The sequence below is a fragment of the Pelomonas sp. Root1444 genome (genome assembly GCF_001426885.1).
Lineage (GTDB): Bacteria > Pseudomonadota > Gammaproteobacteria > Burkholderiales > Burkholderiaceae_C > Pelomonas.
The window spans coordinates 492,721-546,443 of sequence record NZ_LMFP01000001.1 but is presented as its reverse complement, the minus strand read 5'-3'; the positions used below and the strand labels follow the sequence as shown (position 1 = coordinate 546,443).

58 protein-coding genes (2 of these 58 only partly in view) are annotated in these 53,723 nt (G+C 71.4%); 23 read left to right on the top strand and 35 right to left on the bottom strand.

Going from position 1 to position 53,723, the window contains the following annotated elements:
• The 3 genes in view from ASD35_RS02445 to ASD35_RS02435 are tightly spaced (each overlapping or abutting the next) and all read right to left on the bottom strand, a layout consistent with a single transcriptional unit that may run on beyond the window.
• Positions 1-1,112, bottom strand: the 5' portion of a protein-coding gene (locus ASD35_RS02445) for an ATP-binding protein (protein WP_056873302.1). The gene continues 1,402 nt to the left of window position 1, outside the view; the window shows 1,112 of its 2,514 coding nt (coding positions 1-1,112); it begins with the start codon at positions 1,110-1,112; the stop codon falls past the left edge of the window.
• Complete coding sequence (locus ASD35_RS02440) at positions 1,112-1,906, bottom strand: ABC transporter substrate-binding protein (protein ID WP_082579824.1); 795 nt, start codon at positions 1,904-1,906, stop codon at positions 1,112-1,114. Before ASD35_RS02440 ends, ASD35_RS02445 begins: the two co-directional genes overlap by 1 nt.
• Positions 1,903-2,568, bottom strand: coding sequence for an HD-GYP domain-containing protein (locus ASD35_RS02435; RefSeq protein ID WP_082579823.1), 666 nt, complete (start codon positions 2,566-2,568; stop codon positions 1,903-1,905). The genes ASD35_RS02440 and ASD35_RS02435 overlap by 4 nt, the downstream gene beginning before the upstream one ends.
• A gap of 90 nt (positions 2,569-2,658) precedes the next feature.
• Here ASD35_RS02435 and ASD35_RS02430 point away from each other — a divergent pair, with 90 nt between their 5' ends.
• The 5 genes from ASD35_RS02430 to ASD35_RS02410 all read left to right on the top strand — a co-directional run bounded on the left by ASD35_RS02430 (position 2,659) and on the right by ASD35_RS02410 (position 7,453).
• Entirely contained in the window at positions 2,659-3,282 is a 624-nt protein-coding gene (locus ASD35_RS02430) for a helix-turn-helix domain-containing protein (protein WP_056873300.1), read from the top strand.
• A gap of 4 nt (positions 3,283-3,286) precedes the next feature.
• Positions 3,287-4,027: a response regulator transcription factor gene (locus tag ASD35_RS02425; protein WP_056873299.1), complete on the top strand. Its 741-nt coding sequence runs from the start codon at positions 3,287-3,289 to the stop codon at positions 4,025-4,027.
• Positions 4,028-4,227: 200 nt separating this feature from the next.
• Positions 4,228-4,599 (top strand): response regulator, encoded by a 372-nt coding sequence (locus ASD35_RS02420; RefSeq protein WP_056873298.1) that lies wholly within the window; start codon positions 4,228-4,230, stop codon positions 4,597-4,599.
• A 92-nt stretch (positions 4,600-4,691) separates the two neighbouring features.
• A complete protein-coding gene (locus ASD35_RS02415; protein WP_056873297.1) occupies positions 4,692-6,215 on the top strand; it encodes a DUF1800 family protein in 1,524 nt (507 codons plus the stop codon).
• 8 nt (positions 6,216-6,223) lie between these two features.
• Complete coding sequence (locus ASD35_RS02410) at positions 6,224-7,453, top strand: DUF1501 domain-containing protein (RefSeq protein WP_056873296.1); 1,230 nt, start codon at positions 6,224-6,226, stop codon at positions 7,451-7,453.
• 156 nt (positions 7,454-7,609) lie between these two features.
• Here ASD35_RS02410 and ASD35_RS02405 read toward each other — a convergent pair whose 3' ends face one another.
• From ASD35_RS02405 to ASD35_RS02395, 3 genes are read right to left on the bottom strand one after another with little or no spacing between them, the layout of a single operon-like run.
• Positions 7,610-7,993, bottom strand: a complete 384-nt coding sequence (locus ASD35_RS02405) for a DUF427 domain-containing protein (protein WP_056873295.1) — start codon at positions 7,991-7,993, stop codon at positions 7,610-7,612.
• A 35-nt stretch (positions 7,994-8,028) separates the two neighbouring features.
• A complete protein-coding gene (locus tag ASD35_RS02400; protein ID WP_056873294.1) occupies positions 8,029-8,508 on the bottom strand; it encodes a host attachment protein in 480 nt (159 codons plus the stop codon).
• Positions 8,509-8,558: 50 nt separating this feature from the next.
• On the bottom strand, positions 8,559-9,302 hold the full coding sequence (locus ASD35_RS02395) for a TSUP family transporter (protein WP_235538208.1): 744 nt from the start codon (positions 9,300-9,302) through the stop codon (positions 8,559-8,561).
• Positions 9,303-9,385: 83 nt separating this feature from the next.
• Between ASD35_RS02395 and ASD35_RS02390 the strand changes: the two genes are divergently transcribed.
• On the top strand, positions 9,386-10,288 hold the full coding sequence (locus ASD35_RS02390; RefSeq protein ID WP_235538207.1) for a LysR substrate-binding domain-containing protein: 903 nt from the start codon (positions 9,386-9,388) through the stop codon (positions 10,286-10,288).
• Here ASD35_RS02390 and ASD35_RS02385 read toward each other — a convergent pair.
• From ASD35_RS02385 to ASD35_RS02365, 5 genes are read right to left on the bottom strand one after another with little or no spacing between them, the layout of a single operon-like run.
• Positions 10,274-11,029 (bottom strand): amino acid ABC transporter ATP-binding protein, encoded by a 756-nt coding sequence (locus ASD35_RS02385; RefSeq protein ID WP_056873292.1) that lies wholly within the window; start codon positions 11,027-11,029, stop codon positions 10,274-10,276. The two genes, ASD35_RS02390 and ASD35_RS02385, sit on opposite strands and share 15 nt — an antisense overlap.
• Positions 11,019-11,666, bottom strand: coding sequence for an amino acid ABC transporter permease (locus ASD35_RS02380; RefSeq protein ID WP_056873412.1), 648 nt, complete (start codon positions 11,664-11,666; stop codon positions 11,019-11,021). Before ASD35_RS02380 ends, ASD35_RS02385 begins: the two co-directional genes overlap by 11 nt.
• The gene (locus tag ASD35_RS02375) at positions 11,659-12,336 is read right to left on the bottom strand and encodes an amino acid ABC transporter permease (protein ID WP_056873291.1); all 678 of its coding nucleotides are present in this window, start codon (positions 12,334-12,336) and stop codon (positions 11,659-11,661) included. The genes ASD35_RS02380 and ASD35_RS02375 overlap by 8 nt, the downstream gene beginning before the upstream one ends.
• Positions 12,337-12,354: 18 nt before the next feature.
• Positions 12,355-13,143 carry a transporter substrate-binding domain-containing protein gene (locus tag ASD35_RS02370; RefSeq protein ID WP_056873290.1) on the bottom strand — a complete coding sequence of 263 codons (789 nt, stop codon included), beginning with the start codon at positions 13,141-13,143 and terminating at the stop codon, positions 12,355-12,357.
• Positions 13,140-13,874: a GntR family transcriptional regulator gene (locus tag ASD35_RS02365; RefSeq protein WP_056873289.1), complete on the bottom strand. Its 735-nt coding sequence runs from the start codon at positions 13,872-13,874 to the stop codon at positions 13,140-13,142. The genes ASD35_RS02370 and ASD35_RS02365 overlap by 4 nt, the downstream gene beginning before the upstream one ends.
• A 185-nt stretch (positions 13,875-14,059) precedes the next feature.
• Here ASD35_RS02365 and ASD35_RS02360 point away from each other — a divergent pair, with 185 nt between their 5' ends.
• Both ASD35_RS02360 and ASD35_RS02355 read left to right on the top strand, forming a co-directional pair.
• Positions 14,060-14,725 (top strand): response regulator transcription factor, encoded by a 666-nt coding sequence (locus tag ASD35_RS02360; protein ID WP_056873288.1) that lies wholly within the window; start codon positions 14,060-14,062, stop codon positions 14,723-14,725.
• Between the two features lie 60 nt (positions 14,726-14,785).
• Positions 14,786-16,123 (top strand): ATP-binding protein, encoded by a 1,338-nt coding sequence (locus ASD35_RS02355; protein ID WP_056873287.1) that lies wholly within the window; start codon positions 14,786-14,788, stop codon positions 16,121-16,123.
• 13 nt (positions 16,124-16,136) lie between these two features.
• Here ASD35_RS02355 and ASD35_RS02350 read toward each other — a convergent pair whose 3' ends face one another.
• From ASD35_RS02350 to ASD35_RS28445, 4 genes are all read right to left on the bottom strand, one after another.
• Entirely contained in the window at positions 16,137-16,538 is a 402-nt protein-coding gene (locus tag ASD35_RS02350; RefSeq protein ID WP_157275312.1) for a hypothetical protein, read from the bottom strand.
• A gap of 142 nt (positions 16,539-16,680) precedes the next feature.
• Positions 16,681-17,649 carry a hypothetical protein gene (locus ASD35_RS02345; protein ID WP_056873285.1) on the bottom strand — a complete coding sequence of 323 codons (969 nt, stop codon included), beginning with the start codon at positions 17,647-17,649 and terminating at the stop codon, positions 16,681-16,683.
• 108 nt (positions 17,650-17,757) lie between these two features.
• Entirely contained in the window at positions 17,758-18,387 is a 630-nt protein-coding gene (locus tag ASD35_RS28450; protein ID WP_369819185.1) for a LuxR C-terminal-related transcriptional regulator, read from the bottom strand.
• Positions 18,384-18,836 carry an alpha/beta fold hydrolase gene (locus ASD35_RS28445; RefSeq protein ID WP_369819184.1) on the bottom strand — a complete coding sequence of 151 codons (453 nt, stop codon included), beginning with the start codon at positions 18,834-18,836 and terminating at the stop codon, positions 18,384-18,386. The genes ASD35_RS28450 and ASD35_RS28445 overlap by 4 nt, the downstream gene beginning before the upstream one ends.
• 115 nt (positions 18,837-18,951) lie before the next feature.
• On the opposite strand from ASD35_RS28445, the gene ASD35_RS02335 reads away from it, so the two are divergent.
• Both ASD35_RS02335 and ASD35_RS02330 read left to right on the top strand, forming a co-directional pair.
• Positions 18,952-20,496, top strand: a complete 1,545-nt coding sequence (locus ASD35_RS02335; RefSeq protein ID WP_056873284.1) for a Do family serine endopeptidase — start codon at positions 18,952-18,954, stop codon at positions 20,494-20,496.
• Between the two features lie 139 nt (positions 20,497-20,635).
• Positions 20,636-21,496, top strand: coding sequence for a hypothetical protein (locus ASD35_RS02330; RefSeq protein ID WP_056873283.1), 861 nt, complete (start codon positions 20,636-20,638; stop codon positions 21,494-21,496).
• Between the two features lie 18 nt (positions 21,497-21,514).
• On the opposite strand, the gene ASD35_RS02325 is transcribed toward ASD35_RS02330, so the two are convergent.
• From ASD35_RS02325 to ASD35_RS02315, 3 genes are all read right to left on the bottom strand, one after another.
• Entirely contained in the window at positions 21,515-22,129 is a 615-nt protein-coding gene (locus ASD35_RS02325) for a glutathione S-transferase family protein (RefSeq protein WP_056873282.1), read from the bottom strand.
• Between the two features lie 88 nt (positions 22,130-22,217).
• Positions 22,218-22,478, bottom strand: coding sequence for a hypothetical protein (locus tag ASD35_RS02320; protein ID WP_056873281.1), 261 nt, complete (start codon positions 22,476-22,478; stop codon positions 22,218-22,220).
• The gene (locus ASD35_RS02315; protein ID WP_056873280.1) at positions 22,471-24,750 is read right to left on the bottom strand and encodes an FdhF/YdeP family oxidoreductase; all 2,280 of its coding nucleotides are present in this window, start codon (positions 24,748-24,750) and stop codon (positions 22,471-22,473) included. Before ASD35_RS02315 ends, ASD35_RS02320 begins: the two co-directional genes overlap by 8 nt.
• Positions 24,751-25,144: 394 nt before the next feature.
• Here ASD35_RS02315 and ASD35_RS02310 point away from each other — a divergent pair, with 394 nt between their 5' ends.
• From ASD35_RS02310 to ASD35_RS02300, 3 genes are all read left to right on the top strand, one after another.
• Positions 25,145-25,498, top strand: coding sequence for an RNA-binding protein (locus ASD35_RS02310; protein WP_056873279.1), 354 nt, complete (start codon positions 25,145-25,147; stop codon positions 25,496-25,498).
• A gap of 108 nt (positions 25,499-25,606) precedes the next feature.
• The gene (locus tag ASD35_RS02305) at positions 25,607-26,944 is read left to right on the top strand and encodes a sigma-54 dependent transcriptional regulator (RefSeq protein WP_056873278.1); all 1,338 of its coding nucleotides are present in this window, start codon (positions 25,607-25,609) and stop codon (positions 26,942-26,944) included.
• Positions 26,944-28,278 carry a PAS domain-containing sensor histidine kinase gene (locus tag ASD35_RS02300; protein ID WP_056873277.1) on the top strand — a complete coding sequence of 445 codons (1,335 nt, stop codon included), beginning with the start codon at positions 26,944-26,946 and terminating at the stop codon, positions 28,276-28,278. Before ASD35_RS02305 ends, ASD35_RS02300 begins: the two co-directional genes overlap by 1 nt.
• Here the strand turns inward: ASD35_RS02300 and ASD35_RS02295 are convergent.
• Positions 28,256-29,230 (bottom strand): AEC family transporter, encoded by a 975-nt coding sequence (locus ASD35_RS02295; RefSeq protein ID WP_056873276.1) that lies wholly within the window; start codon positions 29,228-29,230, stop codon positions 28,256-28,258. The genes ASD35_RS02300 and ASD35_RS02295 overlap by 23 nt on opposite strands.
• A gap of 103 nt (positions 29,231-29,333) precedes the next feature.
• Here ASD35_RS02295 and ASD35_RS02290 point away from each other — a divergent pair, with 103 nt between their 5' ends.
• The 6 genes from ASD35_RS02290 to ASD35_RS02265 all read left to right on the top strand — a co-directional run bounded on the left by ASD35_RS02290 (position 29,334) and on the right by ASD35_RS02265 (position 36,591).
• Positions 29,334-30,365 carry a hypothetical protein gene (locus tag ASD35_RS02290; RefSeq protein WP_056873275.1) on the top strand — a complete coding sequence of 344 codons (1,032 nt, stop codon included), beginning with the start codon at positions 29,334-29,336 and terminating at the stop codon, positions 30,363-30,365.
• 82 nt (positions 30,366-30,447) lie between these two features.
• Positions 30,448-31,074 carry a laminin B domain-containing protein gene (locus ASD35_RS02285; protein ID WP_056873274.1) on the top strand — a complete coding sequence of 209 codons (627 nt, stop codon included), beginning with the start codon at positions 30,448-30,450 and terminating at the stop codon, positions 31,072-31,074.
• On the top strand, positions 31,074-33,674 hold the full coding sequence (locus ASD35_RS02280) for a hypothetical protein (RefSeq protein ID WP_056873273.1): 2,601 nt from the start codon (positions 31,074-31,076) through the stop codon (positions 33,672-33,674). Before ASD35_RS02285 ends, ASD35_RS02280 begins: the two co-directional genes overlap by 1 nt.
• Before the next feature lie 129 nt (positions 33,675-33,803).
• Positions 33,804-33,998, top strand: a complete 195-nt coding sequence (locus ASD35_RS02275; RefSeq protein ID WP_056873272.1) for a hypothetical protein — start codon at positions 33,804-33,806, stop codon at positions 33,996-33,998.
• Between the two features lie 54 nt (positions 33,999-34,052).
• Positions 34,053-36,119 (top strand): ATP-dependent helicase, encoded by a 2,067-nt coding sequence (locus ASD35_RS02270; RefSeq protein ID WP_056873271.1) that lies wholly within the window; start codon positions 34,053-34,055, stop codon positions 36,117-36,119.
• Between the two features lie 106 nt (positions 36,120-36,225).
• A complete protein-coding gene (locus ASD35_RS02265) occupies positions 36,226-36,591 on the top strand; it encodes a hypothetical protein (RefSeq protein WP_056873270.1) in 366 nt (121 codons plus the stop codon).
• A gap of 12 nt (positions 36,592-36,603) precedes the next feature.
• Here ASD35_RS02265 and ASD35_RS02260 read toward each other — a convergent pair whose 3' ends face one another.
• Positions 36,604-38,667: a primosomal protein N' gene (locus tag ASD35_RS02260; RefSeq protein ID WP_056873269.1), complete on the bottom strand. Its 2,064-nt coding sequence runs from the start codon at positions 38,665-38,667 to the stop codon at positions 36,604-36,606.
• 318 nt (positions 38,668-38,985) lie between these two features.
• Positions 38,986-40,065 (bottom strand): uroporphyrinogen decarboxylase, encoded by a 1,080-nt coding sequence (gene hemE / locus ASD35_RS02255; RefSeq protein WP_056873268.1) that lies wholly within the window; start codon positions 40,063-40,065, stop codon positions 38,986-38,988.
• Positions 40,066-40,161: 96 nt separating this feature from the next.
• Here hemE and ASD35_RS02250 point away from each other — a divergent pair, with 96 nt between their 5' ends.
• From ASD35_RS02250 to ASD35_RS02240, 3 genes are read left to right on the top strand one after another with little or no spacing between them, the layout of a single operon-like run.
• Complete coding sequence (locus ASD35_RS02250) at positions 40,162-40,785, top strand: LemA family protein (RefSeq protein ID WP_056873411.1); 624 nt, start codon at positions 40,162-40,164, stop codon at positions 40,783-40,785.
• A 7-nt stretch (positions 40,786-40,792) separates the two neighbouring features.
• Positions 40,793-41,719, top strand: coding sequence for a YgcG family protein (locus tag ASD35_RS02245; RefSeq protein ID WP_056873267.1), 927 nt, complete (start codon positions 40,793-40,795; stop codon positions 41,717-41,719).
• Positions 41,719-42,252: a TPM domain-containing protein gene (locus tag ASD35_RS02240; RefSeq protein ID WP_056873266.1), complete on the top strand. Its 534-nt coding sequence runs from the start codon at positions 41,719-41,721 to the stop codon at positions 42,250-42,252. Before ASD35_RS02245 ends, ASD35_RS02240 begins: the two co-directional genes overlap by 1 nt.
• Positions 42,253-42,255: 3 nt before the next feature.
• Here the strand turns inward: ASD35_RS02240 and ASD35_RS02235 are convergent, their stop codons facing one another.
• The 4 genes from ASD35_RS02235 to ASD35_RS02220 are packed head-to-tail and all read right to left on the bottom strand — an operon-like array spanning position 42,256 to position 44,861.
• On the bottom strand, positions 42,256-43,077 hold the full coding sequence (locus ASD35_RS02235; protein ID WP_056873265.1) for a D-hexose-6-phosphate mutarotase: 822 nt from the start codon (positions 43,075-43,077) through the stop codon (positions 42,256-42,258).
• A 2-nt stretch (positions 43,078-43,079) separates the two neighbouring features.
• Positions 43,080-43,760 (bottom strand): DUF799 domain-containing protein, encoded by a 681-nt coding sequence (locus ASD35_RS02230; RefSeq protein ID WP_056873264.1) that lies wholly within the window; start codon positions 43,758-43,760, stop codon positions 43,080-43,082.
• Positions 43,761-43,771: 11 nt separating this feature from the next.
• Positions 43,772-44,170: a DUF4810 domain-containing protein gene (locus ASD35_RS02225; protein WP_056873410.1), complete on the bottom strand. Its 399-nt coding sequence runs from the start codon at positions 44,168-44,170 to the stop codon at positions 43,772-43,774.
• 7 nt (positions 44,171-44,177) lie between these two features.
• Entirely contained in the window at positions 44,178-44,861 is a 684-nt protein-coding gene (locus tag ASD35_RS02220; protein ID WP_056873263.1) for a CsgG/HfaB family protein, read from the bottom strand.
• Between the two features lie 316 nt (positions 44,862-45,177).
• Here ASD35_RS02220 and ASD35_RS02215 point away from each other — a divergent pair, with 316 nt between their 5' ends.
• Positions 45,178-45,894: a class I SAM-dependent methyltransferase gene (locus ASD35_RS02215; protein ID WP_235538205.1), complete on the top strand. Its 717-nt coding sequence runs from the start codon at positions 45,178-45,180 to the stop codon at positions 45,892-45,894.
• A gap of 4 nt (positions 45,895-45,898) precedes the next feature.
• Here ASD35_RS02215 and ASD35_RS02210 read toward each other — a convergent pair whose 3' ends face one another.
• The 10 genes from ASD35_RS02210 to ASD35_RS02165 all read right to left on the bottom strand — a co-directional run.
• The gene (locus ASD35_RS02210) at positions 45,899-46,807 is read right to left on the bottom strand and encodes a polysaccharide deacetylase family protein (RefSeq protein ID WP_056873261.1); all 909 of its coding nucleotides are present in this window, start codon (positions 46,805-46,807) and stop codon (positions 45,899-45,901) included.
• Positions 46,808-46,841: 34 nt separating this feature from the next.
• Positions 46,842-47,504 (bottom strand): 4'-phosphopantetheinyl transferase superfamily protein, encoded by a 663-nt coding sequence (locus ASD35_RS02205; RefSeq protein WP_056873260.1) that lies wholly within the window; start codon positions 47,502-47,504, stop codon positions 46,842-46,844.
• Positions 47,505-47,521: 17 nt separating this feature from the next.
• The gene (locus ASD35_RS02200) at positions 47,522-47,962 is read right to left on the bottom strand and encodes a hypothetical protein (protein WP_056873259.1); all 441 of its coding nucleotides are present in this window, start codon (positions 47,960-47,962) and stop codon (positions 47,522-47,524) included.
• Between the two features lie 96 nt (positions 47,963-48,058).
• A complete protein-coding gene (locus ASD35_RS02195) occupies positions 48,059-48,478 on the bottom strand; it encodes a hypothetical protein (RefSeq protein WP_056873258.1) in 420 nt (139 codons plus the stop codon).
• A 38-nt stretch (positions 48,479-48,516) separates the two neighbouring features.
• A complete protein-coding gene (locus ASD35_RS02190) occupies positions 48,517-49,752 on the bottom strand; it encodes a beta-ketoacyl-ACP synthase (protein WP_056873257.1) in 1,236 nt (411 codons plus the stop codon).
• Positions 49,749-50,483, bottom strand: coding sequence for a 3-ketoacyl-ACP reductase FabG2 (locus ASD35_RS02185; RefSeq protein WP_056873256.1), 735 nt, complete (start codon positions 50,481-50,483; stop codon positions 49,749-49,751). Before ASD35_RS02185 ends, ASD35_RS02190 begins: the two co-directional genes overlap by 4 nt.
• On the bottom strand, positions 50,480-50,944 hold the full coding sequence (locus ASD35_RS02180) for a 3-hydroxylacyl-ACP dehydratase (protein ID WP_235538204.1): 465 nt from the start codon (positions 50,942-50,944) through the stop codon (positions 50,480-50,482). Before ASD35_RS02180 ends, ASD35_RS02185 begins: the two co-directional genes overlap by 4 nt.
• On the bottom strand, positions 50,934-52,112 hold the full coding sequence (locus tag ASD35_RS02175; RefSeq protein ID WP_056873409.1) for a beta-ketoacyl-ACP synthase: 1,179 nt from the start codon (positions 52,110-52,112) through the stop codon (positions 50,934-50,936). Before ASD35_RS02175 ends, ASD35_RS02180 begins: the two co-directional genes overlap by 11 nt.
• Before the next feature lie 5 nt (positions 52,113-52,117).
• Positions 52,118-52,666: a DUF3261 domain-containing protein gene (locus tag ASD35_RS02170; RefSeq protein WP_200955997.1), complete on the bottom strand. Its 549-nt coding sequence runs from the start codon at positions 52,664-52,666 to the stop codon at positions 52,118-52,120.
• Positions 52,654-53,723 carry the 3' portion of an NAD(P)/FAD-dependent oxidoreductase gene (locus ASD35_RS02165; protein ID WP_056873253.1) on the bottom strand. The gene runs 163 nt beyond the window's last position, so 1,070 of the gene's 1,233 nt are visible here — the last part of the coding sequence; the start codon falls outside the window, past its right edge; it ends in the stop codon at positions 52,654-52,656. The genes ASD35_RS02170 and ASD35_RS02165 overlap by 13 nt, the downstream gene beginning before the upstream one ends.

Here is a 53,723-nt window from a genome sequence, read left to right as displayed (position 1 = left end):
CCTTCGTTGATGAAGGTGACGCGGCCGGCGGCGTCGGTGCGGAAGAGCAGGTCCTGGACGCTGCCGAAGATGGCGCTGAGCTCGCCTTCGCGCTCGGCCACCTCGCGCTGCGCGCGGTCGAGCTCGAGCGCCGCGCGCTCGCGGCCGCGCAACGCTGCCGCGCCGATGCCCGATAGCGTCAGCAGCGCCGCCGCAACGCCGAAGGCCGGCAGGCCCAGGTCGCGCAACGTGGCCAGCCAATGACTGCGCAGTTCGGCCTGCGGCAGCTCGACGAGGACGACCAGCGGGCGCGCCCGCAGCGCCCGGTAGCTGCCGAGCTGGGCCTCCTCGCGCAGGCCGGCGCCCTCCCAGCGGCCGTGCTCGCTGCCGGCGCGCACGCGGGCCAGCGGCGCACCCGCGGCCAGCAGGCGTGCCAGGCGTTCGCCGGCCAGCTGCCCGGCGCCGTGGGTGGCCGCCAGCAGCCGGCCGTCCAGGTCGACAAGGGCCGCCGCGGCCTGCGGGTCGTTCAGCGTCAGCTGCTGGAAGTTGGCCAGTGCGTCCGGGTTGAGCAGCGCGGTCAGCAGCGCGCCGCGCCCGTCGGGCAGGCGCAGGCCGCGCAGCACCGGGATGAAGCCCACGCCGGGCGGCACGACAGACGCCTCGCCCGTTCCCGCCAGGCCCGCGAGGCTGCGCGCCGCGACAAAGCCGCCGACGGCATCACGCCCGGGCGCGGGCCACGGGCCCAGCGCGGCAGGCGCGAGCTGCACGCCGCGGTCCGCCGGGTCGGCGGCGGCCAGCACATGGCCGCCCTCGTCCAGCAGCGCGACGCCGCGCAGGAAGCCCAGGCTGGCCTGCGTCTGGCCGAGCAGCGCCTGCAGCACCTCGGGCGGCGCGCCGCGGGCGGCGACGTCGGCCAGGCCGGCCAGGGCGATCTGCGTCGCATCGAGGCTGCGGCTGGCATGGTCCTCCAGCACCCGGGCCAGCAGGGCCTGGCGCTCCGCCGTCTCGGCGGTCAGCTTGCTCTGTTCCCGCCACAGGCCGTAGCCCGCGCCGACCAGCAGCACGGCGGCCAGCAGCACGCCGGCGCCGGCAACGATGATGCTCGGACGCCAGCGGCTGCCGCGCGGCTGCATCAGCGGTTGCGCACGATGGCGCCGAGGCCGTGGCGCTCGGCTGCCGCGCGCAGCCGGCCGTCGCGCTGGATGCGCGCGACGAAGTCGTCCACATGGCCCAGCCAGGCCGCGTCGCCGGGCCTGACCGCATAGGCATAAGGCATCACGTAGAACGGCGCGGGCGGCGCGACGAGGCGGGCCCAGTCGGCGTTGTCCAGCAGGCGGCGGCTGTAGGGGTAGTCGGTCATGAAGGCATCGACGCGGCCGGCCTCGAGTTCGCGCTCGCGGGTGTCCGGGGGCCGCACGACCACGAGGGTAGCGCGCTTCAACGCGCCGGCCATGACCGGCTCCATGAAAGTGCCGGCCTGCACGGCGATGCGCACGCCGGGCTTGTCCAGGTCCTGCCAGCGCTGCACGACGTGGCTGCTGTGCGTCGTGACGGCGTAGATGTCGCTTTCCAGATAGGGCCGGCTGAAGCGAAGCTGGCGGGCGCGCTGCGAGGTCATGCCGACGGCGAACATGGCCACGTCGCAACGGTCCTGCACCAGGTCCTCGACGACGGTGGCGAACGAGGACTCGACATAGCGCGGCGCGACCTTGAGGTCGGCGGCGAAGGCGGCGGACAGGTCAATGTCGATGCCCGACAGCTGGCCGGTACGCGGGTTGCGCAGCGAAATGCCGTAGTAGTCGGGCCAGATGCACACGCGCAGCTCGCCGCTGGCCTGGACGCGCTGGAGGACCGAGGCCGGCGCAGCGGCGGCCGGCGGGGCGGGCAGTGTCAGTGCGGCGGCAATGGCGGCAAGGAGCCGCCTCACGGCGCGACCTTTGGTGGCGCGCCGCCCCCGGGTCGGGCCGGGTCTACGCGGTCGCGCAGCGCGATCAGCTCGGGCGCATGGGCCAGGAAGGTGGAGACGATCTCGGGGTCGAAGGCGCTGCCGGCCTGCTCGGCCAGCATGGCCAGGCCACGGTCGTCGGCCCGCGCGGGGCGGAAGTCCCGGCGCATCGTCAGCGCATCGAAATAGTCCACGACCGCGACGATGCGCGCGGACAGCGGGATGGCCTTGCCGCGCAGGCCTTCGGGGTAGCCGTTGCCGTCCCAGCGCTCGCGGTGGTGCAGCGCGATCTCGGCGGCGAGCGCGAACAGCGGCAGGCTCGAGCCGCCCAGCAGCGCGGCGCCGCGGCGCGGCTGGATCTGGCGGCGGCGGCGCTCCTCGGCGGCGGTCAGCGGCCAGGCCGGCTCGAAGGCGGCGGCGGTCGGGTCGAACTCGCCGATGTCATGCAGCGGCGCCGCGAGGCGCAGCAGCTGCGCGGTGTCGGCATCCAGCCCCAGGTGGCGGGCCAGCGCCTCCGCGAGATGACCCAGCCGCACGCGGTGGGCGCGCGTTTCCTCGTCCTGGCGCCCCAGCGCAGGCAGACCCGGCAACGAGGCCGGTACGCCGTGCGACGGCGCGGACGGATGGTGAGCGGTGAATGACATGGCAGAACTCCCTGCGGCAGCCCGAGTGTCGCACTTCAATCGTTTTTATCAAATAAACCCGGCCGGGGTCCAGCGGGTAAATTCGGCAAAATGTCGCGTGTGACCCCCACCCCCCCTGCTGTGCCCGATACCTGCTCGACCACCGAGGCCGCGCAGCGCCTGGGCATGGCGGTGCGCTCCGTGCAGCTGATGGTGGACCGGGGCGAGCTGACCGCCTGGAAGACGCCCGGCGGCCACCGCCGCATCCTGCGCAGTTCGCTGGAAAGCTGGCTGGCTTCGCGCGGCTCCAGCGGGCCGGCGCCCGCGGCGCCGCAGCCCGCCGCCCGGAGCGCGGGCCGGCCGATGACGCTGCTGCTCATCGAGGACTCGGTGCACTTCCAGAACCTCATCAGCCTGATCGTCAAGCGCGAGCTGCCGGGCGCCGAACTGCACGTGGCCTCCGACGGCATCGCCGGCCTGGCGCTGGCCGGCCGGCTGGAGCCCGACGTGCTGCTGATCGACATCCTGCTGCCGGGCATCGACGGCGCGGCGCTGATCACCAGCCTGCGCTCGCACCCGCAGTTCGCACGCAGCCGCCTCATCGTCGTGACGGCCCTGGACGAAGCGCAGCGCGAGCCCTACCGGTTCGCGCTCGAAGGCGTGCCCGTCGTGCACAAGACGGCCCTGGTCGGCCAGCTGCCACCGCTGCTGGCGGAAGCGGCCGCACTGGCCTGAGGCCATGACCGCGCGCCTGCTGCTGATCGAGGACGACGCCTCGATCGCCCGTTTCGTCGAGCTGGCGCTGGAGGAACTGCCCGGCCACGACCCCGCCGCGCCGCCCGTCGTGCTGCACGTGGTGCGGCAGGTTGCCGAGGCGCGCCAGGCGCTGGAGGCGGGCGGCTGGCAGCTCGTCATCAGCGACCTGATGCTGCCCGACGGGTCGGCCGAAACCCTGCTCGCCGAGGGCTACGCGATGGCGGTCGGCGCGCCGCCCTGGATCGTCTTCAGCGCCGGCGTGCACGCCGACCGCCACCTGGCGCTGGCCGCGCGCGGCGTGGCATGCACCTTGCGCAAGCCGGTGCCGCTGGCCGAACTGCTGGCCACCGTGGCCGAAGTGTTGCGCCACGGCAGCACGCCACCGGCGCCGCTGGCAACGGCAGCCGCGGCCGACCCGGTGCAGCAGCATTTCGGCGGCGACCGCGCCCTGTATGAAAGCTTTCTCGCCGGCTGCATCGCGCAGTTCGCCGACGACCTTGCGCAGGGTGATGCCGCGCTCGCGTCGGGCGACACGGCGGCGCTGTGCCGTGTGGCGCATGCGCTGAAGGCAGTGCTCGAACTCATAGGGCAGCCCCAGCTCGCCGCACAGGCCCGCGCACTCGAAGCCGCCGCCGCGGCGGGCGCCGGGAGCGACGCGCTGCCTCTCGGCTGGGCTGGCCTGGCGCAAGGCCTGGCCACGCTTGGCGCACGACGGCACAGTTAGCGCCCCGGCCGCGCGCCTGAAATATTTGGCAAATCCGTCTGGCAAGGCCCCGTTTCAGGGGCGGCGCTCCACCGCTGGGTCTATCAATAAATTTGATAATCCATGCGAATCCATTGCGCCGCACCACATGCCCGACCGCCTCCATCGCCAGCCCTCTCCCACCCGGCCTCCATGGCCGTGCATCGGCTGAGGGCCTCGCCATGGCGTTGCGCAGCGTGCTGTATGTCGAGGACGACCCGGTCAATGCTTTGGTGATGCAGGGCATCGTCGAGCTGTGGGCCGGCTGCCGGCTGCAGGTGGCCCGCAGCGGCGCCGAGGCGCGGGCGCTCGTGGCGGGGCAGCGCGTCGACCTGCTGTTGTGCGACCTGCGCCTGCCCGACGTGACGGGCGACGTGCTGCTGGCCGAGCTGCGCGCCGCCGGCCTGGCGGCTGCCGTGCCGGCGGTGCTGGTGACGGCCGAGTCCGAGTTCGTCGCCGCCGACCTCGCGCGGCGCGGCGGCTTCGACGGCTTCTGGTGCAAGCCGCTGAACGTCGCGGCGGCGCTGCGCAGCCTGGAGCACTGGCTGGCTTGAGCCGGTGAGCGGCTGACACAAATCTTTGCGCGTCGGCCACATGGCCTTGCGCGGGCGGCGGGATGCTCCGGCAAACGATGCGGAGACCGCCGATGAAAAACCGCCGCTTCATGCTTGGCAGCGCCGGCGCCCTGGCCGGTGCGGCGCTGTTGGCAGGCCGCAGCCGGGCCGCCAGCGCGCCTGCCGCGCCGCTGAGCGCCGACGAGCGCGCCTTGCATGCGCTCAACCGCCTCGGCTATGGCCCGCGGCCCGCGGATGCGGCCGACATCGCCGAGCAAGGCGCCGAGCGCTGGCTGGAGCGCTTCCTGGCCGAGCAGCTGGCGCCGCGCCGCCTGGCGCAGCCCGAGGCCTTGACCACGCGCCTGGCCGGCCTGGAGGTGCTGACGCTCAGCCAGGCGGCGCTGCTGGGGCGCTACCGGGAGGCCGTCAAGGCGACGCGCGAGGCGCGCCGCGAGCAGGCCAAGGGCCAGACGCCCGATGCCGCCGCGCTGAATGCCGTGCGCGAGCAGGTGCGCCCGCTCGTCCAGCAGGCCGCCACGGCGCGGCTGTCGCGCGCGCTGCAGAGCCCGGCACAGCTGGAAGAGGTGCTGACGGAGTTCTGGTTCAACCACTTCAACGTCTTCGCCGGCAAGGGGCCGGTGGGCGTGCTGGTGGCCGACTACGAGCAGCGCGCCATCCGCCCGTTCGTGCTGGGGCGCTTCCGCGACATGCTGGGCGCCACGGCCAGGCATCCGGCGATGCTGATCTACCTGGACAACGCGCAGAGCGTCGCGGCCGACCCGCGTCGCGCCGGCAATGCCAGAGGCCTCAACGAGAACTACGCCCGCGAGCTGATGGAGCTGCACACGCTGGGCGTGGACGGCGGCTACACGCAGCGCGACGTGACCGAGCTGGCGCGCATGCTGACCGGCTGGGGCATCGACCCGCGCCAGGCCATGCGCGGCGGGGCGGCGGGCCACGGCGACCTGTTCAAGTTCGACGCGCGCCGGCATGACAGCGGCACCAAGACGTGGCTGGGCCAGACCGTGAGCGGCGCCGGGCAGGCCGAGGGCGAGCGGGCGTTGGACGTGCTGGCCGCACACCCGGCCACGGCCCGCCACCTCGCGCGCAAGTTCGCGCAGGCCTTTGTCGCCGACGAGCCGCCGCCGGCCCTTGTCGAGCGGCTGGCCGAGAGCTTTCGCGGCAGCGGCGGCGACCTGCGCGAGCTGACGCGCACGCTGGTCCGCTCGGACGAGTTCTGGCGCCGCGAGGCCTACCAGGCCAAGTTCAAGACGCCGTACCAATACCTGCTGTCCAGCCTGCGTGCGTTGGACCTGCCGCTGTCCAACCCACAGCCGCTGCTGCAGGCGCTGGCGCAAGCCGGCCAGCCGCTGTACGGCGCGCAGACGCCCGACGGCTACAAGAACACCGCCGCCGCCTGGCGCAACCCCGAGGCGCTGACGCAGCGCGTGCAGCTCGCCACGACGCTGGGCCAGCGCAGCGGCATCGGCGCCGAGCGGCTCAGCAACACGCTGGGTGCGGCGCTCAGCGAGCCGACGCGCCGCACGCTGGCCACCGAGCCCGCCGCGCAGCAGGTGGCCCTGCTGCTGGCCAGCCCCGACTTCATGAAGCGATAGGACGCCCCATGCTCCGCCGTCAACTCCTCCACTTCGGCGCCTTCACGCTCGGCGGGCTGCCGGTGTCGCTGGTGCGTGCCCAAGGTGGCCCGCAAAAGAAGCTGGTCGTCGTCATGCTGCGCGGCGCGGTCGACGGCCTGTCGGTCGTGGCGCCCCACGCCGAGCCCGAGTACGCCGCCAGCCGCCCGCAGATCGCCCTGCCCCCGCCCGGCGCGGAGGACGGCCTCCTCAAGCTGGATGCGATGTTCGGCCTGCACCCGTCGCTGGCGCCGCTCAAGCGCCACTGGGACGGCGGCCAGCTGGCCTTCGTGCACGCCAGCGGCTCGCCGGACCCGACGCGCTCGCACTTCGACGCGCAGGACTATCTCGAATCCGGCACGCCGGGCCGCAAGTCCACGCCCGACGGCTGGATGAACCGGCTGCTGACCGCCCTGCCCGGCGAACCGGCGCCCACGCGCGCCATCAGCCAGGGCAGCACGCCGCCGCGCATCTTTGCCGGCACCGCCAGCGTCGCCAGCCTGGGCCTGGGTCCCAACGCCATGCAGCGCCGTGCCATCGACAACCCCCAGATGCAGGCCGGCCTGGCCAAGCTCTACGCCGGCGATGCCCAGCTTAGCGGCACGCTGCGTGACACGACGCAGGGCCGCAGCGAGATGGCACGCAGCATGGCGGCCGGCGAGCGCTCGATGGACCCCAGCGCCGACGCCGGTGCGCCGTCCGCCCGCAGCTTCGCCGCCGACGCGCGGCGCCTGGGTACGCTGATCCGCAAGGACGCCTACACCCAGCTCGCCTTCACCTCGGTGGGCGGCTGGGACACCCACGTCAACCAGGGCGCCGCGCGCGGCCAGCTGGCCAACCGCCTGGCCAGCCTGGGCGAGGGGCTGGACGCGCTCAGCGTGGGCCTAGGCGATGCCTACAAGGACACCGTCATCGTCGTCATGAGCGAGTTCGGCCGCACGCTGCGGCAGAACGGCAACGGCGGCACCGACCACGGCCGCGGCAACGTCATGTGGCTGATGGGCGGCCCGGTGGCGGGCGGCCAGGTGCTCGGCGACTGGCCGGGCCTGGACAAAAGCGCGCTGGCCGATGGCCGCGACCTCGCGGTGGCCACCGATTTCCGCCAGGTGCTCGCGCCGCTGCTGCAGCGCCACCTGGGCCTGACGGAAACCGCACTGGCAGCAGTGTTTCCCCAAGCCCCGCAGACTTGGCGTTATGCGGACAAGCTGATGCGCGCCTGACGCCGCCTCCACCGGCCGCTGGGAGAAGGACATGATGCGAACCCCTGCCCCCTTGTTCGGCCTGTGCCTGGTGGGCGCGGTGCTGGCGTACTGCTTCCTGGTTGCGACCGGCAGCGTCTGACGCGGCCACCGGCCCACAGCCCGTGGCCCGCGGGCTCAGCCCGCCTCGCTGAAGGTGATGCCGGGGTGCTTCTCGTCGTAGAACGCCATGCGGCCCTGCAGCGCGGCGTGCTCGTCGTAGGGCGACTCGTACGACCAGATCGCGTCCTTCAGTTGCCGGCCGCCCTGGGTGACGTGGTAGTAGCTCGCGTCGCCCTTGAACGGGCAATGCGAGGTCGTGTCGCTGGGCTCCAGCTTGTCCACCTTGACGGCCTCGCGCGGGAAGTAGAAGCGCGGCGGCGCGCCGGTCTCGTCGACGCGGATGACATCGGCGGACTCGGCCACGAGCTGGCCGTCGATGAAGGCACTGACCCTGTGCGCGACACGCGTCTCGGCGACGGTGTGGTCCGGATGCTCGCGGTGGCCGGGTGACTTGCTCATGCGGTGATTCCTTTAGACGGCGTGACTCACTGCCTTTATGCCGCCGCTCCCGTGTGGCCCGGAGCCCCTGCGTTGGGCTGACCGGCCAGGCGCTGGGCCAGCTGGGCGGGGGTTTCCTGCACGACGTCCTTGTCCTGCGTGCTGGCGATGACGCCGGACAGCCCGGGCTCCAGCGCCTTGCGCAGATAGCCCAGCAAACGGGGTGCCGCCAGGATGTGCAGCAAGTCGTACCGCTTTTGCCGGTGGTACTCCGCCAGCCGCGCGGCGATGCGTTCGGCGAAGAGTTGGGCGTGCTGGTGGCGCTCGCTGTCACCGGCCGAAACCGTGGCCGTGCCCTGCGCGTTGCCGCCGCCACCGGCACGCCGCCCGTGCGGAGCATGGTGCATGTCGCGCTCGCGGGCATGAGCGTCGGGGTCGGTCAGGTCTTCCACCGACACCAGCTCGCCGCCACCCGGCGGCTGCTCGAAGATGCGCGCGATGGCCTCGTCGGCCACGAGAACCCAGGCGGTCTTCATCGGGCACTCCTGTCTCATGAAGTAGGCCTGCCTTGCGGCAATGCGCATGCCTAGCCGGGCAGCATCAACAGCCCGAGCAGCAGGAAGACGGCATGCAAAGCCCGCTGGAAGTGCGCGGCGGGCAGGCGTTGCCGCCAGCGGGCGCCCAGCGCCATGCCGGCGAAAGCGGCTGCCAGCGCCACGCCGAGGGTTGGGGCCTGCGGCGGCGCGGCAGCTTCCAGCCCACCCAGGCGCGTAGCCAGCGCGAGCGACGCCAGCGTGAAGCTGATGCCCAGCGCCTGGATCAGCGCCGCGCGTGGCAACGCCAGCGCCTGCAGATAGGGGACCAGCGGCATGACGAAGACCCCGGTCGCCGCGCTCAACGCACCGCCCAGGCCGCCAGCCAGCGCACCGAGCCCGCTGGCAAGCCGCCCCGGGGCCGGCAGCCGTGGCCGGGCCAGGCCGAAGGCGCCGTACGCGAGCAGCACGCCGCCCAGCACCGGCCGCGCCGTGCCGCTGGCCAGGCTGGGCACCGGCGCGAACAGTGTGGCCAGCACCAGGGCCAGCCACAGCGGCCAGAGCCGGCGCAGCAACGTCGTGCCATGCGGGCCGAAGCACTGGGCGAGGTTGGTCAGCAGCGCCGGCACCAGCATCAACGCGGCGGCCGAAGCAGCCGGCAAGGCCAGGCTCAGCAGCGCCATCGCGAGCGTGGGCAGGCCCATGCCCGTGACCCCTTTGACAGTCCCCGCCAGCACGAAGCTGAAGGCCACCCAGGCCAGCTGGCCTGACGACATCGCGCCGCTGAGTTCATCCATGCCGGCATGCTCGGCACGGGCGGCCCGTGCGTCCATCGCGCAATGCCACGCATATCCTCCGGCATCGCCGAAGGATGCACGCCATGGCCGACCGCAACCCGCACTACCGCATCGACCCTTTCGACCTGCGCCTGTTCGCCGCCGTGGCCGAGGCCGGCACGATCACGGCCGGCGCGCGCGGCGTGCACCTGTCGCTCGCCGCGGCCAGCGCGCGGCTGCAGGCGCTGGAGCAGGCCGTCGGGGCGGCGCTGATGCAGCGCGCCAAGACCGGCGTCACGCTGACGGACGCCGGCCGCACGCTGCTGCGTCATGCCGGCCGGCTGCAGCGCGAGATGGAAGCCTTGCATGCCGGCATGGCTGCCCACGCCCACGGCGTGCGCGCCACCGTGCGCTTGCTGGGCAACACGGCGGCCATCAGCGAGCACCTGCCACCGCTGCTGGGCCCCTTCCTTGCGGCGCACCCGCAGGTCGACATCGAGCTGCGCGAACTCGACAGCCAGGACGTGCTGTTCGCCATGCGCCAGGAGCGCGCCGAGCTGGGCATCGTGGCCGACTACGTCGCGACGGCAGGCCTGACGACGCGTGCCTTCCGCGAGGACCGTCTCGTCGCCGTGCTGCCTGCCACGCTGGCGCCGGGCCGGCCGCGCGCGATGGCGTTTGCCGAGCTGCTGGCGCAGCCCTTCGTCGGCCTGCCTGCGGAGGCCGGCCTCAGCCGCTTCCTGCAGGCGCGCGCGCTGCAGCAGGGCCGCGGGCTGCACCACCGCGTGCAGGTACCCGGTTTTGAGGCGCTGCTGCGCCTGGTGGCCGATGGCGTCGGCGTGGCCGTCGTGCCGGCACTGACCGCACGGCGGCTGGCCGACCCACGCGTGCGCGTGCGGCCGCTGAGCGACGCCTGGGCGATGCGGCAGCTGCTCGTCTGCTTCAGCAGCGCCCAAGCGCTGACGCCGGCTGCCGCCGCGCTGCTCGACGCGCTAGTCGTGCAGTGACGACAGGAACTGCTTGAGCTCCGGCGTCCTGGGCGCGCCGAACAGCTCGGCCGGCGGCCCAATCTCATGCACGCGGCCCTGGTGCATGAAGATGACGCGGTCGGCCACCTTGCGGGCGAAGTTCATCTCGTGCGTGACCATCACCAGCGTCATGCCCTCCTCGGCCAGCGATTCGACGACGCGCAGCACCTCGCCCACCAGCTCCGGGTCCAGCGCCGACGTGATCTCGTCGCACAGCAGCACGGCCGGCTCCATGGCCAGCGCCCGGGCGATGGCCACGCGCTGCTGCTGGCCGCCGGAGAGCTGGTCGGGCATGGCGTTGAACTTCTCCGCCAGCCCGACGCGCCGCAGCAGCTTGGTGGCCTGCTCGGCGGCCTCGTTGGCGGTGCGCTTCTTCACCAGCGTGGGCGCCAGCATCACGTTGCGGCCCACGCTCAGGTGCGGGAAGAGGTTGAAGCCCTGGAAGATCATGCCGACCTGCTGGCGCAGTTCGCGCATGGCCATGGCGCTCTCGTAAAGCAGCGGCTTGCCGTTGACGGTGAGCGCGCCGTCCTGGAACTGCTCCAGCCCGTTCACGCAGCGCAGCAGCGTGCTCTTGCCGGAGCCGCTCTTGCCGATGATGGCGATGACCTCGCCGCGCTTGACGTCCAGGTCGATGCCCTTGAGCACCTCGTTCGTGCCATAGGACTTGCGCAGCGCCGTGATGCGCACGATGGGATCGGCGTGGACTTCAGCGAGCATGGAGCTTGCCTTCCAGATGTTGGGCGTAGAGGCTGATGGGGAAGCACAGGGCGAAATACAGCAGCGCCACGCAGCCGAAGACGAGGAAGGGCTTGAAGCTGGCGTTGGCGATCATGCTGCCGGCCTTGGTCAGCTCGACGAAGCCGATGACGGACGCGAGCGCCGTGCCCTTGATGACCTGCACGAGGAAGCCCACCGTCGGTGCGATGGCCAGGCGGCCGGCCTGCGGCAGCACGACGTGGCGCAGCTGCTCGCCGAAGGACAGCGCCAGGCTGCGCGCCGCCTCCCATTGGCCGCGCGGCACGGCGTCGACGCAGCCGCGCCAGATCTCGACGAGGTAGGCGCTGGTGTAGAGCGTCAGCGCGAGTGCCGCCGCCGTCCACGCCGACACCTCCAGGCCCAGCAGCGCCAGGCCGAAGTAGGCGAGGAAGAGCTGCATCAGCAGCGGCGTGCCCTGGAAGAGCTGCACGTACAGCGAGATGGCCCGCTTCGTCCTCGCGCCGAGGCCCAGCCGCAGCGACAGCAACAGGCCGCCCACCAGGCCGCCGCCGACGAAGGCGATGGCCGACAGCGCCACCGTCCAGCGCAGCGCCAGCAGCAGGTTGCGGACGATGTCCCAGAGCGTGAACTCAACCATGGCCGCCACTCCTCACGCCGAAGATGAAGCGCGGGCCGGCCCACATCAGCAGCTTGCGCGCGAGCACCGCGAGCGCGAGGTAGACCAGGGTCGCGATGATGAAAGCCTCGAAGGCGCGGAAGTTGCGGCTCTGGATCAGGTTGGCCGCATAACTGAGTTCTTCGGTGGAGATCTGGCCGCAGACCGCGGAGCCCAGCATGACGATGATGATCTGGCTGGTCATGGCCGGCCACACGCGCTGGAAGGCCGGCGGCAGCACGACGCGCGTGAACACCTGCACGGGACTGAGCGCCAGGCTCTGCGCCGCCTCCCACTGGCCGCGCGGCGTGGCCTGGATGCCGGCGCGCAGGATCTCGGTGCCGTAGGCGCCGAGGTTGAGCGTCATCGCGATCAGCGACGCCGCCTCGGGCGACAGCTTCACACCCATGGCCGGCAGGCCGAAGAAGATGAAGAACAGCTGCACGATGAACGGCGTGTTGCGCAGCAGCTCGACGTAGGCGCCGAGCAGGCGCCGCAGCCACACCGGGCCGCTGGCGCGCGACCAGGCGCCCAGCGTCGCGATCAGCAGCCCGAGCGGCGTCGCGATGAGCGTGAGGCCCAGCGTCCACGCCAGGCCTTTCAGCAGCAGCGGCCATTCGGCCAGCACTGCGAGGAAGTCGAAGCTGATCATGGCTGCGGCCCGGTCGCGTCAGAGGGGAAGGTCGCCGGTGCCGCGGCCCAGCCACTTCTTGGACAGGGCCTCCAGCTCGCCCGACGCCTTGGCGGCCGCGATGATGGCGTTGACCTTCGCCAGCAGCGCGTCCTCGCCCTTGGCGACGCCGACGTAGCAGGGGCTGTCCTTCAGCAGCAGCTTGTATTCGGTGTTCAGCCCCGGGTTGCGCTGCATCAGGTTGCCGGCGACGGCGGCGCTGGTGGCCAGCAGCTGGGTCTGGCCGGCGGCGAAGGCGGCGATGGTGGCGTTGTTGTCCTCGAAGCGCTTGTATTCCAGCGTGGCCGGCGCGACCTTGGCCAGCTCCTGGTCCTCCATCGCGCCGCGCGTGACGGCCACGCTCTTGCCGGCCAGGTCGGCCCAGCTCTTGATGGGCAGGCTCTTGGCCGCGAACACGGCCTGGTAGAACGGCGCGTAGGCGGCGCTGAAGTTGATGACCTTCTCGCGGTCCGGGTTCTTGCCCAGCGTCGAGATGACCAGGTCGGCCTTCTTGGTCTGCAGGTAGGGGATGCGGTTGGCGCTGGTGACCGGCACCAGCTCGGCCTTGACGCCCAGCTTGGCGGCGATCAGCTCGGCCATGGCCACGTCCAGGCCCTGCGGCTTCATGTCGGGGCCGACGAAGCCATAGGGCGGGTAGTCGGTCGGCACGGCGATCTTGACCGTCTTGCTCTTGGTGATCGTGTCCAGCGCGGTCTGCGCCTGGGCGCCCAGGGCGAACAGGCCGGTGGCCAGCGTGAGCAGCAGGCGGCGGGAGAACGTCGGGGTCATAGCAGGGCTCCTAGATAGGCCGGTTCGGCAGGGTTGGCAGGGTCGAGGGTGGCGGACATGGGCAGCGGCGCCAGCGCGTCGCGCAGCGGCTGCAGCGGGTCGTCGTCGTCGGTCGTCAGGTGCAGCGCGGCCTGCACGCTGCTGAGGTGTTCGGCCATCAGCGCCTCGGCGCGGGCGCTGTCGCCCGCGGCCAGCGCCGCGACGATGGCCACGTGGTCCTCGCAGGACCGCACCGCGTCGTGCGAGGACTGGTAGCGCATCGCGATCAGCGTCGTGCGCGCGGTGAAGTCGCGCAGCGTGTCGGCCAGCAGGCCGTTGCCCAGGCACTCGGCCAGGCAGACGTGGAAGTCGCCGAGCAGGAAGCTGCGCGTGCCGACGTCGTCGCCCTGCAGCGCGGCCTGCTCCTGCTGCAGGTGTTGGTTGAGCCGGGCGATCGCGCCCTCGTCGAGGCGCCGCTGGCCGCGGATCAGCCCCAGCTCGATGACGCGGCGCGCCTCGAAGGCCTCGCGCACGTCGTCGGGCGTCGGCGCGATCAGGTACCAGCCGCGCCGCGCGCTGACCGTGACGATGCCGCGCGCGGCCAGCCGGGTGAGCGCCTCGCGGACGATGGTGCGGCTGCAGTCGAACAGCATCGCCAGCTGCTGCTCGCCCAGCCGCGCACCGGGCGCAAGCCGCTGCGCGAGCACCGCTTCAACGATGCGCTGGCTGATGTCGGTGGCGGAGATGCCCATGCAACGCCTTTCGCAGCTTCCGTGCCAGCGCCCATCTCTCTTGTATGCAAGACGTGCGCACAACTCTGGGACGGCTCGCGGCACCGGCGCAGTGCCATCGGCATGCGGGCGCACCAAGGCGAGGCGGCAACGCGGCGCCCGGGCGCCGGTTACGCTTCGCGCCTCACCGTGCTGCCCGCTTTCCGATGCGCCTGCTCCTCGTCGAAGACGACCCCATGATCGGCGACTCCCTGCGCGAGGCCCTGCGCCGCCAGGGCTTCGCGGCCGACTGGGTGCGCGACGGCCAGGCCGCCGATGCCGTGCTGGCCAGCGGCGAGCGCTTCGACGCCGTGCTGCTGGACCTGGGCCTGCCCAAGCGCAGCGGCATCGAGGTGCTGCGTGCGCTGCGCGGCCGCGGCGACGCGACGCCGGTCATTGTGCTGACCGCGCGGGATGCGCTGGCCGACAAGGTCGCCGGGCTGGACGCGGGCGCGGACGACTACCTGGTCAAGCCGTTCGAGCTGGACGAATTGCTGGCCCGCCTGCGCGCCGTCGCGCGCCGCCTGGGCGGCCGCACCGACACCGCGCTGCAGGTGGCCGACCTGCGCCTGGACCCGGCCACGCGCGAAGTCACGCGGGCGGGCCGCCCCATCCTGCTGTCGGCGCGCGAGTTCGCGCTGCTGGAGGCGCTGCTGGAGCGGCCCGGCGCCATCGTGTCGCGCGCCCAGCTGGAGGACCGCCTCTATGGCTGGGGCGAGGAGCTGGAGAGCAACGCCATCAGCGTCTACATGCACCAGCTGCGCAAGAAGCTCGGGGCCGACCTGCTGCACACGGTACGCGGACTGGGCTACTACGCAGGCCCCGAGAAATGAGGCCCCTCGTCCGGTCTCGCACCGCTGAACGCAGGCCCGGCCCGAACAGACCGCTCCTCCATGGCTAAACCGCTTCTCTCCACGCTGCGCGGGCGCCTCTTCGCACTGCTGGCCGTGCTGGGCGCGGTGACGGCGCTGGCCGTCGGCGGCGCCACCTATGTCAGCGTGCGCGCCGAGGCCGACCAGCTGTTCGACTACCAGCTGCGCCAGACGGCGCTGTCGCTGCGCGACCAGGGCCGCGTCGACGGCGATGACGCGGCGACGCTGGCCGACCCCAGCCTGGACTACGTCGTGCAGATCTGGTCGCTGCAGGGGCTGGAGCTTTATTCCAGCCGGCCGCAGGGCATGACCGAGCCGCTGCCGGCGCGCGCGGTGCTGGGCTTTTCCAACCTGCGCCTGGGCGGGCAGGACTGGCGCGTCTTCAGCGCCGCCACGCCGCTGCGTGTGGTGCAGGTGGCGCAGCCGCTGGCCGTGCGCCAGAAGCTCGCCGCCCTGGCCGCGCTGCGCAGCGTCGTGCCGGTGGCCGTGGCCCTGCCCCTGGTCGCCTGGGCGGTGTGGTGGCTGATCGGCGTGTCCCTCGCGCCGCTGTCGCGCGTGGTGCAGGCGGCGCAGGCGGGCGGTGCCAACGCGCTGGACGCCCTGCCCACCGCCGGCCTGCCCGGCGAGATCGCGCCGCTGGTGGAGGCCTTCAACGGCCTGCTTGGCCGCCTCTCGGCCGCGTTCGACACGCAGCGCAGCTTCGTCGCCGATGCTGCGCACGAGCTGCGCTCGCCGCTGACGGCGCTGAAGCTGCAGCTCGGCCTGCTGCGCGACGCCGCGCCCGGCGAACAGCAGGACGCCGCCATCGCCCGCCTGCGCGGCGGCATCGACCGCGCCGTCCACCTCGTCGAACAGCTGCTCGCGCTGGCTCGCGCCGAACCGGGCGCTGCGGCGGCCCGCCTGCCGCTGGATCTGGCCGAACTCGCCCGCCAGGCCGTGGGCGACGTGCAGCCACTGGCCGACAAGGCCGGCGTCAGCCTGGCACTGACGGCCCCCGACCCGCTGCCGCTGACCGGCGACCCGCAGGCGCTGCGGGGCGCGCTGCGCAATCTCATCGACAACGCGGTGAAGTACGGCGCACGAACGGTGCAAGTGAGCGCATCACGCAACCCGGGCGGCCCCGCCGGCGCGCCGCTGCTGCGCGTGGACGACGACGGCCCCGGCATCCCGCCCGAGCAGCGCGAGCGCGTGTTCGACCGCTTCCAGCGCGGCGAGGATGCGAGCGTCGAAGGCAGCGGCCTGGGCCTGGCCATCGTGCGCGCGGCGGCCCGGCAGCAGGGGGCGGACGTCAGCTTGGCGGACTCGCCGCTGGGCGGGCTGCGGGCGGAGATCCGATGGCCCGCTGAACCGCGCGCCTGACCTGCGGCACTCCCTAGCGGCTCGCCGGCGGACGCGGCCGGCGCTGCCAGCGATCGACGGCGCTCACGACGCTTTCCCAGGCGCTCCGGTCGTAGGTGACCGCGGCGAAGAGGTTGTCCTTGCTGGGCTGCTGCCGGGTGGCGGTGCTGGCGAGCAGCTCCAGCGGCTCGCGCGCCGCCGCGGCACAGCCGGGCAGGTCGGCGAACGCGGAACTCACCTCGTGGAACAGCACGCCGCGATGGAGTTCCGCGGCCTTGCGCGACGGCGATTCCACCGCCCGCAGGAAGATGCGCGCCCGGGCTTCGCCAAGCAACTCGACGCAGAACTCGCGGCGCCAGCCGGTCAGCATCTGCGCCGATGTCAATGGGGTCTGGGCTTCTTCAATCTGTAGGGTCATCGCGGCAGTCTGCACCACGCGCCATCGCCGCACCCCGACGGTTGTATCGCTATGCTTCGGCGCGCTGGCCGCGGCGGCGGCGGCGCTGGCCGACAGCGCGCTGGAAGTTGCGACAAGTTGCGAGCTGTTTCCTGATCGTCAGGCGCGCGCGCCCGTCGCCTCAATGCAATGCGGGCTCGCCACACTCGCCCACGTACTGCAGCAGCGGCGCCAGTGCCGCCTGCACGCGCGCCATCTGCGCGTCGGTGGTCAGCCCGGCCAGCGCCTTCTGGAACCGCGGCTCCAGCGCCCCCGAGACGATGTACTGCCAGCGGTAGGCACGCAGCGTGTTCACCTCGACCGCCGCCCGGTGCGCGGCGTCGACACCGGCCGCGTGGCAGAAGTAGGCCGCATCGGCACCGGCCTGCACCTGCAGCAGGCCGTCGACACCGCCGACGAGCTCGATCAGCTCGCCGACCGCCGCCTCGCGGGCGGCCGGTCCGAGCGCCGCGTCCTCGCGCACCCATTCGAGCTCGTCGAGGATGGCGTGCTGTGCCTCCTCCTTCCAGTGGAACAGGAACACGTCCTTGAACAGGTCGGACAGCCCGGCGGCGCCGTCGATGCTGGCGCGGTAATGGGCCTGCGAGAACAGCTCGATGTGGCAGGTCAGCGCCAGCACGGCCCAGCTGCACTTGCCGAGCACGAAGGCGGCGACGTCGTTGCCGTTGAGCTCGAAGCGGTAGCCGGGCGGCATGGCCTCGCCGGCCAGGCGCTCGATGCGGCGGAACAGCTCCTGGTGCTTGAGCTCCTCGTCGGTCAGGCGCACGAGCGCCTCGAACGCGACCTGGTCGCCGAAGCCGTGCGTGCGGCTCACGTCCAGCATCTTCACGCCGATGTACCGCTCGATCATGCCGAACATGTTGGCGTAGGTGCGGCCCTGCACCTGGCTGTAGAACAAGCGCTGCGCCGGCGTCAGGAACGGCAGCTCGTGCGCGAGCGACAGGCCGTCTGGCAGGAACTTGTGGGCGAGGTCGAAATGTCGGCCACGGATGACGTCGCGGTCGATGTCCCAGCGGATGCGCTTGGACGCTTCGATGCAACGCGCATAGCGGGCGCTGTCGGGGACGATGGTGGCGGTGGCGGTTTGCATGGCGGTTCCTTCAGGCGTCGATGACGTGGCCGAAGGATGATGCGGACGGGTCGTGCGCGCCTGAGGCCGCGGTCCCGCACAAGCCCGTGGCGTGGTGGGACCGCCGCCCTACGCCAGCCCGGCGCCGCCCAGCCCGGCCGAGCGCGCGAGCACGATCGCCTGCGGTCGGTTCTCAACCTCCAGCTTGGCGAAGATGCTGGTGATGTGGTTGCGCACCGTCTTGTCCGACAGGCCCAGGACGGCGCCGATCTGTGCGTTGTCGCGCCCCTGCGCGATCAGCTCGATCAGCTCCCGCTCGCGCGGCGTCAGCACGGCCAGCCGCGCCGGGTCCACGACGGCCTCCCGACGGATGCCCATGAACTGCGCCACCTCCTCGGTCCAGCGCTGCCACGCCGGTTCATGCTCCAGCATCAGGTGGTTGCGCGAGTCCAGCGGCACGAACCTCGCCTGCGCGATCGCGCCGGCCAGCAACCGCCCCTCGCCGAAGGGCACGCGCAGGTCGCCGCTGGCATGCAGCACCAGCGTCGGGCAGGCCACCGCGGGCAGGTCGGCGGTGACGTCGACCTCGTACATCGTGCGCAGCAGCCGCGCCGCGTTGGCGGGCGAGGCCGACATGCGCTCCAGCTCGTTGAACCAGCGGTGCTGCTCGGGCGTGCCGTCGGGCACGAACTGGCTGGTGAAGAACTGGCGGAACGACGCGTCATCGCCGCCCCAGCCATGCTCGACCAACTGGATCACGGCGGCATCGAGCGGCTCGGCGCGGCATCGTCCCCGCGGCGGCGCCGGCCGCGCGCATAGCCGCCATGCAGGATCAGGTGCGAGACGCGCTCGGGGTGCCGCACCGCGTAGGCGATGGCCACCGGCGCGCCCTGCGACAGGCCCAGCAGCGCCACCTTCTCCTGGCCGCTCGCGTCCACCACCGTGCCCAGGTCGCGCACCCAGGCCTCGAACGACAGGTCCGCCACGTGCCAGTCCGACAGGCCGTTGCCGCGCTGGTCGTAGCGCAGCAGCGTGAAGCGCTGCGACAGCCAGCGCAGCAGGTGCCCCCAGACGGGGCTGCCGAGATCGAACTCCAGGTGCGACATCCAGGTGCCCACCTTCACCAGCGCCGGCCCGCTGCCGCTGGTGGCATAGGCGATGCGCACGCCATCCTCGGCAGTGGCGAAACGGATGGACTGGCGCAGCATGGCGGCATTCTGCGCGCGGCCTTAACTTTCGCCTCACCTTCCCCTCACCGGGCCCTCATCCGCGCTCCCTAGAGTCGCCTTCAACCGCTGCGCCGCAGCGCTTGAGGAGAACTCGATGACCCAGACTGCCAAGATCACGCTGACCGCCACGGCCGCGGCGCTGCTTGCTGCCGGCGTGACGCTCACCACCACCGCCTCTGGCTGGACCGTGCCCAGCCTGTTCAAGGACAAGGCGCCCAGCACCGCCACGGCCGACGCTGGCGGCGGCACGGCCGCACCGGTCGCGCAAGCCGCCCAGCCCGCGGCGCTGGCCGCGCCCGTCGTGGCAATGCCTGCAGCGCAGCTGCCGAACTACCGCGCCATCGTGCAGACCCAAGGCCCGGCCGTCGTCGGCATCACGGTCGCCGGCCTGCACAAGGTGGGCAATGCCGACATGGACGACGACGCGCCCGCAGCGCGTGGCCGTGAGGACGACGCCGACCCGTTCTTCCGCTTCTTCCGCGGCATCCCCGGCCTGCGCATGCCGCAGCAGGGGCCGCAGCCCTTCCGCGGCCAGGGTTCGGGCTTCATCATCAGCGCCGACGGCCTGGTGCTGACCAACGCCCACGTCGTGCGCGACGCCAAGCAGGTGACGGTCAAGCTCAGCGACCGCCGCGAGTACTCGGCCCAGGTGCTGGGCAGTGACCCTGCCACCGACATCGCCGTGCTGAAGGTGGATGCCAAGGGCCTGCCGACCGTGCAGCTGGGCGACCCCAAGCAGGTGCAGGTGGGCGACTACGTGCTGGCCATCGGCGCGCCCTACGGCTTCGAGCAGACGGCCACGCAAGGGATCGTCAGCGCCAAGGGCCGCTCGCTGCCGGGTGACAGCGTCGTGCCCTTCATCCAGACCGACGCGGCGGTGAACCCCGGCAACTCGGGCGGCCCGCTGTTCGATGCGGCCGGGCGCGTCGTCGGCGTCAACGCGCAGATCTATTCGCAGAGCGGCGGCTTCCAGGGCCTGGCGTTCTCCATCCCCGTGGACGTGGCGCTGAGGGTGAAGGACCAGATCGTCGCCCACGGCAAGGTCGAGCACGCGCGGCTGGGTGTGACGCTGCAGGACTTGTCGGCACCGCTGGCCGCGTCCTTCGGCCTGAACGCGCCGGACGGCGCGCTGGTGTCCAGCGTGCAGCCGGGCAGCGCCGCGGCCAAGGCGGGGCTGAAGGCGGGCGACGTGATCACCAGCGTGGACGGCGAACCGGTGCGCGTGGCGGGTGACGTGTCCAGCCGCGTGGGCCTGGCACGGCCGGGCGACAAGCTCAAGCTGGAGCTGTGGCGCGACAAGAACCGCGTCACCGAGACCGTCAGCCTGGGCCGCGCCGAGCGCGACCGGCAGGAAGCCAGCGCAGCGCCCGAGGGCGGCTCGCTGGGCCTGGCCCTGCGCCCGCTGGAGCGCCAGGAGCTGCGCGGCTCCGGCCTGGACCACGGCCTGCTGATCGAGCGCGTGACCGGCCCCGCCCAACTGGCCGGCGTGCAGCCCGGCGACGTGCTGCTGGCGCTGAACGGCAAGCCGGTGCAGGACGTCGAGGAGGTGCGCGCGGCGCTGAAGAGCAGCCCGAAGCAGGTGGCCCTGCTGGTGTCGCGCGACGGGCAGCAGATCTTCGTGCCGGTGCGGCTGGGCTGATCCGGTTTTTCTCGATGCACACCCTCCAGGCGGACCGCTCGGCCCGCCATTTTTCATGGCCGCGGTGAAAACTCCCGGCGGTGCCGGCCGGACGCTGCGCTAGGCTGCGCGCCGTCGCCGCAAGCCGCACCAAGAGCCCATGACCGCCACCCGCTGGACGCTGATCCTTCTCCTCACGACCGGCGCTGCAGCGGGCAGCTGGGTTTTCATGTCGCGCGAGCCGGTGGCCCTGCCGGCGGCAACCGCCGCCGCGCGGGGCGCATCGCCGCTGGGCCTGCCGCTGTCACCCGCGGCCGCGAGCGAGCCCGCTGCCAGCGCGGCCATGCGCGCCCCCGCACCCGTCGTCGCTTCGTCGGCTTCGGCACCTCGCATCGGTTCCGAAGGCTACGGCCCCCACATCGAGCGCGCCCAGGCGGGGAGCGATGCGGCAGCGGCCTGGGAGGCCATCCAATGGTTGCGCAATTGCACCACCACCGAGGCAAGGCGCTACAGCTTCGAGCAGGTGCGCGCCCAGGGCATCGAGCCGGAAATGATGACGCAGCTGATGGTGGAGGTCGACGCCGAAGCCCGGCGCTGCCAGACCGTCACAGCCCGGCACCAAGCCCTGCTGCCCGAGTTGGCCGCGCGAGCCATGCGCGCCGGCGTGCCCGAGGCGGCGGCGGCCTATGCCAATACCGTCTTCCCCGGCGGCCTGACGCCCAGCCAGCGACAGGAGGTCGCCGATGCCCTGCGCCGCGACGCCCGCGCCGGCGACGTCCGAAGCCTGCTCGGCGCGGCGCAGGCCAATGAGGCCTGGGGCCTGAGCGACGCGGAACGGCTGGCCTTCCTGGCGGCCTACGGCCAGACGCCCGGCCACGGCAGCACCGGGCTTAACGTCAAGTTGTACGCTGAACAGGGCGCCATCCGCCTCCAGGCCCCGCCGACGCCGGAGCAGCTCGTTGCGGCCAAGCTGGCGGGGCAGCAGATCGTCGAGCCGGCGCGCGCCAACGCGCAACCCTGAAGCCGCCCTCGAAGCTGCTCAGGGCATGCCATTGCCGACGAATTCGGCAAACCCGGGCCGCTCGCTGAGCTGCAGCAGCCAGGCTTCCACCGCCGGCAGCTCGACGCGCTCTATGGGCGCGTTCTTCCAGCGCTGGGCGGACAGGCCCAACACGATGTCGGCCAGCGTGAAGCGCTCGCCGCAGACATAGGCGCCGGTCTCGTCCAGTTGCTGATCGAGCATGCGCATGTGCCGGTTCCAGCCAGCAACGCTGGCCGCAACGGCCTCGGGCGTGGCCGGCTGGCCGCGCACCAGCGCCATGAAGGCCACTCGCCAGGAGTTGTTCAACTCGCCGGCCTGCCAGTCCATCCATTGCTCAACCGTGGCGCGCGCCTGCGGCTCGGCGGGCAGCAGCGCCGTCGCGCCCGCCTTGGCGGCCAGGTAGCGGCAGATGCTGTTGCTCTCCCACAGCGCGAAGTCGCCGTCGATGAGGACGGGAATGAGGCCGTTGGGGTTCAGCGCCAGGTACTCGGGCTCCTGCGGTGAACGGAAGCCCGCGCCCCAGTCCTCGCGGTCCAGGTCCAGGCCGATCAGGCGGGCGGTCCACATGGCCTTGCGGACGTTGATGGAGGTGAGGCGGCCGAGGAGCTTCATCGTGTCGTGCGGCAGGAGTTCATGACGGCCGCATGGTGCCCGCAGTGCCGGGCGCGCGCCGGCGCAGGGGCTTCAGCAAGCGGGTGCTTCAGTCCGGCGGCGTGGGGCCAGGCGGCCGGCGCTGCCGCCCCGCCTCGGTGAGCCAGACGCGCCAGCGGCCGCCGTCGTCGCAGGCCAGCCGCACCAGGCCTGGCCCCGGCACGCCGCCCAGGCTGGCCGCGCTGAGCGCGGTCAGCTCGCGCAGCAGCACGCTGACGCGCTCGTCCAGCCGCTTGGCCAGCCGCGCCAGCGCCACGCCTTCGCCCTCGTCCAGCTCGGCCAGCAGGCGCAGCAGCGCGCCGTCAGCCATGACGGCTCAACGTGACGGGGATGGACTTGGACGTGGGCGTGCGCGCGCCGATGGAGAAGCTCTGCAGCGGCACCAGGGGGTTGGTCTCGGGGTAGTAGCTGGCCAGGCAGCCGCGCGGGATGTCGTAGGCGACGAGCAGGAAGGCCTCAGCGCGGCGCTGCTGCACGTCGCCGCCCGCCTCGGCGATGTACAGGCTGGTGATGTCCACCCAGTCGCCGGCCTTCAGGCCCAGGTCGCGGATGTCGTCGGCGTGGATGAAGACGACGCGGCGGTGGCCGTAGACACCGCGGTAGCGGTCGTCGTGGCCGTAGATGGTCGTGTTGTACTGGTCGTGCGAGCGCAGCGTGGTGAGCGTGAACACGCGCACGTCACGATGCCGGTCCGCGACGCGCGCCACGGCCAGGTCGGTGGGCATCGCATGCGTGCTGAACTGCGCGCGGCCACTGGCGGTGACCCACTCGCGCTCGCTGGCCGTGTTGCGCAGCCTAAAACCCCCGGGCGCCTTGATCTTGGCGTTGAAGCCGGCGAAGTCGGGCAGCACCGCCGCTATCTTGTCGCGGATGGCAGCGTAGTCGCCGGCCAGCGCCAGCCACGGCGTGCGGCTGTGCGTCAGCGTGGCCGCAGCCATGCGCGCGACAAGCATGGGTTCGGACAGCAGGTGCTCCGAGGCCGGCGCGTTCATGCCGGCCGACAGGTGCACCATGCTCATCGAGTCCTCCACCGTGACGCCCTGCGGCCCCGTGGCCTGCACGTCGATCTCGGTGCGGCCCAGCACCGGCAGCACCAGTGCCTGGCGGCCGTGCACGACGTGGCTGCGGTTGAACTTGGTGGTGATGTGCACGGTCAGCTCGCAGCGCCGCAGCGCGCGCCAGGTGGCGGCGGTGTCGGGCGTGGCGGCGGCGAAGTTGCCGCCCATCGCGATGAAGACCTTGCCGCGGCCGTCCAGCATCGCCTCGATGGCGCCGACCGTGTCGAAGCCCGGCTCGCGCGGCGGCTCGAAGCCGAAGACCTCGCCCAGCTTGTCGAGAAACGCCGGGGCGGGCTTCTCGTAGATGCCCATCGTGCGGTCGCCCTGCACGTTGCTATGGCCGCGCACCGGGCAGGCACCGGCGCCGGGCCGGCCCAGGTTGCCGCGCAGCAGCAGCAGGTTGACGATCATCTGGATGGTCGCCACCGAATGCCGGTGCTGCGTGATGCCCATGCCCCAGCAGGCGATGACACGCTCGCTGCCGGCGTAGAGGTCGGCGGCCAGCTCGATCTGTTCGCGCGTGAGGCCGGCGGCTTCCACCAACGGCTCCCACGGCTGCTCGCGCAGCTCGGCGGCGAAGGCCTCGAAGCCCTGCGTGTGCTCGGCGATGAAGGCCATGTCGAGCGCCCCCTGCTCGACGACACGTTTGCACATGCCCTTCAGCAGCGCGAAGTCGCCACCCACCTTGAGCTGGAAGTAGTGGCTGCTGATCGGCGAGTCGCCGAGAGTCGCCATCTCCAGCGCGTTCTGCGGGTCGGCGAAGCGCTCCAGGCCGCGCTCGCGCAGCGGATTGAAGCTGACGACGCGTGCGCCGCGCTTGCGGGCCGCGCGCAGCTCGCCCAGCATGCGCGGGTGGTTGGTGCCGGGGTTCTGGCCGAAGACGAGGATGCAATCGGCCTGCTCGAAGTCCGCCAGCGTCACCGTGCCCTTGCCGACGCCGAGCGTCGGCTTCATCGCCGAGCCGCTGGGCTCGTGGCACATGTTGGAGCAGTCCGGGAAGTTGTTGGTGCCGTACTCGCGCACGAACAGCTGGTACAGGAAGGCGGCCTCGTTGCTGGTGCGGCCGGACGTGTAGAAGATGGCCTGGTTCGGGTCGGGCAGCGCATGCAGTTCCTTCGCGATCAGCGCGAAGGCGGCGTCCCAGGTGGTGCGCTGGTAGCGGTCCGTCTCGGCGTCATAGACCAACGGTTCGGTGAGGCGGCCGGTGGCTTCCAGCTCATAGTCCGACGCCTCGGCCCATTCGGCGAGCGTTTTCGCCCCGATCACCTCCGGCGTCGCCCGCCGCGCCGTCGCCTCGGCGGCCACGGCCTTGGCGCCGTTCTCGCAGAATTCGAAGGTGGAGCGGTGGTCGCGGTCCGGCCAGGCGCAGCCGGGGCAATCGAAGCCGTCGGCCTGGTTGGCGTGCAGCAGCGTCTTGCCGCCCTTGACGGTCACGCCTTGTTCATGGAGATGCTTGGCGACGCTCTTCAACGCGCCCCAGCCGCCGGCGGGGCCGTCGTACAGCTCGATCTTTTGGTCGCTCATGGCGAGGCAGCCTAGCACTGCGCTCCGCGCGCTGCGCAAGACGCCCGCACGTCAAACAGATGAATCAGTCGCGTGTTCAAAATCGGGCGGATTCGATGAAATTACTCCAAAAGGTATAATCAAATCAGGCTTGGAATACCGCTGGTATCCGAGTTCATTCGGGGTCGAGTTTGCGACCTTTTATTTTCGCCGGCACAGCGACAACTTGCGTCTCACGGGGCCGCTCGACTATTTGCCGTCACTCAGCGCTGAGTCGCGCGCCTGCATGCCGCAGCCGCCTCCGTACTGACAATCTGGCCGCGCCCAGATCCAAACACCCTTCGCTGCGATTCCCATTCGCAAATTTGAAAATCCGCGCCCTGACAGTGCGCCAATATTTAGAAAAGGCTCGTCCATGAGCAACAGCAAGATTTACGTCGGCAATTTGCCCTTTTCCGTGACCGACGCCAGCCTGCGAAGCAACTTCGCCGAGTTCGGCGGCGTCTCATCCGCCAAGGTCATGATGGACCGCGACACCGGCACTTCCAAGGGCTTTGGGTTCGTGGAAATGGCTTCCGCCGAAGTGGCGCAGGCCGCCATCGCGGCCCTGCATGGCATGTCCGTCGACGGACGTTCGATCGTCGTGAGCCTGGCCCGTCCGCGTGAAGCAAGCAAGGATGCCAACGGCTACGGCGCTGGTGGCTACACCGCAAGCAAGCGCTCGGACATCGGCTACGGCACGGGCGGCTTCGGCGGCGGTCGCTACTGAACCCGCGGCGGCCCGCGAACAACCGGCTCTCCCGAGCCGGTTTTTTTTCGTCCCGATGCGCCGCTATCCTCGTGCCCCCTCGGTCTGCATCCCGCCTTCGTAACAGCCATGCGACGCGTCCTCATCATTGACGACCACCCCAGCGTCGGCCAGGCGCTGGAACTGCTGCTGTCCCTGCACGACATCGAGGCCAGCGTCGCAGCCAGCCCGGCCGAGGGCCTGGCGCTGCTGGAGACGCGGCCCTTCGGCCTGGTCATCCAGGACATGAACTTCACGGCCGACACGACGTCGGGCGAGGAAGGCGAGGCGCTCTTCCGCGCCATCCGCGCGAAGCGCCCCGACCTGCCCATCATCCTGCTGACCGCCTGGACGCGGCTGGACGCGGCCGTGGCGCTGGTGAAGGCCGGCGCGGCCGACTACCTGGCCAAGCCCTGGGACGACGCCAAGCTCGTGGCGACCGTGGAGAACCTGCTGGAGCTGGGCGAGGCCAACCGCGAGATCGCACAGCTGCGCGAGGCGCGGCGCGAACGGCGCGCGGCGCTGGCGCGGCGCCACGACCTGGCCGGCCTCGTCTTCGCGTCCGACGCGATGCTGAACCTGCTGGAGCTGGCCGGGCAGATTGCCGCGGCGCCCGTGCCGGTGCTGATCACCGGGCCCAACGGCGCCGGCAAGGAATGCGTGGCCGCCTTCGTGCACGCGAACTCCGCCGCCCATGACGGCCCCTTCGTCGCGCTGAACTGCGGCGCGCTGCCGGCCGATCTCATCGAGGCCGAGCTGTTCGGCAGCGACAGCGGCGCCTACACCGGCGCGGCCAAGGCGCGCGTGGGCCGCTTCGAGGCGGCTGACGGCGGCACGCTGTTCCTCGACGAAATCGGCAACCTGCCGCTGGCCGGCCAGGTGAAGCTGCTGCGCGTGCTGGAGACGGGCCAGTTCGAGCGCCTGGGGTCGAGCAAGACGCGGCACACGCGTGTGCGCGTGCTGTCGGCGACGAACGCCGACCTGCGCGCGATGGTGAGGTCAGGCGCGTTCCGCGAGGACCTGTTCTACCGCCTCAACCTCATCGAGCTGAAGCTGCCGCCGCTGGCCGAGCGGCGCGACGACGTGCTGCCGCTGGCCGAGCACTTCCTGGCCGGCCGCGCGCGGTTCGCTGAAACCGCGCGCGAGGCGCTGCTGGCCCACCGCTGGCCGGGCAACGTGCGCGAGCTGAAGAACGCCGTCGAGCGCGCCTCGCTGCTGTGCCAGGGCGGCGAGATCACACCGGCGCTGCTGGGCCTGGAGGAGGCGCACGGCAACGGCGCCTGGCGCAACCTCGACGAGCCCAGCCGAGACGCCGTCGTGGCGGCGCTCGCCGCGGCCGGTGGCGTCGTCAGCCGCGCCGCCACGCAGCTGGGCCTGTCGCGCCAGGCGCTGTACCGGCGGCTGGAGCGTTATGGGATCACGCCGTGATGCGCGTGAGCCTGTCACTGCGCGCCCGGGCGCTGCTGGCGCTTGCGACCGCGGCGGTCGTGCCGCCGCTGGTCATCCTGGGCGTGCGCCGCGCCGGGATGGAATCCGGCGTGGCGCTGGGCGTGGCCATGCTGGTGATGCTGCCGCTGCTGGCCTGGCTGTCGGCAGTTTGGCTGGCGCCGCTGCTGCGGCTGACGCGCGCGCTGGAGGGCGCGGTGCTGAGTTACCGCGACGGCGATTTCAGCCTCAATCTGGCGCCCGACGGCCCGCGTGAACTCGTCCAGCTGACGCGGCTGCATGCCGAGCTGGGCCAGGCCCTGCGCGAGCAACGCCAGCACCTGGCGCAGCGCGAGCTGCTGCTGGACACCGTCGTGCAGAACACGCCCGTGGCGCTGGTGCTGACCGGGCCGGGCGGCCGGATCGCCATCGCCAACCTGGCCGCGCGCCAGCTGCTCGGCGACGGCCGCAGCCTGGCCGGGCTGGACTACGGCGCCGTCATCGCGCCGCTGCCCGAGGCGCTGCGCGACGCGCTCGCGGGAGATGCCGACCAGCTGTTCGCGGTGACCCTTGCCGACGGCAGCGAAGAGACCTTCCACCACAGCACGCGCGCCTTCCGCCTGCAGGGCCAGCCACACCGGCTGCGGCTGCTGCGGCGCATGACGCGCGAGCTGTCACGCGCCGAGGTCGCCACCTGGAAGCGCGTCATCCGCGTGCTCAGCCACGAGCTGAACAACTCGCTGGCGCCGATCTCGTCGCTGGCGCACAGCGGCGCGGAGCTGGCCCGGCGCGGCAGCACCGAGCGGCTGCCGCAGGTGCTCGCCAGCATCGGCGAGCGTGCCGCGCACCTGCACGGCTTCCTGAGCGGCTATGCGGCCTTTGCCAAGCTGCCGGCACCACGGCGCGAGGCCGTCGAGTGGGCGCCCTTCCTGAACCACCTGGGCACGCTGGGCGAGTTCAACCTCGACGGCGAGCTGCCCGCGCAGCCGGGCTGGTTCGACCCGGCACAGATCGGGCAGGCGCTGCTCAACCTGATCAAGAACGCGCACGAGTCGGGCAGCGACCCCGACGAGATCGCGCTGCGGCTGGCCGTGCAGGGTGCGGACTTGCGCATCGAGGTGCTGGACCGCGGCCCCGGCATGAGCGAGGCGGTGCTGGCGCAGGCGCTGCTGCCGTTCTACTCGACCAAGCGCTCCGAGCCGGGCTCGCAGGGCGGCACCGGCCTGGGCCTGGCGCTGGCGCGCGAGATCGCCGAGGCGCACGACGGCCGCATCGCCCTCGGCAACCGGGACGGTGGCGGCCTGCGGGTGGTGATCAGCCTCCCGCAGGCTCGATGAGAAACGCCGCGAGCGCGCTGAACGTCAGGAAGGCCAGCGCCGTGGACGACAGGATGATGCGGGCGACGCGGCCGTTGTCGGCGCCGTAGCGCTCGGCCAGCAGCGACACATTGCTGGCGCTGGGCAGCGCCGCGGCCAGCGTGAGCGCGACCAGCTGGCCGCCGGACAGCGGCGCCCCCATCCAGCGCACCGCCGCGCCGAGCGCGAACACCAGCGCGGGGTGCAGCAGCAGCTTGATGGCCGCCACCGGCAGGTACAGCGCCGGCGGTGTCACCCGCCCGGCCTGGCGGTTGGCACGGCCCGAGCGGCTCAGCACCGCGCCGATGGTGAACAGCGCCACCGGCGAGGCGGCGTCACCCAGCATCGATATGACCTTGGCCAGCGGCGCCGGCAGCACCAGGCCCCCGGCACCGGCCACCGCACCCAGCCCGATGGCCCAGGGCAGCGGGTTGGAGCCGGCGGCCTTGAGCGCCTGCACGAAGGCCGCCCGGCCCGCCACGCCGCTGGCGCCGGCCTGGGCCAGCGCGATGCACAGCGAGCTGGTGACGAACAGGTCGGCCAGGATGGTGCTGACGACCGGCCCCGCCGCGGCCGACCCCAGCAGCGCGACGATCAGCGGCACGCCCATGAAGCCGGTATTGGGGAAGGCCGCCACCAGCGCGCCGAAGGCCGCGTCCTTCATGCCGACGCGGGCGGACAGCGTGGTGGCGACGGTGAAGAAGACGATCAGCAGCGCCGAGGCGACGTAGACGCCCAGCAGCGCGGGGTTCAGCAGCTCCAGCAGCGGCGTGTCGCGCCCGAAGCGGAACAGCAGGCAGGGCAAGGCGAAGAACAGCACGAAGCCGTTGAGCCCCGGAATGGCGCTGTCGGGCAGCAGCCCGCGCTCGGCCGCCAGCCAGCCGCACAGCACCAGCGCGAAAAAAGGGAACGTTGTTGCGAGAACGGCCAGCATCGTGGGCGGCGAGTATCGGCGCCGTGAGCGAATGCGCGCACGCGCCGGGTTTGTGACGGCGTGGGATGGCGACACCCTGGGGTCACCCCTAACATGCCGCGCCATGCGCATGCCCAACCTGTCACTGCCGCCGCCCGCCGCCGCTGCGCTGGACGAAGGCCAGGTGCTGGGCGTGTGGCGACTGAGGAAGCCGCTGCCCGACGGCGAGCAGGCGCATGCCGGCCAGTGGTACAGCGCCCACCACGCGCTGGCCACCGAGCAGCAGGCGGCCGTGCTGGTGCTGGACCGCAACGACCAGGGCGCCGGCGTCATGCTGCGCTATGCCGACCAGGCCGGCGACCTCGCCAAGCTGCAGCACCCGCACATCGCCGTGCCCAGCGACAGCGGCGTGACGCCCGACGCCCACCCCTACCTGATCATCGAGGGCAACCACGGCGAGCCGCTGCTGCCCCGGCTGTACACGCTGGGCTTGCGCGCGCGCATCGAGCTGCTGGTGCAGCTGTGCGAGGCGCTGCGCTCGGCCCACCAGCAGGGCTGGCTGCTGGCCGAGCTGGACCCGACCATGATCTGGCTCGGCCCCGAAGGCGGCGTGCGCCTGATGGGCCTGGGCCTGTGCCGCATTCCCGACCCGACGGACCCCTTCGACCGCGGCCTCAGCCTGGGCGCCGCGCCCGCCTTCGTCGCGCCCGAGCGCCGCAACGGCGAGCCGCCCACGCTGGCCAGCGAGGTCTATGGCCTGGGCGCGCTGGCGCGCGTGCTGGTCTGCGGCTGGGAGGACACGCCCCGGGGCCTGGCGCCGCTGCGCCGCAGCGCCGCAGCCCAGTGGCCGACGCTGCCCGAGGCCCAGCAAGCCCGGCTGGATGCGCTGCTGCGCGAGGCGATGGCCGAATCGCCCGAGCTGCGCACACGCGGCGCCGAAGGCATGGCCGACGGGCTGCGCGAGTGGCTGGGCCAGAACCCGCAGCGCAGCGCCTTGCCCACCGCGGCCGACGCGATGCCGGCCAAGCGCACCGCCTGGTGGAAGCGCTGGCTGTGGCTGGGCGCCGCCGCAGGACTGGGCCTGCTGGCGCTGACGGCCCGCCTCGCGCAGACCGAGAACTCGACAGCGGCGCCGACCACCCAGGCACGGGGCTGACGGCGGCGGCGCACGGGATTGTTTGGGGATGCGCCGCACCGGGCGCTACGCAACAATGCGACCCCCACTCCCGGAGCTAGCCATGGCCCGTTGCCCCCTGAGCGCGACTCTGAACGCGACCCTGATCGCCACCCTTGCCGCCCTGCCCCTGGCTGCCTCCGCCGCCGGTTTCGATGCCGGTGACGAAGGCTGGACCTCGTCCGCCGGCGGCACCCAGACCTGGGTCGCCAGCGGCGGCAATGGCGGCGGCTGGCTGCGCGTGGTCGATGCCACGGACGCGGACTTCCTCCTCAACGCGCCGTCGGCCTGGCTGGGCAACTGGTCGGGCTTCGCCGGCGGCACGCTGTCCTTCGATGCGCTCAACGTCAACAACGAATCGCCCGACTGGGCACCCTTCGGCGAGGTGACGATCACCGGCGCCGCCGGTACGGTCATGCTCGACATCGTGGCCGCCAACAACCCGCCGGCCGACGGCCAGTGGCACCGCTACAGCGTAATGTTGTCGCCCAGCGCCGGCTGGGCCGGCGCGCCGCTGTCGGCGGTGCTGGCCAACGTGACCAGCCTGACGATCAAGGGCGAGTTCCACGCCGGTGTGACCGAGGTCGTCGGCATCGACAACATCCAGGTCACCGCCGTGCCCGAACCCGCCAGCGCGGCCTTGCTGCTCGGCGGGCTGGGCCTGCTGGCCGGCCTGCGGCGCAAGCGCTGATGGCGGCCGTCGGCGCGACGCCCGCTGCGGGCTTGATGGGCCTGGGCGAGCTGCAGCTGAAGCTGCCGGCCACCAAGGCCCAGTGGCTGGCCCTCGCGGCCGGCCTGGGCCTGGGCCTCGTCGGCGCCGAACTGGCCTGGCACCATCCGCTGTCCGCCCCGCTGGCGCTGGCCGCCTGGGGCGCCGTCGTGCTGCTGGCAGCGCTGTTCTGGGTCAAGACGCCCGTCCTGGTGCTCGCGCCGCTGCCGCTGGTGGGGCTGGCGCCGTGGAGCGGCTGGATCACCTTCGAGGAGATGGACCTCCTCGTCACCGCGGCGGGCTGCGGGGGTTATCTCGCCTATGCGCTGCAGCTCAACGCCCGCGACCGCGCGCCGGCCTGGCGCCACGGCATCGTCTATTCGCCGGCGGTCGTCATGCTGATCCTGGCGCTGGCGCTGTCGACGCTGTGGAGCGTCAAGCGCGGCTTTGCCGATGCGGGCGGCTTCGTCTTCGGCTGGTTCCATGGCTATCACGAGGCCATGAACTCGGTGCGCAATGCCAAGTCCCTGTTCCTCGCGCTGGCGCTGCTGCCGCTGTGGACGGCCGCCGCCGCGGCGCGGCCGCGCGGCTTCTCGCGCGGGCTGCTGCTGGGCCTGGTGCTGGCGCTGGCCGGCGGCAGCGCCGCGGCGCTGTGGGAGCGCCTGGCCTACACCGGGCTGCTGGACTTCTCCACCGACTACCGCACCACCGCCCTGTTCTGGGAGATGCATGTCGGCGGCGCGGCGCTGGACGGCTTCCTGGTGCTGACGCTGCCGTTCGCGCTGCTGGCGCTGCTGCGCACGCGCTCGCCGTGGCGCTTCGCCATCGGGTTGGGCATCGCGCTGCTGGCGGCCTATGCGGTGCTCACCACCTTCTCCCGCGGCGTCTACCTCGCGCTGCCGCTGGCGCTCATCCCGATGGTGATGCTGGCCGATGCCCAGCGCCGCCGCGCGGCCGCATCCGGGCCGGAAAGCAGCCACATCGACAGCACGCTGGGCCCGGTCGACGAGCCGCTGCCGCGCCTGGCCAAGCTGGGCGCGCTGGCGATGGCCGGCGCCTTCGCGCTGGCCGCGGCGCTGGTGTTCGGCGGCGGCGGCTACCGCGGCCTGCTGGCGCTGTTCTTCGTCATGGTCGCGCTGCTGGCCATGCCGCCCAGCCTGTGGCTGCCCGGGTTCGCGCAGCGGCTGACGGCCTTGCTGATGGGCGGCGTGCTGGCGCTGCTGCTGGGCGGGGCGAGCTGGGCGCTGTCCATGGCCGTGCCCAAGGCGGCCTATGTGCTCAACGTCGTCGCGCTGCTGTGCTGCGCGGCGCTGCGCTGGAAGGACGCGCCTGGCCAGTCGCGCCCCATCTACGTGCTGCTGGTGACGACGAGCTGGTTCTGGTTGCTGGCCACCATGGTCATCGTGGCCGACTACTGGGGCGGCACCACCGGCCGCTGGACCTCGGTGGCCGCCGGCCTTGCGCTGGCCGGCGTCTGGGCGGCGATGCTGGTCGAACCGCGGCTGTGGCCCTTGCAGGGCGCGGGCAGCACCGGCAAGGCGGGCTGGCGCAAGCGCGCCTTGCTGGTGGCCGGGCTGCTGCTGGTCATGGCCATCGTTGCGGCACTGGGCGGCGGCGGCTACCTGCGCGACCGCGTCGCCAGCTGGAAGGAGGACGGCCAGACCCGTCTGACCCACTGGCGCGAGGGCCTGCGCCTGCTGCACGGCGGCCGGCAATGGCTGCTGGGCAAGGGCTCGGGCCGCTTCGTCAGCAGCAACCTCTATGAAGGCCCCATCGAATACCAGATCGGCGACTACCGCCTGCGCACCGACGAGGCCGAGGCCTTCCTGGCGCTGACCGGCGGCAAGCATGTCCTCGGTCGCGGGGAGCAGTTCCGCGTCAGCCAGCGCATCCCGACACCGGCGCCCGGGCCGGTCACGATCACGCTGACCAGCCGCACGGCCACCGACGCCCACCTCGTGCTGCAGATCTGCGAGAAGAACCTGATCTACCCGGACCACTGCTTCAGCGCCGAGCCGCTGCTCAAGCCGCTGCGCGCGGAAGGCGCCCCCGAGGGCAGCCCCGGCCAATGGCAGACCCACCGGCTGCAACTGGGGCCCGTCGCGGCCCTGGGCGGCGACTGGTGGGCGCCGCGCTTCGTGACCTTCTCGATGGCGCTGGACACGCGCGGCGCGCGCGTCGACATCAGCCGCATCGCCCTGCAGGACAGCCAGGGCCAGCAGTTGCTCGTCAACGGCGACTTCAACCGCGAGATGGCACGCTGGTTCTTCTCCAGCGACCGCCACCACCTGCCCTGGCACATCAAGAACGCGGCACTGCACGTGCTGTTCGAACAGGGCCTGGTGGGTTTGACGTTGCTGGGCTCGGCCTATTTGCTGTGCCTGGTGCGCCTGTCCTTCGGCCGCGGCCGCGACCATCCGCTGGCGCCGGCCATCGTCGCGGCGCTGATCGGCCTGGGCACCGTGGGCGCCTTCGACAGCCTGCTGGATGCGCCGCGCATCGGCTTCATCTTCTTCGTGCTGCTGCTGCTGGGGTTGGGGCTGAGGGCGCTGCCGGGCGAGGGCGTGGCCCGGGTCGCCTGAGGCCCGCTGCGCTGGCTGGGCGCTGGCGAGACGTTTTGCACGCCGCCAGCGCAAGCCGGCGCGGCCACGGCAACCGCAAGCCTGGCCCGCCCACCATACTGATGCGACCCGAGGCTCACCCCGACTGTCGTGTCCAAAACTCGCAAGCGCGTCCTGATCAATTACTTCCTCGGCATCGCCAGCATCGTGATCGGTGCCGGTGTGACGAGCGCAACGGAATCGGCCCTGCCGCTGGCGATGGGTGGTGCCGTGGGCGTGATGTGCACTTATTCGCTGGTGCGGGCGATCTGCCGCGGCGACATGAAGGCGCCCAAACGGCCCTGACGCCACGGTTCGCGCGGCAGCCCGGCCGGCCCTGCCGCCTATGATCCGCGCCCCATGTCCGCAGCCCCCCCCGCCGCCGGCCTGAATCCGGCGCAGCTCGAAGCCGTCTACCACCTGAGCGGCCCCTGCCTCGTCATCGCCGGCGCCGGCTCGGGCAAGACGCGGGTCATCACGACCAAGATCGCGCAGTTGCTGGTGTCGGGCTACCGGGCCAGCCAGATCGCCGCCATCACGTTCACGAACAAGGCCGCGCAGGAGATGCGCGAGCGGGCCAAGGCGCTGGTGGGCAACAAGGCGGCCAAGGACCTGGCGATCTCGACCTTCCACAGCCTGGGCGTGCGCCTGCTGCGCGAGGAAGGCACACGGCTGGGGTTGAAGGAGCAGTTTTCCATCCTCGACAGCGACGACGTGCTCAACGTGCTGAAGGACGCCGGCGGCACGACCGACGTCAACCAGGCGCGGCGCTGGCAATGGACCATCTCGCTGTGGAAAAACCAGGGCCTCGGCCCGGTCGAGGCGGCCCAGATCGCCAAGGATGAGGATGAGCGCGCGGCCGCCGCCGTCATGGGGCGTTACCAGGAGCGCCTGTCGGCCTACCAGGCCGTCGACTTCGACGACCTCATCACGCTGCCGCTGAAGCTGCTGACCACCGACGCCGAGGCGCGCGCCAAGTGGCAGGACAAGCTGCGCTACGTGCTCGTGGACGAGTACCAGGACACCAACGCGGTGCAGTACGAGCTCCTGAAGGCGCTGGTGGGCGAGCGCGGCATGTTCACGGCCGTGGGCGACGACGACCAGTCCATCTACGGCTGGCGCGGCGCCACCATCGAGAACCTCAAGCGCCTGCCCACCGATTACCCGACGCTCAAGGTCATCCCGCTGGAGCAGAACTACCGCTCCACCGGCTCCATCCTGCGCGCGGCCAACAACGTCATTGCGGGCAACCCCAAGCTGTTCGAGAAGAAACTGTGGAGCGAGTACGGCGACGGCGAGCCCATCGCGCTGCTGGAGGCCGACGGCGAAGAGCACGAGGCCGAACGCGCCGTCGCACGCATCCAGCAACTGCGCGCCGACGGCAAGGGCCCGCAGTTCCGCGACTTCGCCATCCTCTACCGCGCCAACCACCAGGCGCGCGTGTTCGAGCAGGTGCTGCGCCGCGCGCAGATCCCCTACAAGGTCTCGGGCGGCCAGAGCTTCTTCGACAAGGCCGAGATCAAGGACTTGTGCGCTTGGCTGCGCCTGCTGGTGAACCAGGACGACGACCCGGCCTTCCTGCGCGCCGTCACGACCCCCAAGCGCGGCATCGGCCACACCACGCTGGGCGCCCTGGGCACCTTCTCGGCGCAGTGGAAGTGCAGCATGTTCGAGGCGCTGTTCTCCGAGAGCCTGGCTACTGCCATCACCGCACGCGCGCTGGCCCAGTTGCATGAGTTCGGTCGTTATGTGAACGAGCTGCAGTACAAGGCCCGGCACACCGAGGGCCACACCGCCGCCCACGCGATGCTGACCGAGTGGCTGAAAGAGATTGGCTACGAGGCGCACCTGCTCGACAACGAGGAGAACGAGAAGGTCGCCCAGGCGCGCTGGGGCAATGTGCTGGACTTCGTCGACTGGGTCGCCAAGCGCTGCGGTGGCCAGCACAGCGAGGAAGGCGGCGTCAGTTTCACCGAGCCCAAGCAGAGCGTGCTGGACGTGGCGCAGACCATCTCCGTCATCCTGTCGCTGGCCGAACGCGGCGAGGAGCAGGACCAGGTGACGCTGACGACGCTGCACGCGTCCAAGGGCCTGGAATGGCCCCATGTCGTGCTGGCCGGCGTCAACGAAGGCCTGCTGCCCTTCAAGCGCGAAGAGGCGGAGCTGACGCCCGAAGCGCTGCAGGAGGAGCGCCGGCTGATGTACGTGGGCATCACCCGCGCCCGCACGACGCTGGCGGTCTCGACGCTGCGCCGGCGCAAGAAGGGGCGCGACACGGTCGTCGGCATTCCCAGCCGCTTCCTGGCCGAGATGAAGCTCCACGAGGCCAGCACCCGCGAGGACCCGCGTGAGAAGCTCAAGCGCATGCGTGCGGAGCTGGCCGCCAAGGCAGCCGCGCGGCAAGAGTCAAGCAACGGTAGCGACTGACTCGCCCATTCGCGGGGGGTCCCCTCAAGCGCGTGAAGTCTTCACACCGCAGCCACGCTAGGCTGCGAACAATGCGTTCCAGCCCTTCTTTTCCCGGTGAGCCCGCATGAAAGCCTTTGTCCTTGCTGCTGCCCTCGCTGCCCTGAGTTCCACCGCCTTCGCAGGCGCCTCGCGTGACGCGCAGCCACAGGCGCTGACCGACACGACGACCGCCACCGTGATGGCCGACGCCAGCCGTCTCGGCTCGACCAGCCTGGCCGCCTTCAACGGCAGCCGCTGGACGCCAGCCCAGCAACAAGCCGAGGTCGACGGCCAGTTCGACCGCCTCGTCGCCGACCTCGACCCCACCACGCTGGTCATCGGCCTGGGCTTGCTCGCCCTGCTGCTGTCCCGCCCGGTGTCCCGCGCGCTGCGCCGCCAGGAGCAACAGCGCCGCGCCGCCGCGCTGGCCAGCACCCTGCCGCGCCGCTGAGCCGGGCGGCGGTCAGATCGCCAGCGGGTCGACGTCCACGGCCCAGCGCAGCACGGCCTTGTGTTCGCGCTTGAGCGCGAGCAGCGCCGGCACCCAGTCCCGCAGGAAGGCCTGCAGCCGCGCGCGCTGCGCGGCCTCCACCAGCATCTGCATGCGTTCCACGTCCGCCACACGCGCAACCACATGCGGCACCGGCGGGTAGACCAGCACCTCCTCGTCCTGCATCAGCCCGGCCGCGGCGTCCAGGAAGGCCTTGGCCGCCTCCGCCGTGCGTGCCTCGGCCCGCAGCAGCGCCAGGTGTGAAAACGGCGGCAGGCTGGCCGAGCGGCGCTCAGCCAGCTGGTCCCCGGCGAAGCGCACGTAGTCGTGCCGCGCCAGGGCCTGGTAGAGGCCGTGGTCGCGGTGCCAGGTCTGCACCCACATCTCGGCCGCGGTTTCGCCTGAAGCGTCCCGGCCCGCACGGCCGCCGGCCTGCATCAGCAGCGCGAACAGGCGCTCCGGCGCGCGGAAGTCGCTGCTGAACAGCGCGCCGTCCGGGTTCACCGCGGCGACGAAGCGGATGCGCCGGAAGTCGTGGCCCTTGGTGATCATCTGCGTGCCGACCAGGATGTCGACCTCGCCGTCATGCACGGCCTTGAGCTGCGCCTCCAGTTCGCCCTTGCGGCGTGTGGAGTCGGCATCGATGCGCAGCACGCGCGCGCCGGGCAGCGCCTCGGTCAGCTGCTCCTCCAGCTTCTCCGTGCCGCGGCCGATGGGCGCGATGTCGTGGTTGCCGCAGTTCGGGCAGGCGCTGGGCACACGCTCGGTGAAGCCGCAGTGGTGGCAGCGCAGCGTGCGGTCGCGCTTGTGGAAGACGCGCCAGGCGCTGCAGTGCGGGCAGTCGCTCTTCCACTGGCATTCGCCGCAATGCAGCACCGGTGCATAGCCGCGGCGGTTCAGGAACACCAGGCTCTGCTCGCCGCGGTCCAGCCGCTCCTTCAAGGCAGCCAGCAGCGGCGCGGTCAGCGCGGTTGTGACGCCCGCCGTGGGCGGCAGCGCCTTCATGTCGAACAGCCGCACGCGCGGCAGCGCGCCGCCACCGATGCGGGCAGCCAGCGTCACGCGCTCATAACGGCCGCTTTCGGCGTGCTGCCAGCTCTCCAGCGAGGGCGTTGCGGAGCCCAGCACGACCGGCACCTTGAGGTCGTGCGCGCGCCACACGGCCAGGTCGCGCGCCGAATAGCGGGCGCCGTCCTGCTGCTTGTAGGAGGGGTCGTGCTCCTCGTCGACGACGATCAACCCGAGCTCGGGCATCGAGGCGAACACCGCCAGCCGCGTACCCAGCACGAGGCGGGCCGTCCCCAGGTGGGCGGCCAGCCAGTTCTGCAGCCGCTGCGCCGGCGTCAGCGCGCTGTGCAGCGAGACGATGGCCAGCGGCTCGGGCAGCAGGGCGGCAAAGCGCTCGGTGAAGCGCGCCTCCAGCTGCGGCGTCAGGTTGATCTCGGGCACCAGCACCAGCACCTGCCGCCCCGCCGCCAGCGCGGCTTCGGCGGCGCGCAGGTAGACCTCGGTCTTGCCACTGCCGGTCACGCCGAACAGCAGCAGCGGCTTGGGCGCGCCGCTGGCGAGCTGCGCGGCGATGCGCTCGACGGCCACCGCCTGCTCCGGCGCCAGCGCCGGCCTGGCCGGCTCAGGCACCGCCGCCTTGGCCGGCTTCTTCTGCAGCTTGCGCAGCCGCGCGGCCAACTGTTCCGGCGACAGCTCACGCAACTGCGGCGGCAGCACCGCGCTGGCCAGTTCCCCGACGCTGCGCTGGTAGTAGCCGGCTGCGAAATCCAGCAGACGGCACCAGTCGGCGCCCAGCGGCGGGATAGCGCCGAAAACGGCCGCCACCGGCCGCAATGCCATCTCCGGTGCCGGGCCGGCGTCGCCCGGCCAGACGACGCCCAGCAACTCGCGGCGGCCCAGTGGCACCCGCACCAACGTGCCGGAGGCGAGCGCCTGCTCACTCGCATAGTCAAGCGGGCCCGTCAGGCCGCTGTGCTGGGGCGCGTCGACGGCCACCCGCACGACCGCCGGGGCGGCGTTTTCAGGCACGCGCCGCTCCGGGCGTCTTGTGAAGCAAAAGCTCAGGAGTCGAGGCCAAGTGCATGATTCGCAAGGCTTCTTGGGTTGCCCACAATTTCTGTGGATAAGTTTGTGAGCAAATCGCCCGTCGCGCCGCGATAGCAAGCCGCCTGCGGGCGCACCGCCCTGAATTCGCCCGCCGCACGCTTTTGCTGCATGCTTTGAAAATCAATCACTTAGCACGAATTCGGGAAAACTCTAGCTTGCACCGCACCATTCTTCGACGCGGTCGCTCGCATCCCAATTTTTGGGGATAAGTCGCCGCCAAAGTGCAGATGTCACGCCGTGTCAAATCGCCGCGCGCAGCTTTCGTGAGTGGCTGTGTACTTCGTCCACAAGGGCCGTCACGCTCTCGGGCGGCGTGAACTGGCTGATGCCGTGGCCCAGGTTGAAGATGTGGCCGCTGCCCGGCGTCGGCGCGCCGAAGCTGTCGAGCACGGCGCGGGCCTGGGCGCGCACGGCTTCGGGCGGCGCGAAGAGCACGTTGGGGTCGAGGTTGCCTTGCAGCGCGACACGGTCGCCGACGCGGGCGCGGGCGGCGCCCAGGTTCATCGTCCAGTCCAGCCCCACGGCGTCGGCACCGGCATCGGCAATCTCTTCCAGCCACAGGCCGCCGCCCTTGGTGAACAGGATGCGCGGGATGCGCTGGCCCTCGTGCTCGGTCTTGACCTGGCTCAGCACCGCGCGCGAGTACGCCAGGCTGAATTGCTGGAAGGCGCCGTCCGCCAGCACGCCGCCCCAGGAGTCGAACAGCATGACGGCCTGGGCACCGGCTTCGATCTGCGCGTTCAGGTAGGCCGCCACCGCGCGGGCGTTCACGTCAAGGATGCGGTGCATCAGGTCGGGGCGCGAATACATCAGGCTCTTGACGAGCCGGTAGTCGTCCGAGCCGCCGCCTTCCACCATGTAGCAGGCCAGCGTCCAGGGGCTGCCCGAGAAGCCGATCAACGGCACACGGCCGTTGAGCGCCTTGCGGATGGATGTGACCGCGTCAAATACGTAGCGCAGCTTGTCCATGTCGGGCACTTCGAGGGCTGCGACGGCCGCCTCATCGCGCACCACTTTCGCGAACTTGGGCCCTTCGCCCTGCTGGAAGCTCAGGCCCAGGCCCATCGCGTCGGGCACGGTCAGGATGTCGCTGAACAGGATGGCTGCGTCCAGCGGGAAGCGCTCCAGCGGCTGCAGCGTCACCTCGGTGGCGTAGTCGGTGTTTGTCGCCAGGCCCATGAAGCTGCCGGCCTTCTCGCGCGTCGCGCGGTACTCGGGCAGGTAGCGGCCGGCCTGTCGCATCAGCCAGATGGGCGTGTGCTCGGTGGGTTGGCGCAGGCAGGCGCGCAGGAAGCTGTCGTTCTGGAGTGGGGCAAACATCGGCAAATTATCCGTGCTGCTGTCCGACCGTCGGAGCCAGGTGCGGGAATGCCGTTTGCCCACGGCCTGTTCACCTTGCCGCAGTGAGACATGCCCATGATCAGAATCCTTGCCGCCCTGGCCCTTGCCGCCTGCCTGTCCGGCTGCGGCTACAACCAGTTCCAGACGCTTGATGAGCAGGTCAATGCCAGCTGGAGCGAGGTGCTGAGCCAGTACCAGCGCCGCGCCGACCTGATTCCCAACATCGTCAACACGGTGAAGGGGGAGGCCAACTTCGAGCAGGAGACGCTGACCCGCGTCATCGAGGCGCGTGCCCGCGCCACCAGCGTGCAGGCCACGCCCGAACTGGTCAACGATGCCGAAGCCTTGAAGAAATTCCAGGCCGCGCAGGGCGAACTGAGCAGCGCGCTGTCGCGCCTGCTGGTCGTCACCGAGAACTACCCCAACCTGAAGGCCAACCAGGGGTTCCAGGATCTGCGGGTGCAGCTCGAAGGCACCGAGAACCGCATCACCGTGGCGCGCAACCGCTACATCCAGACGGTGGCGGCCTACAACGTGCACACGCGCAGCTTCCCGAACAACCTGACCGCGATGATCTTCGGCTACAAGGCCAAGCCCAACTTCACCGTGCAGAACGAGGCGGCCATCACGACCGCGCCGACGGTGGACTTCGGCACGGCCAAGCCCCCAGCGCCCACCGCGCCGGCCGCGTCCAAGTGACCGCGCGATGCGCTGGCTGACTGCCTTGGTGCTGCTGCTGGCGGCCACGTTCGCGCGTGCGCAGGACGTGCAGCCGGTGCCGGCGCTGACCGCCCGGGTGATGGACCAGACGGCCACGCTGGACGCGGCGCAACGCCAGGCGCTGGAGGACCAGCTGGCCGCGTACGAGGCCGCCTCCGGCCCGCAGATCGCGGTGTTGATCGTCGCCACCACGGCGCCCGAGGACATCGCCGCCTATGCGCAGCGCGTGGCCGACCAATGGAAGATCGGCCGCCGTGCCGTCGGCGACGGGCTGCTGATCGTCGTCGCCAAGAGCGACCGCAAGATGCGCATCGAAGTGGCCAAGGCACTCGAAGGCGCGGTGCCCGACCTGGCGGCGCGGCAGATCATCGACACGGCCATGAAGCCCGCCTTCCAGGCCGGGGACTACGCCGGGGGCCTGAAGGCGGCCATCGAGCGGTTGCAGGCGCGCATCGCCGGCGAGGGCCTGCCCGCGCCCACCCAGGCGCCGCGAGGCGGCGGCAGTGCCAACGAGGGCTTCGGCTTCCAGGACCTGGGCTTGCTGTTCTTCATCGGCGTGCCGGTCGTCGGCATGCTGCTGACCGGCATGCTCGGCCGCAAGCTGGGCAGCCTGGCGACAGCCGGGGCCGCCGGTGCGGCCGGCTGGGCCTTCGGCGGCGGCCTGCTCATGGCCGGCGTCGCCGCGGTCGCCGCCCTGGTGCTGGTGGGCCTGCTGGGCATCGGCGCGGCGCGGCGCACGTCGCGCGCCACGGGCCGTCGCGGCGGCATGCTGATACCGCCCATCATCTGGGGCGGTGGGGGCTTCGGCGGCGGTGGTGGCGGCGGATTCGGCGGGGGCGGGGGCGGCGGCGGCGGCTTCTCGTCCGGCGGCGGGGGCGACTTCGGCGGCGGCGGCGCCTCGGGGGACTGGTGATGGCACGGCTCTCGTTGAAACGCCTGTTCCGCCACCGCCTCTGGGACGAGGACGATGCCCGCCGCGTGCTGCCGGCCGACGCGCTGGCGCGGCTGCAGCAGCGCGTGGCGGCCAGCGAGCAGCGCCACAGCGGCGAGATCCGCGTCTGCGTCGAAGCCAGCCTGCCGCTGAGCTACCTGTGGCGCGACGCGCCGGCGCGCGAGCGAGCGGTCACGATGTTCGGCAAGCTGCGCGTCTGGGATACGGAACTCAACAACGGCGTGCTGATCTACCTGCTGCTCGCCGACCACCGCATCGAGATCGTGGCCGACCGCGCGCTGGCGCGGTGTGTCGAGCCCAATCACTGGCAGCAGGTGGTCGACGCAATGGGCGAGGCCTTCCGCGCGGGCCGCTTCGAGCAGGGCTTGAACGACGCCATCGACGCCGTCGACGCGCTGCTGGTGCAGCACTTCCCGCGCGACGCGGCCAGCGCCGGGCCGCGCCCCAACGAACTGCCGGACGCGCCGCTGCTCGGCGGGCGCCGCGGCCTGTAGCCGCTACAGCAGCGCCAGGCTCTGCCGCCCGACCCAACTCTCGCCGGCCTGCAGTTCGACGGGCCGGCCGATGCAGGCCGCCTCCACGCACAGCATCTCCGACCAGCCCTCGGGCGGCATGTCCGCCAGCTTGGCGCAGCGCTCGGGGCCGGGGTTCCAGACCACGGCGTCCTCGAAACCCTGCTGCCGCACGGCCACCTGGCGGCGGTCCTCGGTCACCAGCAGCGGCCGCTCCTTCACGCCGAAGTAGATGCGGTCGAGGTCGAGCACGCCCTTCTCGCCGGTCAGCAGCAGGTCCATGCGCTGCAGCGCCTCGGCATGCTTGATGCTGTCGAAGTAGCGAAGGCCGGCCAGGCCTTCGACGCTGACGGCGTCCAGGTCCGCCACGCGCAGGTAGGTGTGCAGCGCGGCCGTGAACTGCAGCGGCGCGTCACCGAGGTTGTCGCATGCCAGCTCGACGTCCAGGCTGCGGCCGCCGACGCGCACGCTCAGTTCCAGCTCGAACGCATGCGGCCAGAGCCGGCGCGTCTCGTCGTTGTCGCGCAGGCGCATGACGGCCAGCGCGTCGTCTTTGCCCTGCTCCTGGCTCACCAATTCCCACGGCAACGTGCGCGCGAAACCGTGCTTGGGCAGCGGCCCGCGCTCGGCGAACTGCGGGAAGCACACCGGCACGCCGCCACGGATGGCCTTGCCAGGGACGTATTCGCTGCGCGGCGACAGGTAGAGCTGCTCGCCAGCGCCGGCGGGGCGCCAGGACAGGACATGGCCGCCGTGCAAGGACAGGGTGGCGGTGGCGCCGTCGGGGGCGGTGAGCTCGATGTGCATGGTCAGGGTTTGCCGTAGTTGGGCGATCGCGGGCCGAACAGCAGCCCGTTAGGCCGACCGGCCGCCAGCAGGCGCTGGCTCGCCAATCCTGCCATGGGGTGGCTGCGGTCGGTGGAGGCGGAGATGATCTGGTCCACCACGGCCTTCACGAGCAGGCCGATCAGCCCGCCCTGGGTGTTGCTGTTCTGCTCGGCGCTGGACGCGCTGGCGCTGCCCTCCCACAACAGCTGGCCGTTGCGCAGGTCCACCAGCTTGGCCTCCAGCGTCACCGCAGTCTCGCTGTTGAGGACTTTGTAGACCGAGCCGTAGCGCGAGACCTTCACGTACAGCCCCGCGTCGGCGCCGAAGATCTCGCGCAGCTTGGCGGCGGGGATCTGCTGCGCATCGTCGGGCGTGTGCATCCCGTTGCTCTTGAGCGTCTCGTCCACGAGAGACACGGGCAGCACGTAGTAGCCGGACTCGGCCAGCGGCTGCGTCACCTGTGCCATCACGCTGGGCGTGGCCTGCACTTCGGGCGTGCCGTTGATGGGCGGCAGCACGAGGATGGAGGCCGGCTTGGCCTCCTTGTAGGCGGTGTAGTCATACGGCTTGGGCGGCGTGGCGCAGCCCTGCAGCACGAGCAGCGCCATGGCGGCGCCGGTCACCGCGGCCACGTGGCGCACGGATGGGCATGCAGCAATCATTCTTCTCTCCCTCAAGTCCTGGGCTGGCTGGCCGCGGCTGCGGGGGCGCTGTCCGCGCTCTTGCCCGCGTCTTTCGTCGTCGTCTTCAGCAGGAAGTCCACATAGGCCGCTGATTCCGGGAACTGCGCGCGCTCGGCTTCCAGGTGCCGCCTGGCGGCCACGTCGTCACCCATCTTGGAATGCAGCAGCGCGAGGTGGGCATGCATGCCCGGCGGATTGGCAACACCGGTGGCCCGGTTCTTCTCGATCTGGGCCTCGAGCACCGGGATCTGGGCGCCCGGCTCGCTGCCGTTGCTCTTCAGGTACTGGTAGACGGCCGGCTGGTAGCCGTCCCACTGGTACAGCGGCTTGGGGCCGGATTGCGCGCAACCGGCGAGCGCCACCGTGGCGACGAGTGCAAGTCGTTTCATCGCCACCTCAGCGCACCGGCTTCCAGGCGCCGCTGTCGATGCCCGAGGTCAGCGCGTTGACGGCCTCGCGGATGGCCAGGTCGAGCACCTTGCCGTTCAACGTGGCGTCATAGCTGGCGGTGCTGCCGAAGCCCAGCACCTCGCGCTCGGACAGGCTGTACTCACCCGCGCCCTGCACCGAATAGACCACCTCGGACGTGGCGGGGTCGACGATGTTGAGCGTCACCTTGGCATAGGCCACCTGCGTCTTGCCGCGGCCCAGCACGCCGAACAGCTGCTTGTCGCCAACCTCCTTGCGGCCGAATTCGCTGACGGCGCCGGTCACCAGGTAGTCCGCGCCCTTGATGGCCTGCGCGCCGCCCTTGAACCTGGCCTCCTGCCTGGCTTCCTCGAGGTTGTCCCGGTCCAGCACGCTGAAGCGGTGGGTCTGCTGCAGGTGCGACACCAGGATGGTCTTGCTCTGCGCGCCCAGGCGGTCGATGCCGTCCGAGAAGATGCCGCGCTGGTAGTTGCTGCGGTTGTCGAACTTGCCGACGGCGATGGGCGCACGCACGCCCTGATAGGCCGGCGCGGTGGCCGCGGCCACCTTGGGCACTTCCAGCGTGCGGGATTGTTCGGTGGCAGCGCAGGCGGCCAGTGCGAGGGTGGCTGCAACGATGGCCAGGCGGCCGGCGACGAGGCTGGGTGTCATTCTTGGATCTCCCCGGGATGAAAGGCGGCGGCAGTCTACGACTTCAACGCGGCGGCAATGGCGCGTCATGGTCTGCGCCCGCCGCGTGCTGAGGATTACCGCATGCCGCGAAGGTTGCGTGCGGGCCGCTGCACATGCGATGCGGAGATTCATGGGAAGCACCGGGCACGTGCCGGGCACAGCTTTCTAGAATCGCGCCGCCACCACCAATCCATCCATACACAGGGAGCTCAACGATGAAGACATGGCCTGCCATGGGACCGCTCGGCGGATGTGGGGCGGTCCTCAACGGCGCCGGCAAGCGTTGATGCCCGCCGTGACCTCCGCCAACGCCCACCCCGCCCGCAAGCCGGCTTTCGTGCCGGAAACCCGCTTCGGCCTGTGGTTCCTGTCCACCGCCACCTGGCGCGTGCACGTGCTGGGGCGCGCGCTGAGCGACCTGCAGCGCATGGCACCGGACGCGCCGCGCGGCGGCGTGGTGCTGGACATCGGCACCGGCCAGGGCCACTCCCTGCCTGAACTGGCCGCACGCTTCGCGCCGGCTCAGATCCATGCGCTGGACCCCGAGCCCGACTTCGAAGCCCGCTGCGCCGACATGGCCAAGGCCTGCCCGGTGCCGGTCACGCTGCACGCCGCGCATGCCGAGCGCATCCCGCTGCCGGACGCGTCGGTGGACATGGTGCTGTGCCACCAGACGCTGCATCACATCGTCGACCAGGCCGCCGCGCTGGCCGAGGTGGCCCGCGTGCTCAAGCCCGGTGGCCTGCTGCTGCTGGCCGAAAGCACGCGCGCCTACATCCACAGCTGGATCATCCGGCTGCTGTTCCGCCACCCCATGCACGTGCAGCGCACGGCCGAGGAATTCATCGCGCTGGTGCGCGACGCAGGCCTGCAGGTGGACGCGGACCGCATCAGCACGCCCTACCTGTGGTGGAGCCGTTCCGACCTGGGCGCTCGCGAGTGGCTGGGCTTGGGCCTGCCGAAGAACCGCGAAGAAACGCTGATCAACCTCGTCGCGCGCAAGCCCGGCTGACGCCTCACTCCAGCGGCGGCTCGGGCAGCAGCCAGGCCAGCAGCGAGGTCCAGAACCCGGGAATGCGCACCTGCACGCTCGGGTCCGTCAGCGCCCGCGCCTGCGCGGCCGCCTCGATCGCCGGCGCGGCGTCGTAGAACGGCCGCTCGGCCAGCGTGAGGCCCGCCTTGGCGGCGCCGTCGAGCAGGATCTGCAGGTACTCGTCGATGTGGTCGCCCGTGAACGGGTTGGCGTCGTGAAAGGTCACCACCACCGGCCGCACGCCGTCCACCAGTGGGAGATCCGCCACACGCCGGCGCAGCTCGCGCATCTGGTGCTCGAAGTGCGAACGGCGGCGCAGGCTGGCGTTGGGCCAGGGGATCTTGCCGTCGTTGGCCGACAGGTCGGTCATCACGACGTTCAACCCGTGGCGCTGGTAGGCGGCGAAGGTGCGCGCGTCATAGGCCCAGTGTGGCGGGCGCACCAGCGCCGGCTGGCGGCCGGACAGCTCCACATGCGTGGCCAGGCCCTCGCTCAGGCTCGCCTCCAGCACGCCGTCGCCCAGGCGCGTGTGGCTGGTGTGCCCGGGCGTGGCGGTGTGGAAGCCCAGCACATGGCCTTCGTCCTGCATGCGTCGCATCAGCGCACGCCCGCGCGGCGTTGCGCCGCCATTCACCGCACCGGTCTGCACGAAAAAGATGGCCTTGATGCCCGGCTGGATCGCATTGCGTGCCAGGCTGTCGAGGATCTGCACCGTGGGGTTGTCGCCCTCGCGGGCGCTCGGGCCGTCGTCGAAGGTCAGCAACAGGCGGATGGGCACGGGTGAGGACGGCAGCGCCACATGCGCGGCCATCGGCGCGGGCTCGGCGGCCACCTTCGCTGCGGCAACCACCGTCAAACCAACCGCCGCCATCCACAAGCGCCAGTGCGCCATCTCGTCTCCATGCCCGTTTCGTGGGGCCGGCAGTTTAGGTGGGTGTCCGGCGCGTGCGGCAACGCCGCCAGGCTGCATTCGTGGGGCCTTCGATGCGCGGCGGCAGCTGCGGGTCGCCGGCGACCGCCAGCACCAGGCCGCCCAGCGTCGCCACGGCGACGTCGCCCTGCGGGTCGTCGTCGAAGTCGAGCGAGCGCATCAGCGCGAAGTCCAGGCCTTGCTCGCGGGCCTTGAGCCAGGCTTCCTTGATCGTCCAGGCGCGCAGGAAGGGCTCGGCGCGCGCCGCAGGCGCGAGCGCGGCGAGCTGCTCTCGCTGGGCCGCGCTGTGCACGGCGCCCGCGAGCGCAAGGTGGTCGCGCGGCCGCGCCAGATGCTCGACATCGACGCCGACCGGCACGGCCGCCACCGCGCAGGCGACATGGCCCGCGCTGTGGCTGATGGAGACGAACACGCCGCCCGCACCGGCCACATGGCAGGCGCCGCTGCCCGCGACGGTCAGCGCAGGCAGGCCGTCGGTGCCCAGCCACTGCTGCACTGCCTGGCGCGCCAGCCAGCGGCCGGCGAGGAAGGTGCGGCGCCGCGCTTCGGTGCCGAGCGACTGCAGGCGCGCGGCTTCGGTGGGCGTCAGCCACTGGCCAGGCGGCGCCATGCCGGCCTGCAGCTCGGGCTCGGGGACCAGCAGGCAGAGCAGGCTCACCGCATCAGGCAGCGTGCTTACTCGGCCACTTGGGCGTAAGTGCCGCGCAGCGCCACACCGATGAGGAGTGCGCCGGCATGGCATTCGAAGTCCGTCGCGCTCTTGTATTCGTTCTTCTTGTAGTAGCTGACGATGTCGATGACCGCATTGGCGCCATGGCGCTTGGCGCCGTCCTGCAGGTTGATCAGCGCGGAAAGCGCCGCCCACTTGCAGCCGAACTCGTCGCTCTTGCCGAAGCCGTTGGTCTTGGGGTTGCTCACGTCGGTGGCAAAGCGCTTGATGACCTTGGGCGCGGCCTGGCCGGCCAGCAGGAACTTGAAGCTCGGGTCCAGCTTTTCCTTGGCCTCGGGCATGTCCAGCACGTCGGACAGTGGAATGTGCAGCACGGTGTCACGCGCGAATGCGGGTGCACTGGACACGGCAGCAACGACGGCCAGGGCCACGAGACGGGACTTCATCGGCAAGCTCCTTGAGTGAGGTCGGCCGATGATGCCCCATCCCCGCCGCGCGTCGGGTAGGCGCAGTCCGGCAAATGTGGGGCTGCGCCCATGCACTCACTTCAGCGTCAGCAGCGTGACTTCGCTGGCGATGTCGCCGCTCAGGTTGCGCAGCCACAGGTTGTAGGTCGGGTGGATGCGCTGGCGCTCGACGTCGGCATTCAGGTTGTAGCTGTTGGCATAGCTGAGCTGGTAGCCGGTGACGTCGTAGGCGACCTTGACGGTGGCCTCGTGTTTGCCCTGGCGGCTCTGCTTCAGGCGCAGTTCGCCCGGCGCTTCGTCCAGCAGCTGCCAGTTGCGGCGTGCACCGGCGCGGATGATGGCCGTGCGCAAGCTGTCCTGCGTGATGCTGGCGTGCTGCTGCACGCTGACGCGGTCAGGGACCCACATCGGTTCATCGCGGGCAGCGGCGGTGCCGAGGGCCAGGCCGAGGCTGGCAGCCACCAGCAGTTGCTTGAGGCGAGGCGTGGAAATCATCTTTGGGCTCCCTGTAGGTTAGGTCGAAGAAAACCGGCTCACAGCCGACGCAGGATCAACGACGTGTTGATCCCGCCGAACGCGAAATTGTTGGTCATCGCGAACTCGGTCTGCAGCTTGCGGCCACCGGCCAAGATGTAGTCGAGCTCACCGCAGCGCGGGTCCACGCGCTGCAGGTTGAGCGTGGGCGCGAACCAGCCGGCCTTCATCATCTCCAGCGTCATCCAGGCCTCCAGTGCGCCGCAAGCGCCCAACGTGTGGCCCATGTAGCTCTTCAGCGACGAGATGGCCACGCCCGACCCGAACACGCTGTGCGTGCCCTGGCTCTCCGCCACGTCGCCCTGGTCGGTGCTGGTGCCGTGGGCGTTGACGTAGGGGATGGCCGCGCCATCGAGCACGGCGTCTTGCAGTGCCAGGCGCATGGCCTGCGCCATCGTCGCGGACTGCGGCTGCGTGACGTGCGTGCCATCGCAGTTGGTGCCGTAACCGACGATCTCGCCGAGCAGCGTCGCGCCGCGGGCCTTCGCATGCTCGTACTCCTCCAGCACGAAGGTGCAGGCGCCTTCGCCGAGCACCAGGCCGTCGCGATCGGCGTCGAACGGACGCGGCGTCAGGCGCGGCTGGTCGTTGTACTTGGTGCTGGTGGCGAACAGCGTGTCGAACACGGCCGCCTGCGTCGCGTCCAGCTCCTCGGCCCCGCCCGCCAGCATGGCGACCTGGCGGCCGCCCTTGATGGCCTCGTACGCATAGCCCAGGCCCTGGCTGCCGGAGGTGCAGGCGCTGCTGGTCGTGATGATGCGGCCGGTGATGCCGAAGAACACCGCGATGTTGACGGTCGCCGTGTGCGACATCATCTTCACGTAGGTGTTGGCGTTGATGCCCTCGATGCTCTTGACGGTCATCATGCGGCCGAAGTCGCCGATGGCGCTGGGCGTGCCGCTGGAGCTGCCGAAGCTGACGCCCATGCGGCCGCTGGTCACCAGCGGGTCGCCGATGAGGCCGGCCTGCTGCAGCGCCAGCTCGGCCGAGCGCGTGGCCAGCTGCGCCACGCGGCCCATGCTGCGCATGGTCTTGCGGTTGTAGCGGTCGGCCGGCAGCTCGAAGGGCGCGCAGGGCACGCCGACCTGCGTGTTCAGGCCCTCGTAGCCGGCCCATTCGGCCATGCGCTGGACCTTGTTGGTCTCGGCACGCAGGCTGTCCATGACGGTCTCGGCGTCATGCCCCAGCGGCGACAGCGCACCGATGCCGGTGATGACGACTCTCTTGCTGCTCACCCGACCATCCCCCCGTTCACTGAAATGACTTGACGCGTGATGTAGCCCGCGTCCTCGCTCATCAAGAAGGCCACCAGCGCGGCCACCTCCTCGGGCTGCCCGACGCGCTGCGCCGGGATCAGCTGCATCGCATGCTGCAGCACCTGCGCGTCGATCATGTCCGTCTCGATCAGGCCCGGTGCGACGCAGTTGACCGTGATCTTGCGGCTGGCAAGCTCAACCGCCAGCGCCTTGGTCGCGCCGATGATGCCGGCCTTCGCGGCACTGTAGTTGACCTGCCCGCGGTTGCCCATCAGGCCCGACACCGACGCCAGCGTGACGATGCGGCCGGGCTTGCGGCGGCGCACCAGCGGCATGGTGAGCGGCTGCAGCACGTTGTAGAAGGCGTCGAGGTTGGTGTGGATGACGGCGTCCCAGTCTTCGCCGGTCAGCGCCGGGAAGGCGCCGTCGCGCGTGATGCCGGCGTTGCAGACGATGCCGTAGTAGCAGCCATGGGCCTCGACGTCGGCCAGCAGCGCGGCCTCGCAGGCGGCGCGGTCGGCCACGTCGAACTGCAGGACGCGCGCTTGGCGGCCGAGCGCACGGATCTCGGCGGCGGCGGCCTCGGCCTCGTCGATGCGGCTGCGGCAGTGCAGGACGAGGTCGTGGCCGTCGCGGGCCAGCCGCAGCGCGATGGCGCGGCCGATGCCGCGGCTGGAGCCGGTCACCAGGACGGTGGAGTTACTGCTCATGGGGTCTGTCCGTTCAGGAAGGCCTCCGGGTCGTCAGGCCCGAAGACGTTGAGGCTGGCGCGCGCAATCTCCGCACCGTCGATGCAGATGGCGCATTCGAACTGGCCGAGGCCGTTGTCGGCCTGGAAGACGCGCCGCACGCTCACGCGCAGCACGTCGCCGACCTGGAAGGCCGGCCGGCTGCACTGGTAGCGCCGCGTGCCGAGCAGGAAGCCGATGCGCGCTGCGCCGCCCGCGCCAGCTTGCGCATGGCGTTGCCAGCCGGCCCAGGCTGCGGCGGCCTGGGCCATGTATTCGACGCCGGCAGCGGCGCCGAGCTGGCCGTCGCGCAGCAGCAGGTGGTCGGCGCGGAGAGTGGCTTCGGCCAGCAGCGATTCGGCATCGGCCTCGATGACGCGGTCGAGCCAGCTCATGGCGCCGCTGTGCGGCACCAGGTCGGCGATGGCAAGGTCAGTCTTCACGGATGAGCACCAATGCGGCATTGCTGCCGCCGAACGCGAAAGAGTTGGACAGCACGGCGCGCGGGGCCGCCGCCAGCCGCTCACCCGGCGTGACGAGGCGTATGGCCGGCAGCGCGGCGTCGCGCTCGCCGTCGAAGTGATGCCCCGGCAGGCCGCCGTCGCCCAGCAGTGTCAGCCAGGCGATGGCTGCCTCCAGCGCGCCGGCAGCGCCCAGCGTGTGGCCGGTCAGCGGCTTGGTGGAACTGCAGGGGGTGTCGAGGCCGAAGACGCGGGCGACGGCCTCGCTCTCCATCGCGTCGTTGTGCGGCGTGGCGGTGCCGTGCAGGTTGAGGTAGCCGATGTCGGCCGGCGTGAGGCCGGCCATGGCGAGCGCCGCGCGCATCGCGGCCTCGGCGCCGCGGCCGCTGGGCTCGGGTGCCGAGATGTGGTGGGCGTCGCTGGTCTCGCCCCAGCCGGCGAGGCGCACGGCCGGGCCTGCGCCCACATTTCTTTCGCGCGTCATCAAGAACAGCGCGCCGGCCTCGCCGATGTTGATGCCGCAGCGGTTGGCGCTCAGCGGGTTGCAGCGTGCGTCGCTGACGGCCTCCAGCGAGGCGAAACCCGCGACCGTGAAGTCGCACAGGCTGTCCGCGCCGCCGCAGACGACGGCGTCCGCCAGGCCGGCCTGCAGCAGCCGCGCCGCGCTCGCCAGCGCCTTGCTGCTGGACGAGCAGGCCGTGGAGATGACGTAGGCCGGCCCGAGCACGCCCAGCTCGGCCGCCAGCAGCGACGCGCCGGAGCCGATCTCCTGCTGGCGCACGTCGTGCCAGGCCGGCAGTTCGCCGTGTTCGCGGTGGTGGGCCCAGGCGGCCTCGCTCTCGCCGACGCCGGAGGTGCTGGTGCCCAGCACGACGGCCACGCGCAGCGGGCCGAAGCGCTCGCGCGCGGCGTCCACCGCGGCGCGGATGGGTTGCAGCGCGCTCAGCAGCAGCGCGTTGTTGCGGCTGCGCTGGGCGGTGGCGTCGGGCAGCGGCAGCGGCTGGCGCACGCGGCCCAGGTGCAGCGTGCGGCCGCGCCAGGGCTCGGGCTGCACGCCGCCGGGCGTGGTGGCCCACAGCGACTGGGCCAGCGAGTCGGCGTCATGGCCGGCGGCGCAGACGACGCCCAGGGCGTTCAGATAGAAACTCATGGCCTTCACTCAAGCGGGCGCGATTCGATGCGCAGTTGGTAGCGCTCGGCGCGATTGTCGATCTCGACCCGCGCCCGGCCGTCCAGGTAGCGCACGGTCAGGCGCGGCTCGCCGGCCTGGCGCAGCGTGCGCTCGTTCCTGGCTTCATCCAGCGTCCAGCCGTCCGGCAGCGCGGCCTGCAAGGCCGGCAGCGGCGCGAAGACCAGCGCGATGTCGCGCAGCACGCGTGCCGGGTCGACGGCGGCCGGCAGCATGGGGTGGCGTTGCACGGCCAGATCGCGGCCGTCCCAGCGCAGCGTCAGCACGCGTTGGCCCAGCGCCAGGCCGGCCAGCTGCAGCTGGCTGGCATCGACCTGCAGCAGCGTGTCGAGCTGGCGTTCGGTGACGGCGCCGCCCGGGTCGTCCGGCGCTTCGGTCACCGTCAGCCGCTGCGCAAGCTGCAGATTGGCACCAAATGCCGCGGGCGCCAGCTGCAACGCCGGCAGCATGGCCGGCGGCGGCAGCGTCTGGCAGGCTGCCAACAGCAGCCCGGCAAGCAGCATCAGGGGGCGCACAACTGCTCCAGCGTGCGCATGCGCTCGGGATGCGCGACGTAGGGGTTGCTGAGGTCCCAGGCATAGCCGGCCAGGATGGACGAGATCATGCGGCGGATGTCGGGGTTCGGGTGCTCGTGGAAGATGACGTCCTGGAAGCCGCCGCGGTACCAGCTCTCAACGAACGCGCGGAAGGCATCCACGCCCGCGCGCAGCGGCCTGGCGTAGTCGGCCTCCCAGTCCACCGCCTCGCCGGCCCGCTCGCGCAGCAGCGCGGTCACGGCCAGGTCGGCGGACTTCACGGCGATGGTCACGCCGCTGGAGAACACCGGGTCGAGGAACTCGCCGGCATTGCCCAGCAGCGCATAGCCCGGGCCCCACAGCGATTTCACGTTGGCGGCATAACCCTGCAACCTGTTGGCAGGCGTGTCCCACACCGCGTCCTGCAGCAGCGTGGCGAGCGACGGCGTCTCGGCGACGACGGCCTTGAGCCGCTCGGTCGGGTCTTCGGGGAAACGCTCGAAGTATTCGGCCCGCGCGACGACGCCCAGTGAGCAGCGGCCGTTGCTGAACGGGATGGTCCAGAACCACACGTCCACGTCTTGCGGATGCACGGTGACGAGGATCTTGCTGCGGTCGAAGCTCGGGTCGCTGATGCGGTCCTGCACATGCGTGAAGGTGGCTGCGCGCACGGGAAAGGCCGACGGCGACTCCAGGTCGAGCAGGCGCGGCAGCGTGCGGCCGAAGCCGCTGGCGTCCAGCAGGTGGCCGGCCTCGACGGTGTACGGCGCACCGCCGTCCAGCGGCTGCACGTCCAGCTGCGGGCGCTGGCTTGGGGCCACGCGGACGGCCGTCACCTCATGGCGGTAGCGCACGTCGGCGCCCGCCTTGGCGGCGCCATTGGCCAGCACCTGGTCGAAGTGGGCGCGCTGCACCTGGTAGGTGGTGGCCCAGCCGTCGGTGAACTTGTCGCGGAAGTCGAAGGCCGTGCGCTTGTCGCCACGGCAGAAGGCCGCGCCGTTCTTGTACTGGAAGCCCGCCTCGACGACGTCCTGCAGGAAGCCGGCCTTCTCGATGA

Bases quoted from the DNA above. Each gene is read 5' to 3' on its own strand.
- ASD35_RS02435 (WP_082579823.1), bottom strand. From the start codon at position 2,568: ATGTCATTCACCGCTCACCATCCGTCCGCGCCGTCGCACGGCGTACCG.
- ASD35_RS02430 (WP_056873300.1), top strand. From the start codon at position 2,659: ATGTCGCGTGTGACCCCCACCCCCCCTGCTGTGCCCGATACCTGCTCG.
- ASD35_RS02425 (WP_056873299.1), top strand. From the start codon at position 3,287: ATGACCGCGCGCCTGCTGCTGATCGAGGACGACGCCTCGATCGCCCGT.
- ASD35_RS02420 (WP_056873298.1), top strand. From the start codon at position 4,228: ATGGCGTTGCGCAGCGTGCTGTATGTCGAGGACGACCCGGTCAATGCT.
- ASD35_RS02415 (WP_056873297.1), top strand. From the start codon at position 4,692: ATGAAAAACCGCCGCTTCATGCTTGGCAGCGCCGGCGCCCTGGCCGGT.
- ASD35_RS02410 (WP_056873296.1), top strand. From the start codon at position 6,224: ATGCTCCGCCGTCAACTCCTCCACTTCGGCGCCTTCACGCTCGGCGGG.
- ASD35_RS02405 (WP_056873295.1), bottom strand. From the start codon at position 7,993: ATGAGCAAGTCACCCGGCCACCGCGAGCATCCGGACCACACCGTCGCC.
- ASD35_RS02400 (WP_056873294.1), bottom strand. From the start codon at position 8,508: ATGAAGACCGCCTGGGTTCTCGTGGCCGACGAGGCCATCGCGCGCATC.
- ASD35_RS02395 (WP_235538208.1), bottom strand. From the start codon at position 9,302: ATGGATGAACTCAGCGGCGCGATGTCGTCAGGCCAGCTGGCCTGGGTG.
- ASD35_RS02390 (WP_235538207.1), top strand. From the start codon at position 9,386: ATGGCCGACCGCAACCCGCACTACCGCATCGACCCTTTCGACCTGCGC.
- ASD35_RS02385 (WP_056873292.1), bottom strand. From the start codon at position 11,029: ATGCTCGCTGAAGTCCACGCCGATCCCATCGTGCGCATCACGGCGCTG.
- ASD35_RS02380 (WP_056873412.1), bottom strand. From the start codon at position 11,666: ATGGTTGAGTTCACGCTCTGGGACATCGTCCGCAACCTGCTGCTGGCG.
- ASD35_RS02375 (WP_056873291.1), bottom strand. From the start codon at position 12,336: ATGATCAGCTTCGACTTCCTCGCAGTGCTGGCCGAATGGCCGCTGCTG.
- ASD35_RS02370 (WP_056873290.1), bottom strand. From the start codon at position 13,143: ATGACCCCGACGTTCTCCCGCCGCCTGCTGCTCACGCTGGCCACCGGC.
- ASD35_RS02365 (WP_056873289.1), bottom strand. From the start codon at position 13,874: ATGGGCATCTCCGCCACCGACATCAGCCAGCGCATCGTTGAAGCGGTG.
- ASD35_RS02360 (WP_056873288.1), top strand. From the start codon at position 14,060: ATGCGCCTGCTCCTCGTCGAAGACGACCCCATGATCGGCGACTCCCTG.
- ASD35_RS02355 (WP_056873287.1), top strand. From the start codon at position 14,786: ATGGCTAAACCGCTTCTCTCCACGCTGCGCGGGCGCCTCTTCGCACTG.
- ASD35_RS02345 (WP_056873285.1), bottom strand. From the start codon at position 17,649: ATGCAAACCGCCACCGCCACCATCGTCCCCGACAGCGCCCGCTATGCG.
- ASD35_RS28445 (WP_369819184.1), bottom strand. From the start codon at position 18,836: ATGCTGCGCCAGTCCATCCGTTTCGCCACTGCCGAGGATGGCGTGCGC.
- ASD35_RS02335 (WP_056873284.1), top strand. From the start codon at position 18,952: ATGACCCAGACTGCCAAGATCACGCTGACCGCCACGGCCGCGGCGCTG.
- ASD35_RS02330 (WP_056873283.1), top strand. From the start codon at position 20,636: ATGACCGCCACCCGCTGGACGCTGATCCTTCTCCTCACGACCGGCGCT.
- ASD35_RS02325 (WP_056873282.1), bottom strand. From the start codon at position 22,129: ATGAAGCTCCTCGGCCGCCTCACCTCCATCAACGTCCGCAAGGCCATG.
- ASD35_RS02320 (WP_056873281.1), bottom strand. From the start codon at position 22,478: ATGGCTGACGGCGCGCTGCTGCGCCTGCTGGCCGAGCTGGACGAGGGC.
- ASD35_RS02315 (WP_056873280.1), bottom strand. From the start codon at position 24,750: ATGAGCGACCAAAAGATCGAGCTGTACGACGGCCCCGCCGGCGGCTGG.
- ASD35_RS02310 (WP_056873279.1), top strand. From the start codon at position 25,145: ATGAGCAACAGCAAGATTTACGTCGGCAATTTGCCCTTTTCCGTGACC.
- ASD35_RS02305 (WP_056873278.1), top strand. From the start codon at position 25,607: ATGCGACGCGTCCTCATCATTGACGACCACCCCAGCGTCGGCCAGGCG.
- ASD35_RS02300 (WP_056873277.1), top strand. From the start codon at position 26,944: ATGCGCGTGAGCCTGTCACTGCGCGCCCGGGCGCTGCTGGCGCTTGCG.
- ASD35_RS02295 (WP_056873276.1), bottom strand. From the start codon at position 29,230: ATGCTGGCCGTTCTCGCAACAACGTTCCCTTTTTTCGCGCTGGTGCTG.
- ASD35_RS02290 (WP_056873275.1), top strand. From the start codon at position 29,334: ATGCGCATGCCCAACCTGTCACTGCCGCCGCCCGCCGCCGCTGCGCTG.
- ASD35_RS02285 (WP_056873274.1), top strand. From the start codon at position 30,448: ATGGCCCGTTGCCCCCTGAGCGCGACTCTGAACGCGACCCTGATCGCC.
- ASD35_RS02280 (WP_056873273.1), top strand. From the start codon at position 31,074: ATGGCGGCCGTCGGCGCGACGCCCGCTGCGGGCTTGATGGGCCTGGGC.
- ASD35_RS02270 (WP_056873271.1), top strand. From the start codon at position 34,053: ATGTCCGCAGCCCCCCCCGCCGCCGGCCTGAATCCGGCGCAGCTCGAA.
- ASD35_RS02265 (WP_056873270.1), top strand. From the start codon at position 36,226: ATGAAAGCCTTTGTCCTTGCTGCTGCCCTCGCTGCCCTGAGTTCCACC.
- hemE (WP_056873268.1), bottom strand. From the start codon at position 40,065: ATGTTTGCCCCACTCCAGAACGACAGCTTCCTGCGCGCCTGCCTGCGC.
- ASD35_RS02250 (WP_056873411.1), top strand. From the start codon at position 40,162: ATGATCAGAATCCTTGCCGCCCTGGCCCTTGCCGCCTGCCTGTCCGGC.
- ASD35_RS02245 (WP_056873267.1), top strand. From the start codon at position 40,793: ATGCGCTGGCTGACTGCCTTGGTGCTGCTGCTGGCGGCCACGTTCGCG.
- ASD35_RS02240 (WP_056873266.1), top strand. From the start codon at position 41,719: ATGGCACGGCTCTCGTTGAAACGCCTGTTCCGCCACCGCCTCTGGGAC.
- ASD35_RS02235 (WP_056873265.1), bottom strand. From the start codon at position 43,077: ATGCACATCGAGCTCACCGCCCCCGACGGCGCCACCGCCACCCTGTCC.
- ASD35_RS02230 (WP_056873264.1), bottom strand. From the start codon at position 43,760: ATGATTGCTGCATGCCCATCCGTGCGCCACGTGGCCGCGGTGACCGGC.
- ASD35_RS02225 (WP_056873410.1), bottom strand. From the start codon at position 44,170: ATGAAACGACTTGCACTCGTCGCCACGGTGGCGCTCGCCGGTTGCGCG.
- ASD35_RS02220 (WP_056873263.1), bottom strand. From the start codon at position 44,861: ATGACACCCAGCCTCGTCGCCGGCCGCCTGGCCATCGTTGCAGCCACC.
- ASD35_RS02210 (WP_056873261.1), bottom strand. From the start codon at position 46,807: ATGGCGCACTGGCGCTTGTGGATGGCGGCGGTTGGTTTGACGGTGGTT.
- ASD35_RS02200 (WP_056873259.1), bottom strand. From the start codon at position 47,962: ATGAAGTCCCGTCTCGTGGCCCTGGCCGTCGTTGCTGCCGTGTCCAGT.
- ASD35_RS02195 (WP_056873258.1), bottom strand. From the start codon at position 48,478: ATGATTTCCACGCCTCGCCTCAAGCAACTGCTGGTGGCTGCCAGCCTC.
- ASD35_RS02185 (WP_056873256.1), bottom strand. From the start codon at position 50,483: ATGAGCAGTAACTCCACCGTCCTGGTGACCGGCTCCAGCCGCGGCATC.
- ASD35_RS02175 (WP_056873409.1), bottom strand. From the start codon at position 52,112: ATGAGTTTCTATCTGAACGCCCTGGGCGTCGTCTGCGCCGCCGGCCAT.